The 56,979-nt window shown below is 63.5% G+C and carries 52 protein-coding genes and 1 tRNA gene (2 of these 53 cut by a window edge); 23 read left to right on the top strand and 30 right to left on the bottom strand.

Annotated features, from left to right (window positions below; genetic code table 11):
* On the bottom strand, nt 1-37 hold the 5' end (the start) of the coding sequence (locus ABEA23_RS05040) for a Flp family type IVb pilin (protein ID WP_044496241.1). 167 nt of this gene lie to the left of the window's left edge; only the first 37 of its 204 coding nucleotides appear in the window; the start codon lies at nt 35-37; its stop codon lies off the left edge, out of view.
* Between the two features lie 262 nt (nt 38-299).
* Between ABEA23_RS05040 and ABEA23_RS05035 the strand changes: the two genes are divergently transcribed.
* The 3 genes from ABEA23_RS05035 to ABEA23_RS05025 are packed head-to-tail and all read left to right on the top strand — an operon-like array spanning nt 300 to nt 2,418.
* Nucleotides 300-668: a DUF192 domain-containing protein gene (locus ABEA23_RS05035; protein ID WP_345476979.1), complete on the top strand. Its 369-nt coding sequence runs from the start codon at nt 300-302 to the stop codon at nt 666-668.
* Entirely contained in the window at nt 668-1,894 is a 1,227-nt protein-coding gene (locus tag ABEA23_RS05030) for a hypothetical protein (RefSeq protein ID WP_345476978.1), read from the top strand. Before ABEA23_RS05035 ends, ABEA23_RS05030 begins: the two co-directional genes overlap by 1 nt.
* Entirely contained in the window at nt 1,891-2,418 is a 528-nt protein-coding gene (locus ABEA23_RS05025; RefSeq protein ID WP_345476977.1) for a hypothetical protein, read from the top strand. The genes ABEA23_RS05030 and ABEA23_RS05025 overlap by 4 nt, the downstream gene beginning before the upstream one ends.
* A gap of 36 nt (nt 2,419-2,454) precedes the next feature.
* Here the strand turns inward: ABEA23_RS05025 and ABEA23_RS05020 are convergent, their stop codons facing one another.
* From ABEA23_RS05020 to ABEA23_RS04990, 7 genes are all read right to left on the bottom strand, one after another.
* A complete protein-coding gene (locus tag ABEA23_RS05020) occupies nt 2,455-2,991 on the bottom strand; it encodes a flagellar biosynthesis protein FlhF (protein WP_345476976.1) in 537 nt (178 codons plus the stop codon).
* A gap of 53 nt (nt 2,992-3,044) precedes the next feature.
* Nucleotides 3,045-3,674, bottom strand: a complete 630-nt coding sequence (locus tag ABEA23_RS05015) for a prepilin peptidase (RefSeq protein ID WP_345476975.1) — start codon at nt 3,672-3,674, stop codon at nt 3,045-3,047.
* Complete coding sequence (locus tag ABEA23_RS05010; RefSeq protein ID WP_345476974.1) at nt 3,667-4,041, bottom strand: hypothetical protein; 375 nt, start codon at nt 4,039-4,041, stop codon at nt 3,667-3,669. Before ABEA23_RS05010 ends, ABEA23_RS05015 begins: the two co-directional genes overlap by 8 nt.
* A 143-nt stretch (nt 4,042-4,184) precedes the next feature.
* Nucleotides 4,185-5,966 carry an OmpA family protein gene (locus ABEA23_RS05005; protein WP_345476973.1) on the bottom strand — a complete coding sequence of 594 codons (1,782 nt, stop codon included), beginning with the start codon at nt 5,964-5,966 and terminating at the stop codon, nt 4,185-4,187.
* Complete coding sequence (locus tag ABEA23_RS05000) at nt 5,963-7,216, bottom strand: pyridoxal phosphate-dependent aminotransferase (protein ID WP_345476972.1); 1,254 nt, start codon at nt 7,214-7,216, stop codon at nt 5,963-5,965. Before ABEA23_RS05000 ends, ABEA23_RS05005 begins: the two co-directional genes overlap by 4 nt.
* A gap of 24 nt (nt 7,217-7,240) precedes the next feature.
* Complete coding sequence (locus tag ABEA23_RS04995; protein ID WP_345476971.1) at nt 7,241-8,509, bottom strand: pyridoxal phosphate-dependent aminotransferase; 1,269 nt, start codon at nt 8,507-8,509, stop codon at nt 7,241-7,243.
* A gap of 67 nt (nt 8,510-8,576) precedes the next feature.
* Entirely contained in the window at nt 8,577-9,677 is a 1,101-nt protein-coding gene (locus ABEA23_RS04990; RefSeq protein WP_345476970.1) for a glycine betaine ABC transporter substrate-binding protein, read from the bottom strand.
* Between the two features lie 64 nt (nt 9,678-9,741).
* Between ABEA23_RS04990 and ABEA23_RS04985 the strand changes: the two genes are divergently transcribed.
* Complete coding sequence (locus ABEA23_RS04985; protein WP_345476969.1) at nt 9,742-11,553, top strand: tetratricopeptide repeat protein; 1,812 nt, start codon at nt 9,742-9,744, stop codon at nt 11,551-11,553.
* On the opposite strand, the gene ABEA23_RS04980 is transcribed toward ABEA23_RS04985, so the two are convergent.
* Together ABEA23_RS04980 and ABEA23_RS04975 are read right to left on the bottom strand one after the other, a co-directional pair.
* Entirely contained in the window at nt 11,550-12,863 is a 1,314-nt protein-coding gene (locus ABEA23_RS04980; RefSeq protein WP_345476968.1) for a phosphotransferase, read from the bottom strand. The genes ABEA23_RS04985 and ABEA23_RS04980 overlap by 4 nt on opposite strands.
* Nucleotides 12,864-12,880: 17 nt before the next feature.
* Complete coding sequence (locus ABEA23_RS04975; protein WP_345476967.1) at nt 12,881-13,894, bottom strand: hypothetical protein; 1,014 nt, start codon at nt 13,892-13,894, stop codon at nt 12,881-12,883.
* A gap of 144 nt (nt 13,895-14,038) precedes the next feature.
* Here ABEA23_RS04975 and ABEA23_RS04970 point away from each other — a divergent pair, with 144 nt between their 5' ends.
* From ABEA23_RS04970 to ABEA23_RS04935, 8 genes are all read left to right on the top strand, one after another.
* A complete protein-coding gene (locus ABEA23_RS04970) occupies nt 14,039-15,496 on the top strand; it encodes an NAD(P)H-quinone dehydrogenase (RefSeq protein ID WP_345476966.1) in 1,458 nt (485 codons plus the stop codon).
* A gap of 23 nt (nt 15,497-15,519) precedes the next feature.
* A complete protein-coding gene (locus ABEA23_RS04965; RefSeq protein WP_345476965.1) occupies nt 15,520-17,214 on the top strand; it encodes a DUF885 domain-containing protein in 1,695 nt (564 codons plus the stop codon).
* A gap of 78 nt (nt 17,215-17,292) precedes the next feature.
* Nucleotides 17,293-18,237 carry a purine-nucleoside phosphorylase gene (locus tag ABEA23_RS04960; RefSeq protein WP_345476964.1) on the top strand — a complete coding sequence of 315 codons (945 nt, stop codon included), beginning with the start codon at nt 17,293-17,295 and terminating at the stop codon, nt 18,235-18,237.
* A 34-nt stretch (nt 18,238-18,271) separates the two neighbouring features.
* Complete coding sequence (locus tag ABEA23_RS04955; protein WP_345476963.1) at nt 18,272-20,173, top strand: phospho-sugar mutase; 1,902 nt, start codon at nt 18,272-18,274, stop codon at nt 20,171-20,173.
* Nucleotides 20,173-20,877, top strand: a complete 705-nt coding sequence (gene deoC, locus ABEA23_RS04950) for a deoxyribose-phosphate aldolase (RefSeq protein ID WP_345476962.1) — start codon at nt 20,173-20,175, stop codon at nt 20,875-20,877. Before ABEA23_RS04955 ends, deoC begins: the two co-directional genes overlap by 1 nt.
* Nucleotides 20,878-20,922: 45 nt before the next feature.
* On the top strand, nt 20,923-21,261 hold the full coding sequence (locus tag ABEA23_RS04945; protein WP_345476961.1) for a hypothetical protein: 339 nt from the start codon (nt 20,923-20,925) through the stop codon (nt 21,259-21,261).
* A 23-nt stretch (nt 21,262-21,284) separates the two neighbouring features.
* Nucleotides 21,285-22,361, top strand: coding sequence for an acyltransferase family protein (locus ABEA23_RS04940; RefSeq protein WP_345476960.1), 1,077 nt, complete (start codon nt 21,285-21,287; stop codon nt 22,359-22,361).
* A gap of 250 nt (nt 22,362-22,611) precedes the next feature.
* Nucleotides 22,612-24,255 (top strand): HNH endonuclease, encoded by a 1,644-nt coding sequence (locus tag ABEA23_RS04935; RefSeq protein ID WP_345476959.1) that lies wholly within the window; start codon nt 22,612-22,614, stop codon nt 24,253-24,255.
* A 124-nt stretch (nt 24,256-24,379) separates the two neighbouring features.
* On the opposite strand, the gene mfd is transcribed toward ABEA23_RS04935, so the two are convergent.
* A complete protein-coding gene (gene mfd, locus ABEA23_RS04930) occupies nt 24,380-27,991 on the bottom strand; it encodes a transcription-repair coupling factor (protein ID WP_345476958.1) in 3,612 nt (1,203 codons plus the stop codon).
* 122 nt (nt 27,992-28,113) lie between these two features.
* Here mfd and ABEA23_RS04925 point away from each other — a divergent pair, with 122 nt between their 5' ends.
* Together ABEA23_RS04925 and ABEA23_RS04920 are read left to right on the top strand one after the other, a co-directional pair.
* On the top strand, nt 28,114-28,755 hold the full coding sequence (locus ABEA23_RS04925) for a GyrI-like domain-containing protein (protein ID WP_345476957.1): 642 nt from the start codon (nt 28,114-28,116) through the stop codon (nt 28,753-28,755).
* A gap of 26 nt (nt 28,756-28,781) precedes the next feature.
* Nucleotides 28,782-29,528 carry a phosphotransferase gene (locus ABEA23_RS04920; RefSeq protein WP_345476956.1) on the top strand — a complete coding sequence of 249 codons (747 nt, stop codon included), beginning with the start codon at nt 28,782-28,784 and terminating at the stop codon, nt 29,526-29,528.
* A 4-nt stretch (nt 29,529-29,532) separates the two neighbouring features.
* On the opposite strand, the gene ABEA23_RS04915 is transcribed toward ABEA23_RS04920, so the two are convergent.
* Together ABEA23_RS04915 and ABEA23_RS04910 are read right to left on the bottom strand one after the other, a co-directional pair.
* On the bottom strand, nt 29,533-30,780 hold the full coding sequence (locus tag ABEA23_RS04915; protein WP_345476955.1) for a serpin family protein: 1,248 nt from the start codon (nt 30,778-30,780) through the stop codon (nt 29,533-29,535).
* 47 nt (nt 30,781-30,827) lie between these two features.
* Nucleotides 30,828-32,045, bottom strand: a complete 1,218-nt coding sequence (locus ABEA23_RS04910; protein ID WP_345476954.1) for a calcium/sodium antiporter — start codon at nt 32,043-32,045, stop codon at nt 30,828-30,830.
* A 157-nt stretch (nt 32,046-32,202) separates the two neighbouring features.
* Between ABEA23_RS04910 and ABEA23_RS04905 the strand changes: the two genes are divergently transcribed.
* The gene (locus tag ABEA23_RS04905; protein WP_345476953.1) at nt 32,203-32,706 is read left to right on the top strand and encodes a DUF2505 domain-containing protein; all 504 of its coding nucleotides are present in this window, start codon (nt 32,203-32,205) and stop codon (nt 32,704-32,706) included.
* 28 nt (nt 32,707-32,734) lie between these two features.
* Here ABEA23_RS04905 and pth read toward each other — a convergent pair whose 3' ends face one another.
* The 6 genes from pth to ABEA23_RS04875 form a co-directional block, all read right to left on the bottom strand.
* Nucleotides 32,735-33,313, bottom strand: coding sequence for an aminoacyl-tRNA hydrolase (gene pth / locus ABEA23_RS04900; RefSeq protein WP_345476952.1), 579 nt, complete (start codon nt 33,311-33,313; stop codon nt 32,735-32,737).
* A gap of 38 nt (nt 33,314-33,351) precedes the next feature.
* On the bottom strand, nt 33,352-33,957 hold the full coding sequence (locus ABEA23_RS04895; protein ID WP_345476951.1) for a 50S ribosomal protein L25/general stress protein Ctc: 606 nt from the start codon (nt 33,955-33,957) through the stop codon (nt 33,352-33,354).
* Nucleotides 33,958-34,043: 86 nt separating this feature from the next.
* On the bottom strand, nt 34,044-35,024 hold the full coding sequence (locus ABEA23_RS04890) for a ribose-phosphate diphosphokinase (RefSeq protein ID WP_044496210.1): 981 nt from the start codon (nt 35,022-35,024) through the stop codon (nt 34,044-34,046).
* Between the two features lie 32 nt (nt 35,025-35,056).
* Entirely contained in the window at nt 35,057-36,550 is a 1,494-nt protein-coding gene (glmU, locus tag ABEA23_RS04885; protein WP_345476950.1) for a bifunctional UDP-N-acetylglucosamine diphosphorylase/glucosamine-1-phosphate N-acetyltransferase GlmU, read from the bottom strand.
* 65 nt (nt 36,551-36,615) lie between these two features.
* Nucleotides 36,616-36,687 (bottom strand) — tRNA-Gln (locus ABEA23_RS04880).
* Nucleotides 36,688-36,753: 66 nt separating this feature from the next.
* Entirely contained in the window at nt 36,754-37,359 is a 606-nt protein-coding gene (locus ABEA23_RS04875) for a helix-turn-helix domain-containing protein (protein WP_345476949.1), read from the bottom strand.
* A gap of 211 nt (nt 37,360-37,570) precedes the next feature.
* Between ABEA23_RS04875 and ABEA23_RS04870 the strand changes: the two genes are divergently transcribed.
* Nucleotides 37,571-38,461 (top strand): hypothetical protein, encoded by an 891-nt coding sequence (locus ABEA23_RS04870; RefSeq protein ID WP_345476948.1) that lies wholly within the window; start codon nt 37,571-37,573, stop codon nt 38,459-38,461.
* Here ABEA23_RS04870 and ABEA23_RS04865 read toward each other — a convergent pair.
* Nucleotides 38,458-39,522 carry a serine/threonine-protein kinase gene (locus ABEA23_RS04865; RefSeq protein WP_345476947.1) on the bottom strand — a complete coding sequence of 355 codons (1,065 nt, stop codon included), beginning with the start codon at nt 39,520-39,522 and terminating at the stop codon, nt 38,458-38,460. The two genes, ABEA23_RS04870 and ABEA23_RS04865, sit on opposite strands and share 4 nt — an antisense overlap.
* Before the next feature lie 64 nt (nt 39,523-39,586).
* Here ABEA23_RS04865 and ABEA23_RS04860 point away from each other — a divergent pair, with 64 nt between their 5' ends.
* Nucleotides 39,587-40,513 (top strand): metallophosphoesterase, encoded by a 927-nt coding sequence (locus ABEA23_RS04860; protein ID WP_345476946.1) that lies wholly within the window; start codon nt 39,587-39,589, stop codon nt 40,511-40,513.
* Between the two features lies 1 nt (nt 40,514).
* Here the strand turns inward: ABEA23_RS04860 and ABEA23_RS04855 are convergent, their stop codons facing one another.
* Together ABEA23_RS04855 and ABEA23_RS04850 are read right to left on the bottom strand one after the other, a co-directional pair.
* Nucleotides 40,515-41,729 carry a ferrochelatase gene (locus ABEA23_RS04855; protein ID WP_345476945.1) on the bottom strand — a complete coding sequence of 405 codons (1,215 nt, stop codon included), beginning with the start codon at nt 41,727-41,729 and terminating at the stop codon, nt 40,515-40,517.
* A gap of 185 nt (nt 41,730-41,914) precedes the next feature.
* Nucleotides 41,915-43,882 (bottom strand): ABC-F family ATP-binding cassette domain-containing protein, encoded by a 1,968-nt coding sequence (locus ABEA23_RS04850; protein WP_345476944.1) that lies wholly within the window; start codon nt 43,880-43,882, stop codon nt 41,915-41,917.
* A gap of 251 nt (nt 43,883-44,133) precedes the next feature.
* Between ABEA23_RS04850 and ABEA23_RS04845 the strand changes: the two genes are divergently transcribed.
* A complete protein-coding gene (locus ABEA23_RS04845) occupies nt 44,134-44,676 on the top strand; it encodes a GNAT family N-acetyltransferase (RefSeq protein WP_345476943.1) in 543 nt (180 codons plus the stop codon).
* Between the two features lie 141 nt (nt 44,677-44,817).
* On the opposite strand, the gene ABEA23_RS04840 is transcribed toward ABEA23_RS04845, so the two are convergent.
* Nucleotides 44,818-45,309 (bottom strand): NUDIX hydrolase, encoded by a 492-nt coding sequence (locus ABEA23_RS04840; RefSeq protein WP_345476942.1) that lies wholly within the window; start codon nt 45,307-45,309, stop codon nt 44,818-44,820.
* Nucleotides 45,310-45,383: 74 nt separating this feature from the next.
* Nucleotides 45,384-45,773, bottom strand: a complete 390-nt coding sequence (locus tag ABEA23_RS04835; RefSeq protein WP_345476941.1) for a hypothetical protein — start codon at nt 45,771-45,773, stop codon at nt 45,384-45,386.
* A 38-nt stretch (nt 45,774-45,811) separates the two neighbouring features.
* On the opposite strand from ABEA23_RS04835, the gene ABEA23_RS04830 reads away from it, so the two are divergent.
* Nucleotides 45,812-46,468 (top strand): MBL fold metallo-hydrolase, encoded by a 657-nt coding sequence (locus ABEA23_RS04830; protein ID WP_345476940.1) that lies wholly within the window; start codon nt 45,812-45,814, stop codon nt 46,466-46,468.
* Between the two features lie 165 nt (nt 46,469-46,633).
* A complete protein-coding gene (locus ABEA23_RS04825; protein WP_345476939.1) occupies nt 46,634-47,395 on the top strand; it encodes a sulfite exporter TauE/SafE family protein in 762 nt (253 codons plus the stop codon).
* Nucleotides 47,396-47,410: 15 nt separating this feature from the next.
* Here ABEA23_RS04825 and ABEA23_RS04820 read toward each other — a convergent pair whose 3' ends face one another.
* The 6 genes from ABEA23_RS04820 to rsmI form a co-directional block, all read right to left on the bottom strand.
* Nucleotides 47,411-48,448: a 4-(cytidine 5'-diphospho)-2-C-methyl-D-erythritol kinase gene (locus ABEA23_RS04820; RefSeq protein ID WP_345476938.1), complete on the bottom strand. Its 1,038-nt coding sequence runs from the start codon at nt 48,446-48,448 to the stop codon at nt 47,411-47,413.
* 87 nt (nt 48,449-48,535) lie between these two features.
* Nucleotides 48,536-49,531 carry a 16S rRNA (adenine(1518)-N(6)/adenine(1519)-N(6))-dimethyltransferase RsmA gene (rsmA, locus tag ABEA23_RS04815; RefSeq protein ID WP_345477081.1) on the bottom strand — a complete coding sequence of 332 codons (996 nt, stop codon included), beginning with the start codon at nt 49,529-49,531 and terminating at the stop codon, nt 48,536-48,538.
* 5 nt (nt 49,532-49,536) lie between these two features.
* Entirely contained in the window at nt 49,537-50,436 is a 900-nt protein-coding gene (locus tag ABEA23_RS04810; RefSeq protein ID WP_425577122.1) for a TatD family hydrolase, read from the bottom strand.
* 188 nt (nt 50,437-50,624) lie between these two features.
* Nucleotides 50,625-51,590: an NAD(P)-dependent oxidoreductase gene (locus tag ABEA23_RS04805; RefSeq protein ID WP_345476936.1), complete on the bottom strand. Its 966-nt coding sequence runs from the start codon at nt 51,588-51,590 to the stop codon at nt 50,625-50,627.
* A complete protein-coding gene (locus tag ABEA23_RS04800) occupies nt 51,591-53,474 on the bottom strand; it encodes an AMP-dependent synthetase/ligase (RefSeq protein ID WP_345476935.1) in 1,884 nt (627 codons plus the stop codon).
* Between the two features lie 49 nt (nt 53,475-53,523).
* A complete protein-coding gene (rsmI, locus tag ABEA23_RS04795; RefSeq protein ID WP_345476934.1) occupies nt 53,524-54,423 on the bottom strand; it encodes a 16S rRNA (cytidine(1402)-2'-O)-methyltransferase in 900 nt (299 codons plus the stop codon).
* A gap of 61 nt (nt 54,424-54,484) precedes the next feature.
* Between rsmI and ABEA23_RS04790 the strand changes: the two genes are divergently transcribed.
* The 3 genes in view from ABEA23_RS04790 to ABEA23_RS04780 are tightly spaced (at most 43 nt apart) and all read left to right on the top strand, a layout consistent with a single transcriptional unit that may run on beyond the window.
* A complete protein-coding gene (locus tag ABEA23_RS04790; RefSeq protein WP_345476933.1) occupies nt 54,485-56,119 on the top strand; it encodes a dolichyl-phosphate-mannose--protein mannosyltransferase in 1,635 nt (544 codons plus the stop codon).
* Nucleotides 56,120-56,129: 10 nt separating this feature from the next.
* Nucleotides 56,130-56,825: a 5-formyltetrahydrofolate cyclo-ligase gene (locus ABEA23_RS04785; RefSeq protein ID WP_345476932.1), complete on the top strand. Its 696-nt coding sequence runs from the start codon at nt 56,130-56,132 to the stop codon at nt 56,823-56,825.
* A gap of 43 nt (nt 56,826-56,868) precedes the next feature.
* Nucleotides 56,869-56,979: the 5' portion of an FmdB family zinc ribbon protein gene (locus ABEA23_RS04780; RefSeq protein WP_345476931.1), read on the top strand. Its footprint extends 207 nt past the window's final position; only the first 111 of its 318 coding nucleotides appear in the window; the start codon lies at nt 56,869-56,871; its stop codon lies beyond the right edge, outside the window.

The raw sequence follows: 56,979 nt of genomic DNA, 5'->3' as shown, positions 1-56,979 counted from the left end.
AGATCAGGTTCATCAGGTTCAGGTAGTAGTTAGTCATCTCGGGTAATTCCTTTCCCATGTCAGCTCTACGCTGCTTCTTTTGGTTCGAAGCCTTGGATTTCGTTCTCTCCGGCCCCCTGCGATGACTACTTTGCCAAACCCACTGCCGCCCACCTAGGGCATGCGGTCCCAGTGATGGGCCCAACCTGCGAGTTGAGACCAGGGGCCCGCACAGTACGGACTGCAATTACCCGGGGCGCGCACAGCCGTGGCAGACTGAAACAGAGCATCAGAACAGTCCGAACAGGGGACGCCCACCGATGGCCAGCTACTCCACACAACTGAAGGAACTCTCGGCACGCGCTAAGACCATTCACATCGCCGTTGATGAGAACACGACATACGCCGTGCCACAGGCTGGGACTTTTCTCCGGCGTCTTACCGGGCTGCTCTTCGGAGGGGACACCGTCTTATTGCGGCCCTGCAACTCCGTGCACGGATTCGGTATGCGAAGGACCCTGGATGTTGCCTATATCGACAACTCTGGATCAGTGATTGACACCGCAGTGCTCAAGCCCTGGCGTGTCCACGCCCCCCGACGAGGGGCTATCGCTGTCTGGGAGCTGCCCGTGGGTGAACTCGAGCGCTTAGGTGTCACCCGCGGCAGCACACTGAGGTTCTCCATCTGATGAAGCTCCCCCGCCAACTGCCTTCGTTGACCAGCGCACTGTTGATCATCGTGGTGGTGCTGACTTCTCTCGTACTGGTGGTCGGCCGAGATGTCTCCCACCGCCTGACTCTCGCTGTCTGCACCGATACCGGGGAGTGCGGGGCCTTCCCACAGTCTCCTCCGGTGTGTCAGTACCACGGACGCGACCGAGCAGTGGCCCGCGCGTCCTTTGCTTTCGCCCAACAGCAGCCTGCAGAAACTGCTCGTTTGGTCCAGTACGGGGACGACTCCGCATCAGTGGTGGTCACCACCGAGCCCGACGTCGCGGAGGTGTACACCTTTCAACGCTGGGAAAATGCTCAGCGTTGGGTCCTCGACCATTCCTCTGCCCTGGGCGACGTGGCCAATGCTGCCGCAGGCCCCACAGGTCAACCTGTCCGCGACGGCTACCTACAGATGCTGCAACTCTTACAGCTAGACCACCAAGCTGCTATCACCCCCGAAAGCACCGTCCGAAACATCACAGATCCAGCCGGTGAGGGGTCCGCTGGAGCCGTGCATACCGACGACCAGGGGGCAGTGACTAAGCTATCGGTGATCATCCCCGACGGTTCCGCCACCCCGGAGCTACGTGGCCTGATGGACGAACTGGGAATGTGGGGGTTCTTCAGCTACACCGTAGAACTCGGGGCTGATTTGGCTCCCCGGCGACTGAAATTCGAGGGCCCCGCGGTGGCAGATTGGTCCCTTGACCAGCTGCGGTCCTCACGTGAGTACATCACTGCTGTAGCGCGGCCCGAGGAGGCGCCGAATCCGCAGACCAGCCCGGAAACTCCGTCCATCCTGCGCAGCTATGCACTGGATCTGACCCGAACGGCAAACGAGGCGCTCTACCGGGAGATCTTCGCCATGGAGAGCGTCGGCGGTGCCGCAGCGCCCCTTCTCACCGCCGAAGACCGGCTCTCCAACGGTGAACGGCGCGAACTCTATACCGGCATTGCCGATCGGATCCGAACCGATGCGGTGCTGGTGGAGACCGGTCACCGGATCATCGGCTCTGGAGACGTCACGCCCGATTTGCTCAGCGAAACAGCAAAGGGATTAGTGCTCAGAGACGCTCCAGTACAGGGCCCAAGCACTCGGTTAGTTGATGCCCGCACCGCTGACCTGAGCATCGCCTCAAGCCGATTTGAGCCTCTGCTCACATGCGAGGTCGAACCCGACTCGGAAGGGGACAGCTCATGACATTCACAGTGCACGTCCCAGCACTGAGCCGCGGCATCTTGCTTCATCTGGTGCTGAGCACCACACTGCTGGCCGTGGCGGTAGTGCTGGGGCCGCCGATAGCGTGGTTGACCGGTCAATCCGTGGTCGTGATTGTGCTCACTGTGCTGGCGGTGCTGACCCGAGCCGGCGTCGCACGCTGGCAGGCCCGGCCGCTGTGGCAGGCTGGCGCGAGCCTCGGAATGATCATGCGCACCTGTCTGTTCAGCGGGCTGACCGGCTACTCTCTGGTTTTTGGGCCCTTGAACCTGATGGGCATGGTCTCCGGCGGCGTGCTCCAGCAGTCCGGAGTCGCAGCACTGTTTGCCCTGATCGTCGACATCACGCTCATGCTAGCTGCCATTACCAGCGGCGCGCTGACTGCCGCCGTGCCGCCCAAGCGCCGGAAGACGTCTCGGTTGCTCTCCGCGGAGAACCTCCCCATGGTGCAGCAGATCCAGGAGGCCTTCGAAGAGAACCGACGCCGTCACCGGCAGAGCATTTAGGGGCGCCCCATTTGCGGCCGGGCTCTACCTGCCGAGTCAATTGCCGATGAACGCGATGAGCACACTCATCATCAGCACCAGCACCAGCAGGAAACGTCCGGCCCTGGCCAGCTGACGCGCCTTGTGCTGATCAGCGCCCAGCTGCTGCATCTGCTCATCCAGCGATACCTCGACCGGCTCAGCTCTGGGTTCAGGATTCTGATCGCTGCGCCCCTTCGGTGCGCGAGCCCGTCTGATGTCCCTGCGCCGCTGCGCCGGTTGCTCTCCAGGCTCGGGCTGCTCGCTGGGGCTGGGGCTGGGCAAGGGAGTATCAGACAGGCTCACCGGCAGTGCTGGGTACTGCGCTTGCCTGGGTTCCTCAGAGATATGAGGCAGCCACTGCGGGATATCGACTAAGTCCTCGCCACTTGGAGACGCCGCAGAAGGTGCCTTCTCAGCTGGCTCAGAAGTCTCGGCGGGCGCGGTGCTGACCTGCGGTTGCGCCCACTTGTGGTCGATCTCCTGCTGCTGCTGGAGCTGCTCTTGGAGCTGCTGTTGCCGCCGAGCTCCACCCAGCAACGATCTGCGCCTCATATTCTGCATCCTAACCGGCAACCCGCCGACAACATCGTCGGGAGGTACAAGCATCAATAAGTGAGTATCGCCAAGAGCAGTGCGCCGATGAGCAGATAAGGACCCAGCGCCAGATGAGCTCTGAGTCCGGCCAGTTTACCCAGCACGATCATGACGACCCCCGAGACCAGCGCAAGGATCAGCCCTAGGGTGATGCTGATGATCAGCACCGTGGGCCCCTGCCACCCCAGCACCAGTCCTAGGGATAGCATCAGCTTGACATCTCCGAAGCCCAGCTGCCCTTGTCCTAGGACAAAGAGGATAAAGAAGACGGCAGTAGCGGCGGCTGCGCAGGCTCCAGCCACGCCCAGCCTCCCCCAGTCCCCCGTCATCCATGCTGCAGCTGTCAATAGGACCGCACAGGCCAGCGCCAGCGGCTTGGTGATGACATCAGGCAGCCTGTGCTCGCGGATATCGATCGCTCCGAGAAGGCCTGAAGAAGCGGCAAACAGACCCAAAGCTGCGGTAGCCGGCCAGGATTCGCGGCTCAACGCTAAGGCCGCTGCTGTCAGTACCACTGAGATGGCCACCGTGGGCACCCAGAATCGCGGGCCCGCTGGACCGTCGGCCATCAGTCGGCCAGAGGAGCGCTCCTGATTTGGTGCCTCGGCCTGTACAGGCGGTGCGGACTGCTGTTCAGACATCAGCGGATTCTCTGGTCGTCATCATCAGCCGAATAAGCATCACCACACCCAGACCCACCACGGCTGTCACCGCACCTGCGCCAAGGGCATAACCGTAGGGCCCAAGATTCATTGAGTTCTCAGGCAGTCCCCGGCTCAGAATTACCAGAGCACTGGTGAGCAGTGCCGGCACCGGGATTACTGCGGTCAGGTGTCGGATCCATCCCCCGCGGCCATACTCGGCGTGGAAAACACTGGCTGCTATTGCCCCGAGTAAGGGGCACAGCAGGTAGATATACCTAGCGGGGGAAGTAATCACCAGATCGATCAGGAAGTACAGGATGGCGAACAACACCATGGACAACACCCAGCTGCGGATCACGTCCATGAGGTTTCCGGCTCTCTTCTGTCGTCTTCCCAGTGTCCTCACCACGGTAAACCTGAACGTCTGAGAATTATTGAGAGTTCGGGCCTATAGCTGTACCCAACTGCAACTTTGGGCCCAGGGGCCCTACGGTCGGGACCGCACCGTTAATCACTGAGCAGCTGGTCCAGGACGTCCTGCGGAAGCTGGAACTGTCCCGCATCGGGAAGGTGCACGATCACCGGCCCCTGGAGCTCCTGCGGCAGATGGAACTGGGCATACATGGGGCTGGCCTGCACCGGCAGCGTCTCGACGGTGCCTGCGACTTCGGTGCACAGACATCCCATGTCCCCCGAGCCCAGCGGAAAATACCGCCGATCAGTGGCTGCATCGATCAGACTCATATTTGCCAGGCCCGGGGAGTTTCCATCGCCTTGCGGGTTATCCCCGAAGTGCTGGGCGCCGCCCCGTTCGGGGTTGCCGGTGAACACCGTGCCCCGGTGTTGGATCCCCTTCGCTGAGGCCAGCCCAAAGCGCATAGTCACCAGGTTGCCCTCGCGCTGTGCGCCACGGACGTCGAAGCGAATATCTGTCCCGGAAGTGTCTCCTGGAGGGGCTTCGATGATGAACGACGCCAGGGCATCCGGTCCCGCCGGTGCTGGTTCAGCCTCCGGTAGGTCCTGCACACCGGCCTGGCCCAAGTCGATCTCCACCGCTGCTTCCTGGACAACCACCGGATAGCGGAAACTGACGCGCCTGTTGCGCGCCTGGTTCTCCGGGATGGGTTCTCCATCAGCATCAAGATTGGGCACCTGTGGCCGGGTGAAGCCATAGCCGATGGTCTCCAACGTGATGGAGTCATCCACCATGTCCTCGATGACCGCCAACACAGCCTCGGCTCGGTCCTGAGAGAGTTCCTGGTTAAGCTCAGCCGATCCCACGTTGTCAGTGTGCCCCTCTACGGTGACACTCGAGCCGGCAGCCTCCTCGTTGAGCTTCTCAGCAGCCGATTCGATGATGCTGGTTGCCTCCGGGTTCAGCTCTGCGGAGCCGAACTCGAAGAGCACATCTGCCGGCAGTGAGACTTCTTGGGTCTGCTCTTCGATGGTGGTGGTCACTCCGCTGAGCGTCTCGGTCCGAGCTGCCAATGGATAGCGCACCGCATAGCGCGCCCCGGCACCGTACCGCTCCGGAGGGTCTTCACCGGAGGTATGGGTGAAGAACCACGACGACGCCGGGTCGGGACGGATAAAAGGCTCGTTCTGGGTGATGGGCACCTCTGGGACAGGCTCGGCCCACTCTCCAAGGACAATATCGACGACGTCCGCCTCGGGCAGCGGGAAGTCCACAAAGATCAGCTCAGTGCGGTCGGGCTGTCCCTCGGCGGCACCAGAGAGCATGGAGCAGATGCATGTGCCGCGTCCCGGGACAGCGGTCTCCTGGCCGCCGGCTCCGGCGGCGTCCGATGGCGCGTCCGGCTCATCCTCCGGCTCGATCTGCGGCGGTGCGTGGTAATCGAAGACGTTTGATTCCCCGCGAAGCGGCTCGATGAGCTCACCGGTCTCACGGTCGGCGAGTCTGATGAAGGGAGTGGCCTCATAGCGGTGCTTATGCGAACTCAGGACGATGGAACCCAGTGCAGTGTCCCGTTGCGAAGGAAGCCAGGCTGCCACAAGGCGCGCATACTCGCCGTCGCTGTCTAAGGAAAGAACTTCTAGCTTGGCAGTAGCAAGCTGTGAGCTGTCCTCAGGTGCCGGGAGTTGGAGCACCGTCTCGGCAATGGCCTCGGGTAGAGCCTCATCGCGCCAGAAACCGTCGGCACTGGCAGCGCTGCTGGGCGATGCCGATTCGCTCGGTGAATGATCGACCGACTCCCCCGGTGCTCCACAGGAGACCAAGGCTAGGACCCCGATCATCCAGACCGCAGCGCGACCGGCCCGTGCTTTCATGCCGCCCGGGAAGCCTGATGTCGGTAATCAGCCAGGAACGCAGCGATACCGCCGATGGCATGTTCCAGATCCTCCACCGCCGGTAGCGTCACCAGGCGGAAATGCTGATCATCGATCCAGTTGAAGGCCCGGCCGTGAGAGACCAGAATCTTCTGCTGCCGCAGCAGCTCGATCACAAAAGTCTCATCGTCGGTGATCGGATAAATCTCAGGGTCCAGTCGGGGGAAGAGGTACAGGGCGCCGTCGGCGTTCTCCACCTGTACACCTTCAATCTGGCTGAGCATCTCAAACGCTTTATTGCGCTGTTCATAGAGCCGGCCCGCTGGCAGGATCAGATCCTTGATCGACTGATGACCTCCCAGCGCCGCCTGAATGGCGTGCTGAGCCGGAACATTGGCGCACATGCGCATATTCATCAGCAGGGTCAGGCCCTCGAGGTAGTTCTTCGCCCGATGCTTCGGCCCGGAGACGTAGATCCACCCGGAGCGGAAGCCTGCCACCCGCCAGGTCTTGGACAGCCCGGAGAAGGTGATGGTGAACACGTCGTCGCCCATGTCCCGGGCAACGGTGCAGGCGTTGATGGCTTCCACGCCGTCGTAGGTGATGTTCTCGTAGATCTCATCGGCCAGCAGCATCAGGTCATGCCGCCGGCAGATGTCCACCATCGCCTCGAGGATCTCCCGGGGATAGACCGCACCGGTGGGGTTATTGGGGTTGATCAGCACCAGTGCTTTGGTCCGGTCGGTGATCTTGGATTCGATCTCTTCTGGATCTGGCCACCAGTGGTTGTTCTCATCGCAGATGTAATGGACAGCCTTGCCACCAGCCAGCGTGGTTGCTCCGGTCCACAGCGGATAATCCGGAGCCGGGATCAGCACCTCATCCCCGCTGCCCAGCAGTGCCTGCAGCACCATGGAGATCAGTTCCGAGACTCCATTGCCCAAGTAGATGTCATCCGGGTCAGCCTCGGTCATGCCACGCGTCTGGTAGTACTGGGCGACGGCGACGCGTGCCGAGTAGATGCCCTGGGAGTCGGAATACCCCTGCGCGGTGGGCAGTTCCTTGATCATGGTCTGCAGGATCGAATCCGGTGCTTCGAAGCCGAATGGTGCGGGATTGCCGATGTTCAACCGGGTGATTCGGTGGCCCGCTCGTTCCAGCCGCGCCGCTTCCTGAGCGATCGGACCGCGCACGTCATAGCGCACGTTCTGCAGCTTGGGCGACTGGGTGAACTCCTCGAATTCCTGCATTCACCTATCATGCACCACAGCAGCTCATGCTCGCGCGAAGGCGTCCCTATAGTCGGCCAGGAAGTCAGCGATGCCTGCCACCGCCTCTTCGAGTTCTTCGACTGCGGGCAGCGTCACCAGACGGAAATGCTGATCATTGATCCAGTTGAAGGCCCGCCCGTGAGAGACCAGAATCTTCTGCTGCCGCAGCAGCTCGATGACAAAGGCCTCGTCATTGTCAATGGGGTAGATCTTGGGGTCCAGGCGGGGAAACAGGTACATGGCCCCGTCCATCTGCTCCACCTTCACACCTTCAATATCGGAGAGCAGCTTATAGGCGGCATTACGCTGCTCGTAGAGTCGGCCTCCGGGGTAGATAAACTCGTCAATGGACTGATATCCGCCCAACGCGGTCTGAATGGCATGCTGAGCGGGCACATTCGGGCACATCCGCAGATTCGACATCAGCGTCAGCCCTTCCAGGTAGTTCTTCGCCCGGTACTTGGGGCCCGAGATCAGAATCCAGCCTGAGCGGAAGCCGGCCACCCGCCAGGTCTTGGACAGCCCGGAGAAGGTGATGGTGAAGACGTCGTCGCCGGTGTCCCGGACCACTGTGCAGGCATTGATGGCCTCGGCGTCGTCGTAGGTGATCTTCTCGTAGATCTCATCAGCGAGCAGGATCAGATTATGGCGTCGACAGATGTCCACCATCGCCTCCAGGATCTCCCGGGGATAGACCGCGCCGGTGGGGTTATTCGGGTTGATCAGCACCAGGGCTTTGGTGGCCGGGGTGACTTTGGATTCAATTTCTTCTGGATCCGGCCACCAGCGGTTGTTCTCATCGCAGATGTAGTGCACGGCCCGACCGCCGGCCAGCGTGGTGACTCCAGTCCAGAGCGGATAGTCAGGGGCCGGGATCAGCACTTCGTCACCGGGGTTGAGCATGGCCTGCAGGACCATGGTGATCAGTTCCGAGACCCCGTTGCCCAGGATCACATCCTCGACCTCAGCGTCGCGCATTCCGCGGGACTGGTAGTACTGCGCGACGGCGGTGCGTGCGGAGTAGATGCCCTGGGAGTCAGAGTAGCCCTGCGCGGTGGGCAAGTTCTTAATCATGTCCACCAGGATTGAATCCGGGGCCTCAAAGCCGAAGGGCGCCATATTGCCGATGTTCAGCTTGGTGATCCGGTGCCCGGCATGCTCCAGGCGGGCTGCTTCCTCCGCGATCGGTCCCCGCACGTCGTAGCGGACGTTGCGCAGCTTCTGCGCCTGCTTGAACTCGGACTGCTGCGTCAGATCCTGAAACTGCTCCATGAACAGATTCTGCCTTATATTGTCAACAATCCGAAAGCCTACCGGGGCGTGTTCTCCTCGAGAAGCATTATCCCCAGTCCTCCGGCTCAGCGATCAGCTGTTCTTCCACCAGCCAATACTCGGCGGCTTCCTCGGGGCTGAGCCCCTGTTCGCCCTCGATGAGCCGACGCAAGGACAGCAGCGCCTCGTCCGTGAGTCGCTGCGAGATCTCCTGGGCCACCTCCGGAACATCTTCGGCGATCCGAGCTGAGACCAACGGCGCGTACTGATCCTGGGGGAATGCCCTGCCCTCGTCGGACAGAACCACCAGGGCATGATCCCCCACCCAGGGGTGAGACGAGGTGACGACGACGCCGTCGAGCTCTGCGGTGATCAGCTGCTGCAGCAAGTCATCCTCACTGCCATACGTCAGTTCAGCCGGGGCGCACTCATACATTTCCTCCAGCAGCGGCACCGGATTCGGCAGGTCTTCACGCACCCCGATCCGCAACTCCTCGCAGAACTCCCCCAGTTCTTGGATACCGGGTTCTGCCTCATCCGAGATCTCCGCCTCGGCAGCTGAGCTGGTAGTGATGATCAGCGCCTGGGAGAGCACCGCGGAAGTGGGCTCGAAGAGCTCAGCGCCGGTATATTCCTCAGACTCAAGTTCCTCCCGGATCAACTCGGTCAGATCATCCGGGGCCGCCGCGGGCCCGATGCTCTGGTTCTCATCAGGTGCAGTCAGCTCTGCGTAGCCTTCAGGATCCAGAGACTCTGCCAGCGGCATCGTGCGGGCCAGCACGATTTCGTAGCGCTGGTCCTCTTCGGATCCCGCGCCGTCAGATCCAGCCTCGTCCTCATCTGCCCCGGGCGCCGTCAACGGCTCAGCAGCAAGTGCTGCGGCAAGCTCCTCGGCTGGCCCTTCATGCTGGACCACAACCGTAGGAGACTCTCGGGAGTTCAGCGCCATCGCGTAGATCTGCGCCAGGGTCTGATCCAGCGGGTCTTCGCCCACCGCAATACGCCAGGCTCGCTCCAAGTCAACGCCGGTGGGCTCCTCCGCAGGGGGCGGCGGCTCCGAGCAGCCGGAGAGCACCAAGCCGATCAGTGCCAAGGGCGCCCAGAACTTGGTAGTGCGGATCGTCGCTGCGGGGGCTGAAGCAGTGCGGGATCCGGGCGCCGAAGTCATGGAGGCAATTCTAAAGGGGCCATGAGTGTGAGTCCTCACCGCCTGCGGGGCTACCCTTGTACAGATGAGCGGTGAAGCTGCTGACCTTAACCTGGAGATTCCCGGCTCCACAGCCTTGAGCAGGCGCCTGGAGGCGATCCTGCGTCACAGCGGCACCGGGAGTGAGCAGGCCCAGACCGCGCGCGGCTGGCTGGACCTGGCCTATGAGGCTGCCTACGGCGAGCACTACACCGCAGCGGCAGAAGCTGCTGAACGTGGTCTTCAGGCCCCGGGCTCCGCCGACCCGGAGAACCGACTGATGCTGCTGCGGGTTCTCTCAGGTGTCCACGAGATGCGCGGAGATACGGCGGCTTCTGCCCCCTACCTGCAGCAGCGTGTAGACCTGCTTCGTCAGCTGGGCCGAGATCGCCAGGCACAGCTGGAGGCGGAACTCGGGCCCATGCTGCTTCGCGAGCCGGATCGGGTGGAAGCCGAGATCCTGGCACGGGTTGCCGAAGAGCTCAACGACGCCGACGCCCCCGCCATCGCCCGCGCTGACGTGCTCTCTTCGCTGGCAGTGCGCAGGCTCAATGATGAGGGCCCCGAAGCTGCACTGCCGCTGATCGAAGAAGCCTGTCAGATTCTCACGGAACTGGGCCGGGTGGACGCCCTGGGCGGTGCCCGGATGTTCCTTGCCCACGCTCAGCTGTTGGCTTCACGTCCGCGCGAGGCGCTGTCCACCGCCGAGCTTGCACTGGCATCTCCGGCCAACCGTGCAGTGCGCGGGGCGATGGCCATGCTTCGGGCCACCATCCGGCACCAGGATGAGCAACCCGAAGATGCCTTGGCCGATGCCATGCTCTCCACTGAACTCTATGCAGCATGTGGTGTGCGCAAGGGAGCGGCCTCAGCGGCTGCGCTGCTGGCTGGACTCGCCTCAAGTCTGAACCAGCCCGAGACCGCAGTGCTGGCTTGGCGGGTGGCTGTTCAGCAGGCCGAGCTCGGCGAGTTCTCTGAGTCCCGGATGCTCACCTTGGCCCTGGGCCAGCAGTTGCTGGAAATGGAAGAACATGCTGAGGCCGAGAAAGTCCTCGATTCGCTCTCAGTGCGCCTGGCCAGCTCAGAGGCCGATCATTCCACTCGGGGTAGGGCGCTGATGGGGCTGGGGCACGCGGTGACCCAGCAGAAGCGCCCGCTTGAGGCGATGGAACACTGGGCCGAAGCCGCGGGTCAGTTCCTTGCCGCCGACGAGGTGGATGAGGCAGCACGTGCTCATCTGGCTGCCGGTGCCCTGGCAGCGTCCTTGGACCGGGTAGAACTGGCGCGCAACCACTACGAACGTGGCCTACAGCTGGCTGACCAGGGCCGTGACACTGACCCGCTGATGCTGCTGCAGGCTCTGCACTCACTCGGGCATCTGCTCTGCCGCCACGATGAACCCTCCGGACTGGACTACCTGGACAGGGCGCTGCGGATTGTGGATGAGCATGGCACGGATTGGCAGCGTGCTGATATCACTGATACCCGCGCACGCAGCCTCACCGCCCTGGGACGTGGCCGCGAGGCAGTGGCTGCCGCGCTGGAAGCAGCTGATCTCTTCAGCGAATCCGGTGACGAGGAGGCCGCTGCGGACGCTGAGATCTTCGCTGCCACAGTGCTGCTGCAGATGGCACAGGCTGAGGAGGCCGAGGCGCTCTTCCGGCTGGCCGCTGAGCAGCGGGACATTTCTGATGCGCTGCTGGCTACGTCACTGGAGGGGCAGCTGGAAGCCCTGCGCGATCTTGGCAAGCTCGACGCTGCCGAGCAGATTCAACGTCAGCTGGAACATCTCAATGCATCGCTGGGAGATCAGCCAGACGCTCAGCAAAACACCGATCAGCGCGACTTCGAGGATTAAAGCGCAGCTGGCCAGCTCGGCAGGTCTCCTGCCTCGGGAGCGAGCCCGACGAGGACCTCTGCGCAGCGCAGCCGGTGCTCAGCCTGCGCCTCCCAGTCGCTGCGGCGCGCGTCACGGGCACCTGCCACCAGAGACAGCGCCACCGATGCAGCTCGTATCTTCAGCGCCTGCGGATCCACTTCCGCGGCAAAAACCCGGGCGAACCGGTCAAATGCGGCAGGAGCGTGAATATAGCGGGAGTCCACGGCAGGAAGCACAGCAAGATGCCCCAGGAAGCAGGCCAGATCATCCACGCGGTGGCCGGGACCTAAAGAGTCGACGTCGAGCAGACAGGAAACTCGCGAATCGCTCATGAGCACATTGGCTTCATAGAAGTCCCCGTGGGTGGGCACCACAGGTCCGCGGTCGGTCAGCGGCAAACCAGTGAGGATGTGATCCTCCAGCCTGCGAATCCGATCGACAGCCGCCGGCAGCGCAGAGATCGCCGCTGAGGCATACGCCGGCAGCCGATCGGTCCAGGCATCGCGGGCGGGAAGGGTCATCACTTCTGCTGGCAGCTGGTTCAGAAGGTTCAAGAAATCTCGCGGATTCACCGTCGCTGCGCCGTCGGCAAGGAAATACTCGGCCAGTGAGACCCCATCACCCTGTTCCAGTGCCACCACGTCACTGACTGGTTCGCGCACGGGAACCGGTGCAGGGATACCGGTCTCCAGCAGCATGCGGTGCCGGGCATCAAGATCCTTGGCCCGCCCGGTGCGCAGCACTTTGAGATACACGCGGGAACCATCGGAGAAATCAGCGGCGATCACGGCGCGACGCAGCGGCCGGTAACTGATGGTCTCCAGCGCCGTCAGCCTGCGCCCATTGCCCCAGGTGTGCGCCACCGTTGCCGGGTCCGTGGCCAGCGGCAACCCCGGCAAGGCGGGGTCCAGCGGATGCTGCCAGATAGCCAGTCGACCGGAGGGGCAGTAGGAGATATTCACCCCCTCAGCCTCAGCGGGGATGTTCTCCGTGGTCATCCCCACATAAAGGTCATCCACATGATCAGAGGTCTCGGTATACACACCGGAGTGACCTGCGGCTAGGACTGGCCGCGCGGTGGACACGCGGAAAATACCGGTGACCCCAGCGCCTGGCCGGTGCTGGACAGATTCAAGGTGAATACTGGTGGCGTAAACCCCGCTTTCCTGCAGGGCTGCGGAGATCGGCGAATGCGCGTCATAGGACTCGAGGAAAGCCAGCTGCCTATTCTCCTCTTCGGCACGAGTGGCCGAAGGCGCCGCCCGGGGCGTGGACGGCAGATCATTCACTGGTGCCTGCACCCTGCTCAAGCTCGCCTGCGCTTGAGAACAGCGTCCAGATCCATCGCCTCCTGGGTGCTGCTGTCCTCAGCGGGCTCCTCAGAATCCTGAGCGGAGGAAGCTGCTGGGGCAGCCGGCTGCCGGAGTTTGGTCTCGGGCTTGGGCTTAGGCTGCTCCGGCGCTTGCTGCGGAGCCGGCTCCGGACGCTGAGCCTTCTCCACGGCCAGGTACTTCGGCTGGGGCACGTCGCGGGGCTCCCACTGCATGTCCACCGGTCCTGCTTGATCGAAGATCGCCGCGCGACGCTGGACATCCTCTGCTGAGAAGAGTCGCTCAGCGTTATCCGGGAGACCGTCCTCGTCCAGCTTCACCAGAGAATCGGGACCACCGACGCCGCGCTCGTCAGCGCTCAGCGCATCAAATATGGCCTGCTGCCGCGCGCGGTCCTGTTCCTGAGCCGTTGCAGTGTAGCGGCGGTGCAGTGTCTCCACATCCGGGTTCATTGCCTCACGCATGGCCGCCTCCAGCCGGGCACGGCGCCTACGACGACGACGCAGCACAGCCGAGACCTGCAGGCTCACTAGAGCGAGCACGAAGACGGCTGCACTGATTCCTGGTGCAGCCCAGGTCAGTGTCGTGAACGTAGCGAGCAGTGCGGTGACGGTCGCAGTTAACAAGGAAACTAGTCCCACAAGCGCCAGCAGGGTCCGGCCCCAGTGGATCGTGATCCCTGTGCTTGCAGTGCCGCGCGGGGCAGCTGGCTGTGGGGAATCTCCGGCGGTGGTGGTCATCTGTGCCCTTCGTTCTGTGCGCGGCGCTCGGCGGTGTACACGCCGCTGCGCGCGCCTGCGTGCGATGCGGGCCCGGCGCGGGGTCAACCCCGACGTCGTCTGCGTCTGGGCGGACAATCGCTGGGCCCTCAGCATCAGCGCCGCCAGGAAGAGCCCGGCGATCAGAGCAATCAGAAAAGAGGAGTGGATGGGCAGACTGGGAATCATCTCCATGATCCCGGCCCCTGCAGGCCGGAGTCCCAGTGTCACGATCGACTCCACCTCACCTTGCCTCGCTTGTGTTGCTCTGATGCGACGGGGGTGCCGCTGATCAGTCCAGGGTAGCCGATCCGCCCTGGGATCCCGTGACATATACACGGGTTGCTGTGACAAGCACCTCAACAGTAGATAAGAATGGGGACCGTGACTTCACAGACCTCTGCTAAGCGTTTTGCCCCTGACCGCATCGCAATCCTCGGAGGTGGCCCCGGCGGCTATGAAGCTGCCATGGTGGCTGCCGATGCTGGAGCGGAGGTGACCATTGTTGAAGAGAAGGGCATGGGCGGTTCCGCAGTGCTCACGGATGTGGTGCCATCGAAGACCCTGATCGCCACCGCAGACGCGATGCGGAGGGTTAATGCCTCGACTGCTTTCGGGGTGCGTTTTGGTGAGCACAGCAGCGATAAATACGAAACCGAGGCCTGGGCTGATTTCTCCAAGGTCAATCAGCGTCTGATGAAACTGGCGCATAGCCAGTCCCGGGATATCCACGCCTCCGTGGAGGCCGCCGGGGTGCGCATCATCGCTGGACGCGGGCGACTAGTGGCTCCGACCAATATCGAGGTCACCACAGAAGCCGGCGAGACCACTGTGCTGGAGGCCGACGCCGTCATTATCGCCACCGGAGCGCACCCGCGTGAACTCGGCTCGGCCAAGCCTGACGGTGAGCGAATCCTGAACTGGACCCAGGCCTATAACCTCACCGAAGTTCCTGAGCACATGATCGTGGTGGGCTCGGGCGTGACCGGTGCTGAGTTCGCCTCTGCCTACCGCCGACTCGGCGCAGATGTCACTCTTGTCTCCTCCCGCGACCAGGTGCTGCCGGGTGAGGATTCCGATGCCGCCAGCCTGCTGGAGAACTCCTTTGCTCGCGCCGGGGTCAAAGTAGCGTCCCGCTCGCGCGCTGAGTCAGTGGAACGCACAGAGAACGGCGTGAAGGTGACCCTCACCGACGGTCGAGTCCTGGACGGCTCGCACTGTCTGATGGCCGTGGGCGGTATCCCGAACACTGAGAACATCGGCCTGGAAGAAGCCGGCGTGGAGACCACCGAATCGGGCCATATCCGGGTGGACACCGTCTCACGAACCACCGCCGCAGGCGTTTACGCTGCCGGTGACTGCACCGGCATGATGCCGCTGGCCTCGGTGGCAGCCATGCAGGGTCGCATTGCGGTGGCGCATATGCAGGGAGAAGCAGTCAAGCCGCTGCAGCTGCACCGCGTGGCCTCCAATGTTTTCACCTCCCCCGAGATCGCCACTGTGGGTGTCACCCAGGCACAGGTGGACTCCGGTAAGTACCAGGCTGATGTGGTGAAGCTGGATCTGGCCACCAATCCACGGGCCAAGATGATGAATATCCGCGAAGGCTTCGTCAAGATCTTCTCCCGGAAGGGATCCGGCACGGTCATCGGCGCGGTGGTGGTGGCTCCGCGTGCCTCTGAGCTGATTTTCCCGCTGGCGCTGGCGGTGACCCATAAGCTCCACGTGGACGATGTGGCCGGCACCTTCACCGTCTACCCCTCGCTCTCGGGCTCACTCTCCGAAGCCGCGCGCAGGCTGCACCTGCATGTGGCTGAGCCCAACCAGTCCTGATCACACACCCGAATGAGGCCCTGATGTCTGAGAATCCCGTCGCACCTGCTGAGACCAGGACGCCCACCGCAGTGGACGCCTACGCCGAGGAGTATTTCGAGGAGTTCCTGAAGCTGGCGCCTGAGGAAGCCACCTATCTGGGGCGCACCGGGGTGGAGACCGAATACGGGGACTACTCCCCTGCTGGTCGCCAGCAAATGGCGGAATTGTCCCGCCGCACCCTGGCCGGACTCGATGAGCTCAGCGCCCAGGACCACACCGACGAGGTGACTTTGCACGCGTTGCGTGAGCGCCTGCAGCTGGAGCTTGCCCTGCATGAGACCGGGCGCACCCAGCTGGACAACATCGCCTCCCCGGCACACGGGGCCAGGATGATCCTGGACCTCATGCCGGCCGAGTCGGATCAGGACTTTCAGCATCTGGCTGGCCGGTTGAAGAACCTTACCCCTGCGCTGGAAGGCTACTGGGAGTCGCTGCAAGACTCCCATTCCGCAGGCCACGTGCCCGCTGCCCGTCAGGTGCGCGCAGCGGCCGCGCAGTTCGCCGCCTGGGCAGGGGCCGATGGGGCTTTCTCGCAGTTCGTGGAGAAGGCCGGGCAAGCCGGTGCGTCGTCGTCGGTGGTTCAGGCAGTAGAAGAAGGCGCACAAGCTGCCGCTGAGGCATATCTGGTGCTCTCCGAACGACTCACCAACGAACTGCTGCCCTCCGCCCCGGAGGCCGACGCCGTGGGCGCAGACTACTATCGGTTGGTCTCGCAGACCTTCACCGGTACGGTCCTGGATCTTGAGGAGACCTACGCCTGGGGGCTTCAGGAGCTAGAGCGTATTGTGCAGGCCCAGCGAGAAGTCGCTGAGCAGATCAAGCCCGGGGCCAGCATTGAAGAGGCCAAGGAGATCCTCAACAATGACCCGGCCAGGAAGCTGACCGGAACCCAGGCGCTGCAGGAGTGGATGCAGCAGCTCTCCGATCAGGCCGTGGCTGAGCTGAAGGGCAGTCACTTCGACATCCCTTCCCCCATGGACACGCTCGAATGCATGATCGCCCCCACTCAGGATGGCGGCGTGTACTACACCGGCCCCTCTGATGATTTCTCCCGACCCGGCCGGATGTGGTGGTCAGTTCCGCCTGAAGACAATGAATTCACCACCTGGACCGAGACCACCACGGTCTACCACGAGGGCGTACCCGGGCATCACCTGCAGATTGCCACCGCGACCCTGGTGAAGGACCGCCTGAACTCCTGGCGCCGCAACGCCGCGAACACCTCGGGCTTCGCCGAGGGGTGGGCGCTCTACGCCGAGCAGCTCATGGCGGAACTCGGCTATCTCAACGATCCCGGGGACATGATGGGCATGCTGGATATGCAGCGCATGCGTGCGGCCCGCGTGGTCTTCGACATCGGTGTGCACTGCGGGCTGAAGGCCCCCGCCGAGTGGGGCGGAGAGACCTGGACCACGGAACAGGGCCGGGCATTCCTGCGCGCCCACCTGCCCATTTCGGAGGCCCAGCTGGAGTTCGAGTTCACCCGGTATCTCGGGTGGCCGGGGCAGGCGCCGTCGTACAAGGTGGGTCAGCGAGTCTTCGAACAGATCCGCGCCGAGCGCGAGGCCGCCGAAGGCGAGTCATTTGACCTGCGGGCCTTCCACACCGAGCTGCTGCAGCTGGGTGGACTGGGCCTGGACACGCTGCGCTTTGCCATGGGGACGGCGGCGGCATAGGCGTCATCACGGCGCGGGAACACGACGTCGGGGTGGGCCGCTTCGCGATGACTGTAAAGCTCGCATAGATTAGTGGCCATGACCGCTCCGTTTGATGCCGAACAGCCTGAAGACGATTTCACTGCCGCCGGTTTCGGCCACGTCACCCGTGAATCCGGGTCGCAGCCCCGCGAACTCGGCGATGCCGCGCCGGTGCCTACCAATGACCCGACGGCGCCGTCGGCTCAGACCGCTGAACGTGCGGCCAAGGCCCTGCTCGCCGCCGCTTCTGTCGAACGCATTGACCTGGCGTGCACCCTGGGCTCCGGTTGGGGCGGTGCCGCTGAACAGCTGGGCGAGCTGGTGGCTGAGATCGACGCCGCAGAAATTCCCGGCTTCCACCATTCCGGGGTCTCCGGCCACTCCGGAACCCTTAAGGTCATCCGGGCAGAAGCAGCCGATGGGCAGCCCAGACACATCCTGGTGATCGGTGCCCGCACCCATTACTACGAGGGCCGCGGTGTGGACGCGGTGGCTCACGGGGTGCGTACTGCTGCTGCGGCGGGGGCCAGCACCATGGTGCTGACCAATGGCTGTGGCGGGCTGAACCCGGAGTGGAAGCCCGGCACTGCGGTGCTGATCAGCGACCACATCAACCTCACCGGCACCTCTGCGCTGCGTGGTGCGCATTTTGTGGATATGACGGACCTCTACTCCCCGCGGCTGCGTGAGCTGGCCCGGGAAGTGGATCCCACTCTCCCCGAAGGCGTCTACGCGCAGTTCCCCGGCCCGCACTATGAGACCCCGGCTGAGGTGAGGATGGCGGGTGTGCTGGGCGCGGATCTGGTGGGCATGTCCACTGCGCTGGAAGCAATTGCCGCACACGCTGCTGGCATGGAGGTCTTCGGCATCTCCCTGGTGACTAACCTGGGTGCCGGAATCTCCCCTGAACCGCTGAGCCACCAGGAGGTCCTGGAGGCAGGGGCGGCTGCGGCGCCGCGCATTGCCGCTCTCCTGGCCCAGATTGTCCGCCGCGCGCTGTAACCCGCTGCTTACCGCCCCGACCTAGAATCGCTGGATGCCGCTGTCAGGCGTCCCACCCCAGAACCTCGAAGGAGACGCTCACGTGACTGACCTGCTGAGCACCGTCCGCCGCTGGATCGCGCTGGACCCTGATCCGCGCACCCGCTCTGAGTTGGAAGACCTGCTGCAAGCTGCCGACGGCGGCGACCACACCGCAGCGGCCGCGCTGGAAGGGCTGTTTGCTGGTCGGCTCGCCTTCGGCACCGCGGGGCTGCGCGCCGAGCTGGGCCCCGGCCCGCTGCGGATGAACCGCCTGGTCGTCCGGCAGACAGCAGCTGGTCTGCTGAGGTATGCCACGGAGAAGCTCACCGAAGCTCATGCGAAGGTGGATAACCCGCATGACGTGGAGGGCTCGGCTGCCCGCCGCATCGTGATCGGTTTCGACGCCCGGCACCAGTCCGATGAGTTCGCCTACGAGACCGCGGAGATCTTCCACGCCGCGGGGTGGGAAGTGCATCTCTTCGATCGGCCCGGACCTACTCCGCTGCTGGCGCGTCAAGTCCTGGTGAAGGACGCAGAGGTCGGCGTCATGGTCACCGCCAGCCACAACCCTCCGCGGGATAACGGCTATAAGGTCTACCTCGGCGGTGAGCTGTCCCGATTCCTGGAACCCGACGGACTGGGTGTGGGCGCTCAGATCGTCTCCCCGGTGGATCGTGAAATTGCTGAGACCATCGCCCAGGTGGTGACAGAGGACTTCGCAGACTCACGCACCGACGTTCAGGCACGAGCCGAAGTCCTCCGTCCTGCTGGTGTGCACACGATCGGCCAAGCGGATCGGGACAGCTACCAGCGCGAGGCCCTGCAGCTGCTGGATGCGCAGAACTATCCGCACCGCGACATCACGATCGTCTATACCGCGATGCACGGCGTCGGCGGTGAAATGGTGACCGAGCTGCTCTCCGCTGCTGGTTTCAGCACCGTTATCCCGGTGGCCGAGCAGTTCGCTCCAGACCCCGATTTCCCCACTGCGGACTTCCCCAACCCGGAGGAGGCTGGTGCGCTGGATCTCGCGCTGAAAGCCGCCGTTGAGCATTCAGCCGATCTGGTGCTGGCCAATGATCCCGACGCCGACCGCCTCTCTGCCGCCGTCTATGACGAGCAGGCCGCCTCCTGGCGGCAGCTCTCCGGGGATGAGATCGGCGCCCTGCTGGGTCGGCATATCCTGGACCGCGGCCCGCTGCGCCAAGGATGGCAAAGCACCGGCACCGGTGAGAGCACCGCACCTGCCATCGGAAACTCTGTGGTGTCCTCGCGACTGCTGGGCAAACTCAGCGCAGCCCGCGGCGTCGAGCACGCGGAGACACTCACCGGATTCAAATGGCTGGCCCGGGTGCCCAACATCATCTTCGGTTATGAGGAAGCTATCGGCTTCGACGTGGATCCGGTGCATGTTCGGGATAAGGACGGCGTCTCTGCGGCGATGATCTTTGCCGAGCTCATCGCCGATCTCAAGACCAAAGGAATCACCGCGGTCCAGGCGCTGGATGACATTGCCGCAGAGGCTGGTGTTTATCTCACTGGGCAGGTCACTATCCGGGTGCAGGATCTCAGTCAGCTGGGCCAGATCACTGCCGCCCTGCGGGAGAACCCGCCGGCTGAGATTGCCGGTTCTGCAGTCACCGAGACCTTGGATCTCAGCCGGCAGCCGCTGCCCGGCCAGGAGTTCACCGAGGCCAAGGTTACCGACGCGCTGATCTACCTCACCGACGCCGGTGACCGGGTGATCGTGCGTCCCTCCGGCACCGAGCCCAAGGTCAAGTGCTACCTGGAGACCACCGCGGAACCGGCCGGCGATGCCGCCGCGGATGTCTCCGCTGCCCGCGCCCAGGCCGCCGAGCGCCTGGACACTGTGCGTGAGGCCATGAACAGCATTCTTGCGAAAGGACCCCAGTAATGACCGCTTCCACCACCCCGACCCCTGTGGAGCTAGCCGGGCTGATCGATCACACCGCACTGAAGCCAGACACGGACGAGGCAACCGTACGCCGGGTGATCTCCGAGGCTCTGGAGCACGGCTTCGCCGCGGTCTGCATCAACCCCCGATGGGTTTCCTTCACCGCAGAAGCTCTAGCCGGCAGCCCGGTGAAGACGTGCACGGTGGTCGGCTTCCCGCTTGGTGCTTCCACCACCGCGGCGAAAGTCGCCGAGACTCAGGACGCCGTCCAGCAGGGCGCTCAGGAGGTGGACATGGTGGTGGACATCGCTGATGCCAACGCCGGCCGGGCCGATGCCGTGCAGGCTCAGATCGCCGCACTGGCGGCCGCGGCGCATGCCGGTGGAGCCATCCTGAAGGTCATTCTGGAGACCAGCCTGCTGACCCAGGAGGCCAAAGAGCTCGTCTGCCGTGCCGCTGAGGCTGCCGGTGCTGACTTCGTGAAGACCTCCACCGGCTTTGGCGGCGGTGGGGCGACGGTCGAAGATATCGCGCTGATGCATTCGGTGGTCGGCGGGCGACTGGGGATCAAAGCTTCCGGCGGGGTGCGCAGCTACGAGGACGCCGTCGCTATGGTCAATGCCGGTGCCACACGCATCGGGGCCAGCGCCTCAGTTGATATCGTAGAGGGAAGCAAGAACGACGGCGCCCGGGGCGGTTACTGACAAGGTGCATCGCCACGGCGCAACGGAACTTTCGAAAGGGATCTCATGATCAGCAACGGCCAGGTTAAGGCCTACTCCGGACAGGGCCACTTCCTGGGCAACCTGGTGGCTTTCCTCTTTGTGTTCGGCATGCTGCTGGGCTCGATCGTCGCGCTGAACTTCTGGGATCTGGACCAGGTCTGGTTGCCGGGTCTGTTGTTCCTGGGTCTCTATGCCGGTGCTTTCCTGGTGGCCAAGGAAGTGATCGGCCGTTCGGATTCGCTGGAGCATCAGGACCTTCACGGTGAGCACGGCGAGCCGCTGGATGCGATGGCTTCCCGCGCGGCAGAGTCCAACGCTCCTACCCGTGAGCGCAAGGCCGGCCCGTACCACGCGGACCGCTAAGAGGCGCCTGCCACACAGCATTTATGGGGCCTGAAGCCCGGATGGCGCGCAACGCGGGTATTGACCTGTTGCGCGTCATCTCTGTTGCTGCCGTCGTCGTCGGTCATGGTTGGCCGCTGATGCCGTACGAGGAGTATCTGCAGATCTGGCGGATGCCCCTGTTCTTCTTCCTTGCCGGGTTCTTCCTGTCTCCTGTGCGCAGTTTTGCCGGCGAGATTCGTACCCGCTGGCACACCCTCGGGGTGCCGTATCTGACGTGGCTGGTGCTGCTGATCGCCCTGGTGGCAGTCCACCACTACACGCCCAAGCCCTTTGAAGACACCTGGCTGACCATTGCCGGGGCTGTCTTCGGCGGGGGGCTCACCGATATGCCGTTCCTGGCGTTTTGGTTCATCTCCGTGATGTTCTTCGCCGTGCTGCTGGTGCGTCTGCTGTTGACGCTTCCCTGGTGGGTGCAGCTTGCTGCCGCCCTTGGGGGCCTGGCGCTGGCGCAGGTTCCCGATTCGGCAATGTCGTATACCAGCCTCGGACTGGGTCTGGCTCCGGCCTGCGCGGCCTTTATCCTGGCCGGATTCTGGTTCCGCCGACTGATCACTCCGGCTCGCGACGCTGCTGGTGCCGGAAGGTCTGCGTCGCCTGCTTGGCGGCAGCGGTTGGCTGAGGCAGCCCGTTCCCCCTGGGCCGGTGTGGTAGGTGTGCTGCTGATAGCGGCCGGTATGGCCGGGGTCGCAGCAGGTGCTGAGACGATGAATATGAAGTGGTCCGGCTTCGGGACATTCCTGGTTTCTCCCGCCCTGGCCCTGCTGATCTGCGTGGGTCTGGTGGGGGTCTTCTCCACCTGGGCCGATGCAGCACTAAAGACGATCCCTGCGGCGCTGACGGTGATCTCCGAGCTGGTCAAGACCGGCACGATGGTCGTGTTCTTCCACGCCTATGTGCTGTTTTTGATCTGGGATCTGGTCAGCTACCAACCGCTGCGTATCTTGATTGCCCTGCTGGTGTGCTGGAGCTTGGGGCTAGTAGTCAACCGCACGCGGTTCTCGCCCTGGCTTACAGGGCTACCCCGACCGCGATCAGTGAGTCCTCGTACCGCGGGTTAAGCGATCTCCGCTCCTGGTGTGCGAGGCAGGCTAGAACGGGCTGCAAAGCCTGAGTTGGGCTGCTAAACCGGAGTTGGGCTGGTCCGCATGTCACTGGCCATGCCTGACGCTGTCTCAATCCTGCGAGAGATCCCCAAGACCTATCGACATCTACCTATCGACATGAAACAATAGAACATAGATTCGATAGATGGACGGGTACACACAGGTATGAAGACAGGCCGCATGGCCGGCACAAGGGGTGATCACCATGGTAGCTTCCACCACCAGCAGCGCCAGCAGTGCCCCTCCTATGCCTGAGCACCTCAGAGCCCTCGCTGGGGAACCGGAACTCACTTCAGCCTTCGAACACCAGGTCACCTCCCGGCGAGCTGAAGCAGCCACCATCACCGCACTTCTTGACTACCGTGCACGGACTGCCGCGCATTATGCCCAGGAACCCCTGGTCACCCGGTCTGAGGCAGACCGTGCCGCTGTTCGTGATGCCGCCCGCATCCTCGGGGTCAGTGACCGCACCGCCACCACCATCCTCAACACCACACAGGAGGCTAAGTGCCTCCTCCCCCACACGTGGCGAGCATTCTGTGAGGGGCTCATTGATCTGCCCAGGGTGCGGAAAACCGTCGACGCCGCCATCACCAGTAGCCTGCCTGATCACCTGCTGCGACAACTGGATCAGGCCGTAGCCGAACAAGCACAGCGCCGTAGTCTCTCGGAGTTTCATCACTGGCTCACCCGCTACACCGCCTCCCTCGACCCAGAGAGTTACGCCAGGGCTTGTGAGAAGGAGAACCAAGCCCGGTTCGTGCGGTTTCAGCACCAGTCCCACGGAATGAGCTACCTCCAGGCCTATATCCCCACCTTAGAAGCCGCAGCGATCGAGAAACGCCTCAAAGCCGCAGCCCGGGGCATGGACCAGCCCCGGCCAGATGGGGGAACCGCTGGTCACCGCCAGGCTGGCTCTGGTGCCGCAGAAACAGGCGGCGCAGGGCGAGGCCACGCGGAACCACACGACATGGAATCGTCCCCTTCGGAACCGGGCGCCGCAGGTCACCACACCGCTGATGCCCAGTCCCCTGACTCCAGCACCACAAGTCCTCAGGCCGCGGATCCCCGCACCCTGGCCCAGCGGGAAGCAGACCTCCTCACGGCATGGCTTCGTGATGGACGGGTCTATGACGCCACGGTTGATGCCAAGATCATGATCATGATCCCGGAGGCCACCCTCACCGGTGAAACAGACGAGCCGGCGATGGCTGCAGATCGGTCATGGATGATCCCCGCCCACCAAGCACGCCACCTCGCCGCCAACCCCGAGGCCAACCATCACTGGTACCAAGGCCATACCCGCAAGGATTCTAGGAACGCAGAGTATGACTTACTCAGTGCCCGGTATATCGGCCGGTACCCACCCGCACACCTACGCGACGCACTGATCTTCCGGGACGGGACCTGCCAAGCAGGCGGATGCACCATCAGCGCCGAACGCTGCGATATCGACCACCAAACACCCTGGGAACAGGGTGGAGAAACCAGCGCCGACAATCTCTGGGCACTGTGCAGGCGCCATCACCGCATGAAATCCCACGGATTCCTCCACCCACCACCACAGAGGTCGGAACCCAATCCTGAGCCCAACCCTGGCCGAGGTGCCGATCCTGCTCACACGAACAGCACCCATTCACCCAGCGCTCATCTACACATCGCACATTCACCCGGTGCTCATTCACACACCGAGCGCTGGCTAAGCGAGCGCGTCCTCAGTGACCATCTCCCTGACGGCCGCCAATCTGCTGACCACACTCCTGCCGAGGACACACCACCTGCCGGACTCCTTACCGCAGCAGACTTGATCTGGCGCGCCGCCCCGGTCCTGTACGGCCTCGCCGCCTGATTTCCGCCGGCCTAAGCACGTCTTGCCCGGCACGTCTTGCCCAGCTCGTCTTGCCCGGCACGTCTTGCCCACTCGCATCTGCGAAGTGCCGCGCTAGGCGTTACAGGTTTAGGCGTGACAGGGTCTAGGCGTTGGGCTTGAAGAGGCCCTCCCAGACCTGGTTGAGCCACTCCAGCAGCGGGCCGTCGGAAAGTTCTTCTCCACCGATCTTCTTAGTGGTCGGCTTAGGCAGCAGGATCTGCTTCATTGCCACCTTCTGCTGGGCTCCGGGGTAAAGCCGTTCCATACGCAGCTGGCGTGATTCGGGCAGATCCTCCACCGGGGCGAACCGAATGAACTTGCCCTGGACCCCGACGTCGGTAATTCCGACCGAGCGCACGCGATTGCGGAACCGCGCAACCTCCAGGAGGTTCTCCACTGCGGTAGGTGGTTCACCGTAGCGGTCCTGCCATTCGGCGAGGACCTCGGAGATCTTCTCCTCGGTATCTGCTGCGGCGAGTTTGCGATAAGCCTCCAGGCGAAGGGGTTCACTGGGCACATACTCTGAAGGCAGGTGAGCGTTGATCGGCAGTTCGATCTTCACTTCTGTGACGGTCTGCTCTTCCTCTCCTCGGAAATCAGCCACAGCCTCGCCCACCATGCGCAGGTAGAGGTCAAAGCCCACGCCCTCAATATGACCGGACTGCTCACCACCGAGCAGGTTTCCGGCACCACGCAGCTGCAGATCCTTCTTCGCCAGCTGGAAGCCAGCTCCCAGTTCATTATGAGCCGCCACGGCTTTCAACCGCTCCAGAGCATCTTCGCCCAGCGGTTTCTCCGCCGGGTAGAGGAAGTAGGCGTAGGCCCGTTCCCGAGAGCGTCCCACGCGGCCACGCAGCTGATGCAACTGCGAGAGTCCGAAGGCAGAGGCCTTATCCACGATCAGAGTGTTGGCGTTGGAGATATCCAGACCGGTTTCGATGATGGTGGTGGAGACCAGCACATCGAATCGCCGCTCCCAGAAGTCGTTCACGATCTGCTCCAGACGGGCCTCCCCCATCTGGCCGTGGGCCACCTCCACACGGGCCTCGGGCACCAGCTCCTTGATTCGGGCTGCGACCCGGTCAATATCAGCGACCCGGTTGTGCACATAGAACACCTGTCCCTCACGCATGAGCTCACGGCGCACTGCGGCAGAAACCTGCTTATCCGTATACGGGCCCACATAGGTCAGCACTGGGTGCCGCTCTTCCGGCGGAGTGTTCAGCTCAGAGGTCTCGCGGATGCCCGCCAGAGACATCTCCAGGGTGCGCGGAATGGGTGTCGCCGTCATCGCCAGCACATCCACATTGGTGCGCATCTTTTTCAGCTGTTCCTTGTGCTCCACACCGAAACGCTGTTCCTCATCGATGACCACCAGGCCCAGGTCCTTGAACTGGACCTCCTTGCTCAGCAGACGGTGGGTGCCGATGACCACATCGATGCTGCCCTCTTTCAGCCCGGCCAGCACCTCCTTAGATTCCTTGACGCTCTGGAACCGGGAGAGCGCACGAACACGCACCGGGAACCCGGCGTAGCGTTCGGTGAACGTCTCTTGATGCTGAGAGACCAGCAGCGTGGTGGGCACCAGGACGGCCACTTGTTTACCGTCCTGGACCGCTTTGAACGCAGCCCGGACGGCGATCTCGGTTTTGCCGAAGCCCACATCACCGGAGACCAGCCGGTCCATGGGGACCTCGGCCTCCATGTCTCGCTTGACGTCCTCCATGGCGGTCAGCTGATCAGGGGTCTCCACATAGGGGAAGGCGTCCTCCAGCTCAGCCTGCCAGGGCGTATCCGGGGCGAAGGCGTGACCGCGTGAGGCCATCCGTGCCGCGTAGAGCCGGATGAGTTCCGCGGCGATCTCCTTGACCGCTTTACGGGCTTTGCGTTTGGTGGCAGCCCAGTCGCTGCCGCCCATCCGCGAGAGCTTCGGCTCATCCCCGCCCACATACTGGGAGACTTGGTCCAGCTGGTCAGTGGGAACCATCAGCCGGTCCTTCGGCGCACCCCGCTTCGAGGACGCATACTCCAGCACCATGTATTCGCGCATACCGGCAGTGCCTGCTTTGATCGCCTGCGGGGAGCCCACCGGGCGTTGAATCAGCTCAACAAACTGCCCGATACCGTGCTGTTCGTGGACAACAAAATCGCCCTTGCTCAGCGAAAGCGGGTCAACGGCATTCTTACGACGGCGAGCCGCGCGGCCCTTGCTGCGGCGGCTGTCCTGCCGGATCGAGCGGCCGAGCATTTCGGACTCGGTCAGCAGCGCCAGCTGCAGCTCATCCAGGGCAAACCCCTCGGGGACGTTCGCAGTGGTGACGGTGATGGTCCCAGCTGAGGGGGCGTCGTCGAGGGTTTCCACCAGCTCATGCGGGACCTGGTGTTCTCCCAGCAGCTCCGCCACGCGCTGAGCGGAGCCGCCGCCAGCAGTGGTGACCACCACACTCCACTGGTCCTTTGCGCGTCCGGCAAGGAACTCCATCACCTGTTCCACGCTGCCGCGGTAGCCGATGGGCTCACGCGAACTGATAGAGACGATGTCTGCGTCCTGGGCCAACTCGGCATCCAGTCCCAGGGAAGTGATGGACCACCAGCTGCTGCCGTGTTCCAGGGAAGCTTCACGGGTCTCGGTCAGAGTAGCGAAAGCACCACTGGCGAGGGAGGCTTCCTCCTGATCGGTGATGGCGATCGGGCTGGCTGCGCCGTCGCCGGAGGCTTGCCAGGCTGCAGCGAGGAACTCATCATTGGTGGCCGCTAGATCATGGGCACGAGTGCGCACCTTCTCCGGTTCGATGAGCACCGCCAGGGACCCCTCGGGCAGCTCAGAGACGAAAGGCACCATCTTTTCGGCCAGCACCGGGGTCAGCGACTCCATGCCTTCCACGGCCTGCTTCTGGCTGATGCGCTCCAGCATGTCCACCGCATGCGGCATCGTGGCCATGAGCTCCTTGGCACGGGCTGCGATCTCATCGGTGATCAGCAGCTCGCGGCAAGGCACCGCGTGCAACCTCGTCGGAGCGTCCTCAGCATCCAGAGAGCGCTGGTCAGCCACGGAGAAGTGCCGCATCTGCTCCACTTCATCACCGAAGAACTCCACACGCACCGGGTGAGTCTCATTCGGCGGAAAGACATCCAAGATGCCGCCGCGGACGGCAAACTCACCGCGCCGGGTCACCATATCCACCCGGCTGTAAGCGGCGGAGGCAAGGCGGGCGACGACGTCGTCGAATTCGTAGAAGCCACCCGTGCGCAGGCTTACCGGCTCGAGGTCCCCGAGCCCGGCCACGATCGGCTGAATAACCGCCCGAACCGGTGCGACCACCACATCAAGCGTGCCGGCCTGTTTAGGGTGGGCAAGGTGGCGCAGCACTCCCAAGCGCCGGCCCACAGTGTCAGAGCGCGGGGAGAGCCGCTCATGCGGCAGAGTCTCCCAGGAGGGGAAATGCGCGACGGCGGCATCGGGAGCGAAGCAGGTCAGTGAGGCCACCAGCTCATCGGCTTCCCGGTCGGTGGCGGTGATGGCCAGCACGGTGGCCTGCGGGTGGGCAGCACGCAGACTCTGCGCGATCTCTGCGATCAGCGCCGGGCGAAGGCCGGACGTGGCCGCGATCTGCAGTTCATCGGTGCGTTCGGGGGCTGGATGCTGCGCAGCTGAGGCCACCCGCTGGTAGGTGGAGCTTGCTGCCAGTGCCGCACGTAGACCACGCAGTGCCATGCCAATACACCCTTTAGTGAGTTTTAGGGGGAAAGAGAACCGCCCCTACATTACCGGGCTGCTGCCCCGGGCGTCTCCCCCAGTCCTCGGGATTCGGCCCACGGCGTGAGATGCTGGCGGCTATGACCGGCAAGGTTGATCTGAAGAAGACGCATGAGTCCTATCAGGCCCGCCCCGGAGAGTTTCGGCTACTGCAGGTACCACCTATGCAGTACCTCATGCTGGACGGCTCCGGGGACCCTAATTCCTCTGCCCAGTTCAGCACCGCGCTAGAAACGCTCTACCCGGTGGCGTACACCCTGAAGTTCGCCAGTAAGAACCACTTGGGCCGGGATTATGTGGTCCCACCCCTGGAAGGTCTCTGGTGGGCTGATGACTTTTCTGCCTTCACCACCGCCCGGGACAAGTCACTGTGGAGCTGGAGGCTGATGCTTCTAGTACCGGACTGGATCAGCCCCGAAATGGTGGAGCAGGCCCGTCGGGTAGTAGCTGAGAAGAAGGCCGGTGATGGATTGCGCCTTGATGGTCTGCTCTTCCAGACACTTCAGGAAGGTCTCTGCGTCCAGACCCTGCATGTGGGGCCCTTTGATGAGGAGGGTCCGGTGCTTCAGCAGATGCATCACGAGTTCATCCCGCAGCACGGCCTTGCTTTAACCGGTAGTCATCACGAAATCTACTTAAGCGATATGCGCCGCACCAGCCCGGAGAAGCTGCGCACCATCCTGCGCCAGCCAGTCACAGACGGTTCCCCCGAGAATGCCTAAGTCCTGAGCGTGACAGGCCCTCACACATGATTCGTCCCGATGCCGGTGTTCCGCAGGAACCTGTCCCGGTTCCGCAGCTGGTCAGCGAACTAGCGGCGGAACTAGGGGCCGCAGGCGAGCCGGAACCAGTCTGGCGCAATGCGCTGGGCGGGCTGACCTTTAAGGCACACCGCGCTGACGCCCAGTGGTTTATCAAGTGGCAGGACATCACTGCCCTCGCCCCGGCTCAGCAGGCTGAAGCTGATCTGAAGGCAGAGGCAGCGCGGCTGCGCTGGGCAGGACAGTTTGTCAACGTACCCGAAGTAGTCGACGACGGCGCCCGCAGCGGCCAGGCCTGGTTGGTCACCCGAGCGATCAGTGGGCTATCCGCCTATGTCCCGCAATGGCGGCAACATCCAGAGGAGACAGTGCGGGCGATCGCACTTGGACTCCGCAGGTTCCACGACGCGCTGCCTGTAGCCGACTGCCCGTTTCCGCTCTCTTGGGCGTCTGCGGCACCCGATGCACCCGCGCCGGAGCAGCTGGTGGTCTGCCATGGTGATCCTTGCGTGCCCAATACACTGCTTGATGAGCGGGGGCAGTTCTTAGCCCATGTGGATGTCGGTGCTCTCGGGGTCGGCGACCGGTGGGCTGACCTGGCCATCGCTACGTACAGCATCAGCTGGAAGGTCAATTTCGGGCGCAGCTATGACCAGCTGTTCTTCAGCACCTACGGGGTTGATCCTGATCCGGTGCGCATCAACTACTACCGGCAGCTGTGGGACCGCAGCTGAACCGTTACTCGGCGGTGGGGTCGTAGACCACGCCCATGAACAGCGGCCAGTCTGTCTCGGTGTGCACTATGTGCAGCGCGTAGGGGCGGTCCACGTGCAGCTGCACAGGTTCCTCGAGCGTCCCAGAAGTGAGCCCCACGATCTCGGTCACTCCGGCGGCCACGGTCCCATCTTCATCCACGCGCATCACGGTCTGATGAGCCACCTGGCTCAAGCGTGTACCCGGGGCAAGTTTATTGAGATCATCACCAGCGACCGTGGCCTCAAGGCCTAGCTCCAGCAGCAGGTCGATCAGGTCCTCGCTGGAGGAGATCTCCACGCGCGGCAGCATCAGATCCACTTCGGCACCGGCGGACTCCTCCCCCAGCGCAGCTGAAATCTCCAGCCAATCCTCACCAGTGATAGCGGCCGGGTCCTGCCCCTCAGCGGGAAGCACGACATCCATGGCAAAGCCCTCGGTATAGGGCAGCCGGACCGCCTGGGCGCCGTCGTATTCGGTATAGGAGGCGAAAAGTCGCTGCTGCATCAGATCTGTACGGACGCTGGCTCCAGTGCCGGTGATGAAGTCTCCTTCTGCGGTCGCCGATTCGCTGAAGGGCGATTGCCATTGCGCCGCCAGTACCACCGCATTCTGCAGCACGAACTGGATCCGGTCATCCGGGGCCTGCACCCCGGATTTCTCGATGAGTCCGCCGGTGTGCTCATCAACCCAGGAATCCAGCAGGTCTTTGGACTCCTGCTGCGCAAAGTCGGTAGTCACCAGCCCGGCGTCGTATGCGGAGGCCAGAGTTTCCAGCAGGTCATCATCGGGATCCACGCCGTCCTGGGTGACCAGTTGGTTTGCCAGATGCAATAGCGGACGCTCCGGCAGATCATCCTCCTGCACTGCGGCGGGGTCGCCGTCGTACTCCCGTACCGCGGCCTGCAAGGCGCTGAACGCTTCGGTACGGGACTCGCCTGCTGCTCCGAGCAGTTCTTCCAGCTCCGCGGCGGCGGGCCCCTCAGCAGCTTCGGCCAGCATGGCCAACGCCGTAGTGAGCGAGGCGGGTGAAACTACCAGGTTCTCCCCCGCCGCGAGGGCCTCAAGGGTCTGAGCCCCGAATCTAGTTCCGGCGGCCACCACATCCTCAGCCGCAGTTGCGGAACTCAGCGACGCCGGCTGATAGTCCACCTCGGCACGAAGCTGCGGGGACTGCGGATCGGATCCACAGGCGGTGGCCGAAAGCAGAGCGAGAGCTGAGGCTGCTGCCACGGTGCGCGACCGCAGTGACGTGCTTGGCTGGGAGCTACGAAAGGAGCTCATTGTTGACGCTCGGCTTGTTCAGGAGGTGCAGGAATCGTGATGGGAGAGGTGTAGAAGTCTTCCTCCTCATCACCGTACTCGCGTTTGTCTTCTTTAGTGGAGTGGCGCAGGCCCAGCTCGTAGCCGGCCAGGGCCAGGATCCAGACAGCGGTGATCGGCAGCACGAACCAGAGCATGGCGGCACTGAAGGGTCGCAGTGCGCTGTGATCTGCCGCCGAGAGGACCAGGTAGACCACGTAGCCCACGTACATCACCACCAGCACGTAGCCCTCCCACTGCCGGATAGCTTGTGCCGTGAAAGCAAGGGGCAGCAGCACCAGGGCGACGGCGACCATCACCGGGAGATCGAAGTGGATGGCCGCTGATGCCACCTCCACACCTATCGGAGAGACAATGGCAGTCAGACCCAGCACAGCCCCGATATTGAAGATATTGGAACCGACCAAGTTGCCCACAGCCATATCGCGTTCACCACGCACTGCGGCAATGACGCTGGTAGCCAGCTCAGGCAGAGAAGTGCCGATGGCCACAATGGTCAGCCCGATGATCAGGTCGCTGACGCCCAAGGCGGTGGCGATGCCGGTGGCTGCCCGCACCAGCAGTTGAGCACCGACCACTAGCAGCCCCACGCCGACCAGGATCAGCACCAGGTCAACGGTGGTGGCGCCCAACTTGGTGGCCCGCAGCTTAGAGGTCAGCTTCCCTGTGCCTGAGTGGAGGACTTCCTCTACATGCAGTTCTGGGGCCTTGCCGCGAACGGTCCGGCGTCGGGCGTAGATGATGGTGGCCAGCAGGTAAGCCAGCAGAAGGCCCAACAGCAGAGCGCCGTCAAGGGTGGAGAGGTGCCCATCCAATGAGAGCAGCAGTGCAAGCACTGAGAGCACCACCATCATCGGAATATCGGCTTTGATGAGCTGAAGGCGGACGTAGAGGGCGCCGAAAGCCGCGGTGAGTCCCAGCACGAAGAGGATGTTGGCAATATTGCTGCCCACCACATTGCCTACCGCAAGCCCAGGTGAGCCATCGAGGGCGGCGCCAACACTCACGGCCAGTTCCGGGGCCGAGGTGGCGAAGGACACCACAGTGAGTCCAATGATCAGCGAGGAGAGCCCCATGGTCTTCCCCAAGGATGCAGCCCCGCGGACCAGCGCCTCCCCGCCAAGGACGAGGAGCACAAAACCGCTGACCAGCAGAAGAAGTTGGATGAGCGTCACCGTCCACAGCATACCCTGAGCGGCACCTGAAAATTAGACGAAAGTTCACACAATATTGTTGGATCGCGGAACGTGCCGCCGCCTATTCTCGGGGTCGGCCTGGTTAGGATGACAGCGCAGTACCACCACCTGTTTTCAACCCTTGAAGGAGACCCCTGTGAGTCTTGAAGCCGAGAAGGTCATTCCGCACAGCGCTGATGCCATTGTTGCGGCCTACACTTCGCGTGATTTCCATGAACACCTGGCAGCAAAAGTGGGCTCCGAGCTGAAGGGCTTTGAAGTCAGCGGCACTGCGGAGACTGGTTTCGAGGTGATCTCCAAGCAGGCCATGAGCGCCGACAAGCTCCCGGAGATCGCGAAGAAGGTCATCAAGGGCACCGTGAATGTGACCGTGACCGACAAGTGGAGCGCCCCGGATGCCTCCGGCTCGCGCCGCTCGGACACCACCGTAGATATTGCTGGTGCCCCCGTGAAGGCCGTGGCTTCCCAGACGCTGCACGCCCGTAGTGCGGCAGAAACTCTGGCCACCGTCCGCGGTGATGTGGACGTGAAGATCCCCATTATCGGCGGGAAGATCAAGAAGGCGGCCGAACCGTATATGCGTAAATTCGTGGAGCTTCAGGCCACTGAGGTTGCCAAATGGATCGAGAAGAACAGCTGAGATAACAGCTGCGGCAGCGCCGACGTCGTCAGTGGACTTTATTCTGCGCCGTGGTCAGATCCTCGGTGATCAGAAGTTCGACGGCGTCGGCGGCGCGGTCGATGACATCAGGCAGCTGCTTCTCTTCTGCGCTGCTGAATTTCTGCAGCACATAGTCGGCAGTATCCATCTGCCCTGGGGGACGCCCAATTCCCGCCCGCACTCGCAGGTAGTCACGGTTTCCGCCGAGGTGCTGGGTGATGGATTTCAGGCCGTTGTGCCCACCTTCTGAGCCGCCGCGCTTGAGCTTGATGCGGCCGAAGTCAATGTCCAGTTCGTCGTGGACGACTACTAGGTGCTGCGAATCCACGGAGAAATAGTCCATCAGACTGCGCACCGGCTTGCCGCTGGTGTTCATGTATCCCTCGGAGATCGCGAAGATCACTTTGGGACCTCCCCCGGGAAGCCGGGCACCTACGGCTTTGGCTCCAACTTTAGTGCGTGAGTAGCTGGCCCCCATGCGGTCAAGCAGCTCGTCAAGCACCATCTGGCCGATATTGTGCCGGGTACGCTGATAGCGGGCCCCGGGATTCCCGAGACCCGCTATCAGCCATGTCTCTGAAGCCATTGCTTCAGGCTACCTGTTTCTCTCGCGAGCTGAGGCGACTACTCGGCGGAGCCGCCCTCTGCAGCAGCTTCTTCCTCAGTTGCCTCGGCATCGGACTCAACGTCCTGGTCCTGGGGCTCGGTGATGGTCACCACCGGGGACTCCAGGTCAGTCAGTGCCAGCTCGGTGCCCTGGGGCAGGGTGAGGTGCTCGGGCAGAACGTTCTCTTCGCGACCGGTGATGTCCACGGTGACGGACTCGGGCAGGTTCAGGGCGTCGGCCTCGACAGCCACAGTGGGCTGATCCAGGAAGTACTCCATGCCCTGAGCGGGCTCACCGGTGACCTCAACAGGGACCTCGACGACGATCTTCTCGCCCTTACGCACGGCGAGCAGGTCCAGATGCTCCACGAAACGCTTGATGGGGTCGCGCTGGATGTCCTTGGGGATGACAGTCTGTTTGTCGCCCTCGATGTCCAGGGTGATCAGCGCGTTGGGGTTACGCACTGCAAGCATGGTCTCGTGACCGGGCAGCAGGACGTGGCGGGGCTCGTCGCCGTGGCCGTAGATGACAGCGGGGACTTTGTCCGCGCGGCGGGCCTGGCGTGCAGCGCCCTTGCCGAACTCGGTGCGGACCTCGGCGGAGATGACAATCTTGTCAGCCATAATGTTCCTTCATTCGTCGATAACGGAGCCTGTGGGGGTCCCCACTACTCCCTCGCCTTTTGGCACAGCTAGCTAGCTTAGCGCAGTTAGGCGTGGCCGTCGAACAGGGAAGTCACCGAACCGTCGGTGAAGACTTCCTTGATCGCGCGGGCCACAATCGGCGCGATAGACAGCACCGTGAGGTTCTCGAAGCGCTTCTCCTCCGGGATCGGCAGCGTATTGGTCACTACCACCTCCCGTGCGCCCGAATTGGCCAACCGCTCTGCCGCCGGACCGGAGAACACCGGATGGGTGGCGGCGATGATGACGTCCTTTGCTCCGGCGTCTTTGAGAATTTTCACCGCTCCAGCGATGGTGCCGCCGGTGTCGATCATGTCGTCGATCAGCACACAGGTGCGGCCCTCGATCTCGCCGACGACCTGCTTGGACTCAGCCTTATTGGGCTGGGTGAGATCCCGAGTCTTATGCACGAAGGCCAGCGGTGCACCGCCGAGGCGCTCAGCCCAGCGCTCAGCCACCCGCACACGCCCGGTATCAGGCGAAACCACCGTGACCTCGTCATCAGCCACGGTGCCGCGGATGTAGTCGGCCAGCAGCGGGATAGCGAAGAGGTGATCAACAGGGCCGTCGAAGAAGCCCTGGATCTGGTCGGTGTGCAGATCCACGCTCATGATGCGGTCAGCACCGGAGGCCTTGTAAAGATCTGCCACTAGGCGCGCGGAGATCGGCTCACGCCCCCGGCCCTTCTTGTCCTGGCGTGCATAGGGGTAGAACGGGGAGACCACGGTGATCCGCTTGGCAGAGGCGCGCTTCATGGAGTCGATCATGATGAGCTGTTCCATGAGCCAGTTGTTCAGTGGGAATGGGTGGGACTGCAGCAGAAAGACGTCCTTACCGCGCACCGATTCCGAGGAGCGCACGTAGATCTCGCCGTTTGCGAAGTCATAGGCGCTAATAGGCAGCAGCTCGGTCCCCAGCTCCTTGGCGATCTCATCGGCCAGCTCGGGATGTGCCCGGCCCGATGCGATGACGAGAGTCTTTTCAGTGCCCAGCCTGATTTCGTCCATGTGTCCTTCAGTCCTCTTTGCCCTGGTGGGCTTTAGTTGTCACCGTTAGTGGTGTTGTCGCCATCGTGCTGTGTTGCCTGTTCTGCTGCTTCAGCGGCTGCCGAGCCCGGGCGCTTATTCTGCACCCAACCTTCAGCATTGCGCTGCGGGGCCACCGAGAGCGCCAGGGCTCCGGGCGGCACGTCTTTTCGGACCACTGCCCCGGCCCCAGTGTAGGCACCGTCGCCGACTTCCACCGGTGCCACGAAGACGGTGTTGGAGCTGGTGCGCACATGGGAGCCGATCACCGTGCGGTGCTTGTTCTCGCCGTCGTAGTTAGCGGTGATATTGCCGCAACCGATATTGGTGTATTCGCCGATCTCAGCATCCCCGGCGTATCCGAGGTGGCTGAGCTTGGATCCGCGACCAATGGTCACGTTCTTGGTCTCGTAGAAGGCACCGATCTTGCCCGCCTCACCCAGGACGGTCCCTGGGCGCAGGTAGGTGAAGGGTCCGACGACGCCACCGGCACCGATCACTGCCCCGCTACCGTGAGTCCGGGTCACCTTCGCACCCTCGCCGACGATGACATCGGCGAGCGTGGTGTCAGGACCCACTACGGCGTCGCGGGCAATATGCGTCTTTCCGTGCAGCTGAGTGCCGGGCAGCAGTGTGGTGTCCTCTTCCAGCGTGACGGTGGTGTCAATCCACGTGGTGGACGGGTCGATCACCGTGGTGCCAGCACGCATGGCTGCTTCCACAGTGCGTCGATTGAGCTCTGCGGAAAGGGCCTGCAGCTGCACCCGGTCATTGGCGCCTTCCACCTGCCAGCGATCTTCGGTGACCAGGGCTGCGACTCTCCCGCCCTCAGCACGGGCAAGACCGAGCACATCGGTGAGGTACTTCTCCCCCTGGGCGTTATCAGTGGTGATCCGGGACAGTGCCCGGGTGAGCACCGCGGCGTCGAAGGCGTAGATGCCGGAGTTGATCTCGCGGATCTGGCGCTGCTGTTCGGTGGCGTCCTTATGTTCCACGATGCCGGTGACGGTATCGCCTTCACGAAGGATGCGTCCGTAGCCTGCAGCGTCCTCCAGAACAGTGGTGAGCACCGTGACGGCATTGCCTTCTGCCTCGTGCTGGGCCACCAGCTCTGACAGCAGGTGCGGGCTCAGCAGCGGCACATCACCGTAGGTCACCACGACAGTGCCGGATTCCGCTGGGGCTCCGGCAGCGGCGAGGGCTTCCAAGCCGCATTCCACCGCGCGGCCGGTGCCGGGGATCTCATCCTGGTCGGCCAGCAGGGCGGCGTCGTCGTGATGAAGAATGTGTTCAGCGACGAGTTCGCGCTGGTGGCGCACCACGGCGACCAGCTGCTGCGGGTTCAGCGCCCGGGCGGTATTGAGCGCGTGCCCGATCATGGAGAGCCCGCCCACAGGGTGCAGGATCTTCGGTGTGCGAGATTTCATGCGGGTTCCCGCACCTGCTGCCAGGACAATGACGGCGGCGGGACGGGCGGCAGACTCAGACACGTACAGTGCACTCCTCATTAGGGGCCTAGTGTTGACCCATGATACGCAGGTGCTGGTGATCAGCAGCTCGCGCGGCAGGGCCGTTCCGCCACTAGGATTCGAACCTAGACTGCACAGCTCCAAAGGCTGGCGTGCTGCCGTTACACCATGGCGGACCGCGTCAAAAAAGACGCCGGTACATCTTCGCATGTATGACCGCACATGTTCATCTTGGCGCTCCGTCAGAAGAGATCTTTGTGCTTGGCGTAGTGCTCGTGGGCCTGTGGCAGCGGCCCCGTGCCGTAGAGACGCAGCAGTTCCGCCAGCCGCGGATACTGGCTCTGGAGACCCTCAGCTGCCTCGCGAAGCTCACTGCCGGAGGCCACCGCTCGCAGCAGGTTCCTGACCCCCTGAACGACGACGGCGTCCTGGGCCGCCGCAGCTGCTTCGGACTCTGCAGGGGTTGAATAGGCCCCGGCGAGCCGTTCGGAGGGCTGTGCTGCTGCCTGCCCCGCGGTCTGAGCAGCAACTCGCTGGGTCAGCGTTCCGGTGGCTGTCCGGATCTCTTCCAGCTGGACACTGACCTGCTCCGGCGTCACAGTGCCAGTGTGCAGCGCCGCAGCTAGGTCATTGAGTCGCTGCACACGATGCAGCACCGCGGGGTTGCCGATCTTGACCCGCTGCGCACTGTTGAGCTGGGAGAGCATCGGCGCTGAAATTCCCAGCACTTTGGCCAGAGCTGATTGGTTGATGCCGAAGGACTGCTTGAGCCGATCGAAGATGTCCCGCAGCGGCTCTCCATAGGCGGCGCGTTGAGCGTCCAGATTCGCCTGAGTACTTTCGCTCACTGGGCCTCCTGTGCAGTGTCTTCGCTTTTGTGAATCCTAACGGATGCCGTGGAATCCGGCGAGCACAGGGCTTTATCGGGTTTATCTGATTGAGACATACTTTTCTATCGCAAACCCTTGTGTTGCGATTGCAAACTTCTGTACGCTCGCCACAGATGCCCCCCCTCGGAGCATCAACTACCTATTCCGGACTATACGTAAGGAGACCACGATGAAGACCACCACTACTGCTATCGCAGTCCTGACCACCGGCCTGGTATTGGGCATTCCTGCCGCCAGCAGCGCAACTGCACTGGCCACCGAAGAGCCTGCGCCAGCGAGCCTTGCTGCGGATGTACTGCTGCAGAGCTCCTCCCCGGACTACCCGGCACCGACGTCGGAGAATCTGAGCAGCGCTGCTGAAGGCGGAATCAGCCTCGGCGAAGGAGCCGGTGAGATTCCGGCAGATTTCCTGCTGACCGCTTGGCTGGAGCCCGAGCACAGCGACTATGAGAGCGGAGAGATCATCGATATCTGGCTGGTTCCCACCGACGGCGGGGCGCCGAGCCATGTAGGGCGCGGACCCGCTGAGTACACGGAGATCCAGCCGATCTATACGGGTTCAGATGACACCGTCATCCGGCACACAGTGGACCTCACCATACCCGGAGAGCTCTACCCCGACGGCGCCGAAGCCGGCACTCTGGCTCTGACGGCGATGAACCAGACCGGAGAGGTACTGGCCTGGACTGACGCCTACCAACTGGCGCCCAGCGGGACCACCGCTCCGGAGGAACCTGCGGATATTGTCACACCCATCCCGAGTACCGAACCGCCAGAAACAGCTGAGCCTGCACCGGCTCCACCACGCGTGGAGCCCGATGCGGAGCCTACTGAGAACGCGCCTGCGGTGACGCCTACTCCGTCCGCCTCGGCCACTGCCGCAGGGCTGCCCGTTCCGGGTACGTCTTCGGCCACCAGCCGTGTGTCAGCTCAGGAGGAGTTGGCGCAGACCGGCGTGCAGCAGGTGGCCATCGCTGCTGGTGCCCTGTTACTGCTGAGCGCGGGAATCGTGACAGCGCTGGTAGCCCGCCGTCGTCACCGCAGTGAGAGCCGGTTCTAATTCACATACAGCCACAGGGCGGCAGCCAGCATGAGCATGCCGATCCCTGCCAACACCAGCCCAGCGGCACCCGAGGGTCTGCGCTGAGCCGGTGGAGGCTCGGCCAGCTCTTGCTGTGCCAGGGTTTCCACCGGCTCAGGTGCTGAGAGTCCCGCGGGCGCGGCCAGCGGTCCATTCTCACCCCATCCCGGTGGCAGTGGAGCAAGATGGTCAAAGACCTCCACCTCCGCCAGGATGTCCGCGGCTGAGAGCTCAGAGTTCAGCAGCCCAGAGTCCAACAGCCCAGTCTGCTGCAGTGCGTGCCGGGCTTCTGCGGCGCTGCTGAATCTGTCGAGTATCCGCGGACTGCTGAGCTTGGCCAGCACAGCCAGGAGCTCCGGAGCAATCGGTTCTGCGCGTTCAGCCTGCGCCAGGGCAGCGCTCATGTCAGCCCTCGGCTCAGGGCGAAGCCCGGTCAGCATCTCCACTGCGCATACTCCCGCCGAGTAGAGATCGGCACTGGCGTCGGGCTGCCAGCCGAACTCTAAGCACTCCGGAGCGGTGTAACCGGGGGTGCCCATGGTGAACGGCCCCTGAGTCAACCGGGGTGCGTCGGCACCCGCGGCCAGCCCAAAGTCCCCGAGCCAGAGGTGCGGGAGGCGCTGTCCTGTGGCATCGAGCAGCAAGTTGGCGGGGGTGACATCGCGGTGAACAACTCCGCCACGGTGCACAGCGTCAAGCGCATCCAGCAGCTGGTCCAGCAGCAGCACTACCAGCGGCTGCGGCAATGGGCCGAAGTCGCTGATGAGGGTAGCGACGGATCCACCGCGGACTATCGGCATAGTGAACAGGACTTTGTCATCGGCTCCCGCCCAGCCGGTAGGTGCCAGCACATGCGGGTGATCTAGACGCAGACTCTGTTCACGCATGAATCGCAGCAGGCTTGACGCATCCGTTTGTCGCAAGACTTTGGCCGCACAGTATCTGCGCTCCTGGTGATCCCAGGCGCGCCAAACGACGCCGGCTCCGCCCTCCCCCAGGGGGTCTACCAGCTCGTATCGGCCTGCGAAGATATCTCCCACCAATCTCCAGCCTAAGCCAGAGATATGTCACGTGTTGTTCACCAGGCTCTGGCAAGGTGCTGATATGGCCTCCTCAACACTGCGTCAACCGAAGTACCGGATCCTGCACCTCACCGACACCCATCTGCTGGGTGATCCCTCAGCACGGCATAACGGAGTCGACACCTATAGGAACTTAGAGCGCACTCTGGAGCGTATCGAGCACCTGGACTTCGACCTCATCGCGCTCACCGGAGATCTCTCCGAGGATGGCAGTGCGGCCTCATATCGGCGGCTTCGGGAGCTTGTGGAACCCTGGGCCGAACAGCGCGGGGCACGAACCGCTTATGTCATGGGCAACCACGACCAGCGCGAGGGGTTCACCCAGGTTCTGGGTGACCTGCGCAGAGCGGACGACGGCGCCACCACCTCGCAGCAGGATTCGGCCGCCCTCTCCCCGAGGTCTTCGGTCACCTTCCTCGACGGACTGCGGATAGTAGTACTGGACACCTCGGTGCCAGGCGCAGGATACGGCGAGCTCGGCCCGCAGCAGTTGCAGTGGCTCCACGAGCAGCTGAGCGACCCTGCTGAGGACGGCACGGTGCTCCTGATGCATCATCCACCCATCCCGGCACAGACCGTGTTGCTGCAGGCCCTGTCCCTGCAGAATCCGCAGAGCCTGGCTGAGGTGCTGCAGAACAGCGATGTGCAGCTCATTCTCAGCGGTCACTATCACCATCACATTGCCGAGAATTGGATGATCGGCTCAGGAGAACGCCTCCCGGTGCTCGTCAGTGCAGCTGTCACCAACCTCGTGGAACCACTGGGAAACCCCACCACCGAGGACATCCGCTCAGGTGCCGGTGGCACGGTGGTCGAACTCTACGAGGACCGAACCCACCGAGCGCTGCCTTTCCACGTCCCGCTTCCCTCGACCGGTGACGTGCTGGCACATCTGGATGCGGACACGGTCCAGCGCATCATCGCTGAAGCTGGCCCTGCTGGCGATTAGATCAAGGCCGCACGCCCGCCGCGGCCGGCTTGAAACCTGCCCGAATGTTCTCGCAGCACCCTGGGCGGCACACATCGAACCACGGTCCCAGTGCGGTGAGATGTTCGCGCTTCTCGGGCGCCACTGCGTCCATGCGTTCTTGAATGAGATCGACGACGCCGCGCACAAACGCCGGATGCACCCCCGGCGTGGCGGTGCGAATGGCACGCAGCCCGGCCTCTTCGGCGGCTTCCATCGCCTCTTCATCCAGATCCCACATCACTTCCATGTGGTCGCTGAGGAAGCCCAGCGGAACGATCACCACTGCCTGTGCGGATTCCTGCGGCAACTGGGAGATCCGGTCACAGACATCCGGCTCGAGCCAGGGCTGGCTGGCCGGGCCGGAGCGGGATTGATAGACCACTTCCCAGCCGGGCAGGGCGCCGTCGCTGATCAGTCCATCTGTCTGCAGCCGCTGCATAATATGCTCGGCCACCGCCTCATGCTGTGCCGCATAGGCACCTCCGGGACCGAAGTCCTGATCCCGGGGGCCCGAGCGTCGGGCATCATCAGTGGGGATGCTGTGTGTGGAGAAGAGCACGCGAATGCTGCCGGCGGGGATGCCCTCCTCGGTGAGCTGTTGCAGCGCCTGGCCCACTGATTCCACGAAAGGCTCCACGAATCCGGGGGCGTCGAAGAACTGCCGGATTTTATCTATCCGCACAGTGGATGCCAGATCTGTGCTGACCAGCGCTCGGGCGAAATCCTCACGGTACTGACGACAGCTTGAATACGAGCTGTATGCACTGGTGGCCAGTCCCAGCAGTCGGGTGTGACCAGCTGCCGCAGCTTCGTTGACCGTGTCCTCCAAGTAGGGTGCCCAGTTGCGGTTCCCCCAATAGATCGGAACGTCAATGCCACGGCGTGTGAGCTCATCCTCAATGGCCTGGCGCAGCTGGCGATTGTGCTCATTAATCGGGCTCACCCCACCAAAATGCCGGTAGTGGTGGGCCACTTCCTCAAGCCGCTCGTCCGGTATCCCGCGGCCACGAGTGACATTGCGCAGGAAGGGGATCACATCCTCTTGTCCCTCTGGTCCGCCGAAACCGGCCAGCAGAATCGCATCATAGGCCGTGGGCGCCTGGGCATAGGGAGCACCTGAGGCTGAGGCCTCGGTGGCGAAAGGTACGACGTCGGTGGGTTCATCCTGGTTGGCCTCTGAGCTGAGCGAGGACATGCAGTCTCCTGATGCTGGGTCGGAAGCGGACGGCGAACACCGCCGCTTTAGTTAGTCTACCTAACTATTCGAGCAGCTCACTACTTCTCAGTTCCCGAGACTTAGTTCAAACGTGGCTCAGCCCGGACACCGCCACTTCAGCCCTCTGCCGGTTCAGCCCTCTGCCGGTTCAGGACTCTGCCGGTTCAGGACTCAGCGATATCGCTGGCCTCCAGCCAGGCCTCCTCGGACTCGGCCAGCTCCGCCTCTGCGGCGCTCAGCTCAGCCTGCAGTGCACTGAGCTTCTCCAGATCCATGGCTTCGGAGGCAACGGCCATCTGCTGGTGAAGCCCGGCCACCTGATCGGAGAGCTTCTCCATCTGCTTCTCCACCCGCTGCATGGTCTTACGAGCCTGCCGCTTATCGGCCTCCGAGTAGGCGGAGGCCTGCCCTGCAGGAGGTGCTCCCGCTGCAGGAGTGCCCGCCGTCGTCGTCGGCTTGGTACTGGCTGCGCTGACTGAGCCTGGCACCGCGGTGGCCGCTGCACTGGACTGGCCGCGGTAGGTATCGCGAAGTCCGGGTGCCGGTTCCTTGCCCTCACGGATGCGCAGGTACTGCTCAACTCCCCCGGGCAGGGCGCGGATTTTGCCGTCTCCCAACAGTGCCACCTGATGATCAGTCACACGCTCCAGCAGGTAGCGGTCGTGGCTGACCACAATGAGGGTCCCGGGCCATCCGTCGAGAAGGTCCTCCATGGCGGCCAAGGTGTCAGTGTCGAGGTCATTAGTGGGCTCATCGAGCATCAGCACATTGGGCTCACCGGTCAGCAGCTTCAGCAGCTGCAGTCTGCGCCGCTCACCGCCGGAGAGATCCCCCACCGGCGTCCACTGACGCGCCCGGCTGAAACCCAGGGTCTCCAGCAGCTGTGCCCCGGAGAGCTCCTTGCCCCCAACGTCAAAGACGTTCTTGTCCTCGGTCATCACGTCATGAACGCGCATCCCGGCCCGTTCACGCAGCTCCTCCACCTCCTGGGTGAGGATCGCGGTTTTGACCGTCTTGCCGCGCTTGACCCGGCCGGCGTCCGGTTCAATCACGCCATCGAGCAGGCGCAGCAGTGTGGACTTGCCAGCGCCGTTAACCCCGACGACGCCGACCCGCTCCCCCGGGCCCAGCCGGAAAGTGACGTCTTCGAAGATCCGGTGGTCGACGTCGCCCGCTCCCCCAGTGTCAGCGGCCGGCTTGGTCACCGTGTAGCTGAGGTTCTCCAGGTCCAGCACGTCCTTGCCGAGCCGGGCGGTGGCCATCTTCTTCAGCTGCACCTCATCGCGGTGCTGCGGGACGTCGTCGATCAGCGCATTTGCGGCATCCACGCGGAACTTGGCTTTGGTGGTGCGGGCTGGTGCGCCGCGACGCAGCCAGGCAAGCTCTTTTTTCACCAGCTGCTGGCGCTTCTGCTCCTCCACTGCCGCGGCGCGGTCGCGCTCGGCCCTCGCCAGCGTGTAGGCCGCATAGCCGCCTTCAAAATGATCCACGGTCGCATCGTGAACCTCCCAGGTCAGGGTGCAGACCTCGTCCAGGAACCAGCGGTCGTGGGTCACCACCAGGAAGGCGCCTTCATCCTTCCTCCAGCGGGTCTTCAGATGGTTGGCCAACCATGCCACGCCTTCGACATCGAGGTGGTTGGTGGGCTCATCAAGCATGATCACATCGTGATCAGCCATCAGCAGCTGGGCCAGGGCCACGCGCCGTCGCTGACCACCGGAGAGCGCCCCCACCGGCTGGTCCCAGCTGATGCCGCCTTCGCCGGTTCCGCCGTCGATGCCGGGCAGCAGGCCATCCACTACATCGCGCAGGCGCGGGTCCGAGGCCCACTCGTGATCAGGGAGATCCCCCACCACGGCTTGCCGGACAGTGTCAGCGTGGACCAGGATGTCCTGCTGGTCCAGGAATCCCACGGAGACGCCTCCCCGCCAGGTGACGCGGCCGTCGTCGGCCTCCATCTGCTTGGCCAGGATGCGCATCAGGGTGGATTTGCCGTCGCCATTGCGACCCACAATGCCAATGCGATCACCTGCGTCGATGCCCAGGGTGATGTTGTCCAAAACGGTGCGGGTGCCGAAGGTGATGGTCAGTCCCTCGGCGCCCATGAGGTGAAGCCCTTGCTGATTAGCCATAGGACATCAAGCCTACCGGGCGCGCTGCTGCTGGTGGACCGGGCGGCGGCACCGGGTGCGCGCGGATGTGCCGCTGGTGCGGGATGGAGACCGCGGTGCACCCGCCCCCGCACGGTGTGGACGATTTGCTGGGTGTCAGCGGCCTGGAAGCGCAGCAAATCGTCCACTCGAGATCCCATGGCGCGCAAAGCGCAACCGTCCCGACGGCGCTCTGCGGCATCGCCGCCGCACAGGCGGCCTACACTGTGCCAATGACACATGGACACCGCATCCAGGGCTCAGTAATTCTGCGTGAGCTGCTGCCCGAGGACGCAGAGCCCCTGGCTGCGGCCTACATCCGCAACCGATCACACCTGGCGCCCTGGGAACCGGCCCGTGATGATTTCTACTTCACTGCTGCTGGTCAGGCCGAGGATGTGGAGGCCAAGATCGCCGACTGTGAGGCCGGACGGTCACTGCCTTTGATACTGGAAGACGGCGAGCTGATCATCGGCCGGTTCAACATCACTGACATCGTGCGCGGCCCCTTCCTCAGCGGGCATCTGGGGTACTGGGTAGATCAGGCCTATACCGGGCGTGGGATTGCGACGGCGGCTACTCGCCAGGTCCTTTCAATGGCCGCCAATGACGGGCTCCATAGGCTTCAGGCCTCCGTGCTGGTCAATAATCAGGCCTCGCAGACAGTGCTGCGCACGGCGGGGTTCCAGAAGATCGGGCTGGCGGAGAAGTATCTGAAGATTGCTGGGCAGTGGCAGGATCACCTGTTGTTCCAGCGCTTGCTTGACCGGGACTAGGCCTGCGGTCCGCGCGTTTCTTCGCCCAGCAGGTTGAGTGGTCATTTCGTCCATTAAAACCGGCTAAAACCGTGCGAATAACGGACAAAGTGACCACTGGACTTGTGGTCGGGTCAGAAAAGCTGGGGCAGAGAAACTGGGTCAGAGCAGCTGAGCGTGCGCGAACCGACGCACACTCTCTGGGGTGTCCAGCTGATCGATCTGCTCGCGGGTGAACCAGCCGACGTCGCTGACCTCTGCTTCAGCGGCGGTCAGCGGGGCGTCGTCGTCGGCCTCGAGCCGGTACATCAGGTCCATGTGGATATGCTCCTCCGGATCCTTCGGCGAAGGGGGAATCCGCTGTGCCGCCATAGCGAAAGGCGTGGGCAGCTGCATCTCTTTCCTCCCGCCAGCGCCAAGGTCCAGAGTATGAGTTCCGGCATGCCGGGCCCGCACCCCGGTCTCCTCCCAGACCTCACGCAGCGCGGTATCACCGGGGAACTCATCAGGATCCACATGGCCTCCCGGGGGTAGCCACAGCGTCAGGCCGCGGTGGAAGATCATCAGCATTCTGCTGCCATCAGCGCTGACCACATATCCGGTGGCGGTGAACTGTTTCTTCAGCTCCGCGGCATCTTCAGTGAGTTCGCCCATCTGCTGGAGTCTATCGGCCTGGGCATCTCTGATGGGCACCGGGTTCAGCGCTGCCGGGGCAACAGGTGACGGGGTCAGTCCTCGCGGAGCTCCCGCCGGGCCTGCCCGATCACCCGGTCGCGGCGAAAGATGCGATCCAGATGCTCCAGCTGCGCCTGCACCTCACTTTGTCCGGAGGAGAACACTTCCAGAGTTTCCCGGTAGCGGTCTTCAAAGAGCTGCCATTCCTCTTTGCTCAGCTGCGGAGCCAGCTCACGGAGCTCCTCCACGGCGCGCTGGGCTTCTGCTCCCTGGACATGAGCCTCAGCGGTGACATCGGCCAGCAGCTGCAGCACAGCTGCTTGGTCCAGCACCGGCGCAGACTCTCCGCTGAGCCACTTCGGCAGGTGGGCGATCACCATCACCCCGCCCACCAGGAACAGCGCAGCGAAGACCAGACCAAAGACAATTGCGACCGCTTCCATCCCTCCACCCTAGCCTGCAGTTTCGTTAGGCTGGCCGCATGCGCATCACTCATCTGGGCCATTCATGTGTGCTGGTGGAGGCTGCCGGGGCACGAGTTCTCATCGATCCGGGAGCCTTCAGCACCGACTGGCACGGGGTGACCGACCTCGACGCAGTGCTGATCACCCACCAGCACCCCGACCATGTGGATCCCGACCACGCCCCGGCACTGCTGGAGGCCAACCCGCAGGCCCTGGTCTACACCGCCGACGACGTCGCCCATGCCGTCACACTCCCCGGTGCGGTGCCGCTGACCCCGGGTGAACAGATTCAGGTTGGAGGCCTGACAATAAACGCTGTCGGGGGTGACCATGCGGTGATCCACGCCGATATCCCGCGAATCCACAACCTGGGCTATGTGCTGCACGCCGAAGGTGAGCCGGTCTTTTTCCATCCCGGGGATTCGCTGCAGGCGGTGCCCGGTGACGCAGCCCCGACGGGTGTGGATGTGCTGGCGCTGCCGATCATGGGGCCCTGGGCTGCCATGAAGGAGCAGGTGGAGTTTGTACGCGCATTGGGTGTGCCAGAAGTCAGTATTCCGATTCACGATGAGCTGCTCTCGGATCGAGGACGTGAACTGTTGAACCGGCAGATCGGCAACCTCACCGGCACTGAGATCGTGTCTCTGCGCGGTGGCGGCACCCGAGAGTTCTAGCCCGTTGTCCCGCTGAGCTAGTGCCGCCCTTTGGGCGGCAAAGACGACGCTTTCTCATCCCTTCCCTGCACAGGCGTAAGGTAGGACCTTGGTGCCGCTTGGATCAGGCGTTGGCCTGGGGTGATCCGGCGGCAAGGGTTCTATTGTTTCTGCGGTGAGGTGCTGATGTCTGAAGGTGTGCTGGTGGCTGTCATCATCATCGGAATGGTGGTGCTGGCTACCGCTCTTCAGCGGGTCACCGGTATGGGCTTCGCCATGATGCTGGCCCCTTTCCTGGTGGTCATGGTGGGCCCCCACAGTGGAGTCATGCTGGCGAATGTGCTCGGCGGAGTAGCACCGCTTCTGATGCTGCCGATGGTGTGGCGGTATATCGAATGGCGTCGTTTGCTCTGGATCGCCCCGGCCGCGGTGGCGGTCATGCCGCTCTTCGGGTGGATTGCGGCCATCATGCCGCAGGGCCCGCTCTACATTGTGGTGGCCAGTGCGGTGATCATCGGGCTGAGTATCTCCTTGCTGTTCAGCCGCAGCAGCTCTCAGATTGACGGTACCGGGACCCGGCTGCTCACCGGCGTCGGCGCCGGTGCAGGAGTGGTGCTTGCAGGAGTGGGCGGACCTGCCATGACGGTCTACGCAGTCATCAGCAGGTGGGGTGTGGTCTCGTTCGCCGCAACAATGCAGCCGCTGTGGGTGCTGCTCTCAGTCACGGGTTTGCTGACCAAAGTCACTTTCAGCGGCAGTGAATTTCCGCAGCTGCCAGTGTGGTTCTGGGTTGGTTCCTTGGCCGCGGTGATCGTGGGCCTGTTTATTGGCACAAAGATCCGCAATCGGGTCAGTGAACGTCTGGTTCGCCGAGTCGTCATTGCCCTGGCATTCCTGGGGGCGGTCCTGTCGCTGGCCACCGGTATCACCACCACCGTCACTGGCTAGAACCTCGGACGGACGTCAGAGCAGGCGGGCACCCAATGCGGGGCCGGTCACCGGGATCGCCCAGACATCGGTACGTTCCTCTAGTCCGGTGGCCAACTGTGCTGCAGCGGCGGCATCCCGAGCCAGGAACACCAGCGTCGGACCGGAACCAGAGACCATGCCCTGCAGCGCGCCTTCTGTCAGTCCAGCATCGAGCATGTCATCGAGGGCCGGAATCATGGAGACCGCAGGGGCCTGCAGGTCGTTAGCCATCAAGGTGGCAATCAGTTCGGCGTCCCCCGCGCTGACTGCGCGTACGAGATCCGCATCCAATTCAGGTGCCTCTGCTTCGATGCCGGCAGCCTCCCGCATGGAGTCCAGCTGCCGGTACACCTCCGGGGTGGACAGTCCGGCGGTGGCCGGGACTATGACAAGGTGAAGCTCCCCGTGAGTCAGCAGCGGAGAGAGCTCATCCCCCACGCCCTGGCCGACTGCGGCACCACCGAGGATAGCGAAGGGAACATCAGCCCCCAGTTCAGCACCGAGTTCAACCAGCTGTTCCTTGGACAGTCCGGCATCCCACAGCGCGGAGCAGGCCAAGAGTGCTGCGGCAGCGTCCGCGGATCCGCCGCCCATTCCTCCGGCAATGGGGACATTCTTGGTGATAGTCAGATCAACTCCGTACTGGGGCGGGCCCTGCAGGAGTTCACCGGTGGCGTCGCGGCGCGGGAAAGTCAGAGTCGACGCGTCGCGCTGGCGGAGAGTCTCGCGCAGCAACGCAGCAGCCTTATATGCGAGATTCCGTTCGTCCAACGGGATCTCCGCAGTAACGGTCTCCCCGGTGTCAGGATCAGTGTGTTCCACCCCGGTGAAAGCGGAACGCTCGGAGATGCTGATGGTGATGGCACCGTCTTCCCGCGGGGCTGCAGTGATCTCCTCGTACAGCGAGACCGCAAAGTACAGCGTGGCGACGTCGTGATAGCCGTCTTCACGCGGGGGCCCCACACGCAGGCTGAGATTCACTTTGCCCGGTGCCAGGGCGGTTACGTGACCGAAGAATTCGCTGTCTCGCATGTCATCCCACCCTAACGGTGGGCACTGACACGTTCGCCCGACGTCGCCGGCTCACCCGACGTTGCCAGCTCACCCGACGTTGCCAGTTCACGCGGCGTCGTCCTGCCGCTGGCGCAGCGCTGCGGCAATCCGGGCGAAGGCATGGACATCCAGGGTCTCCCCGCGAGCGGAGGGGTCAACGCCGGCCTCCTGCAGTGCCGCGGCGGCGGCATCCCCGGATCCCACCAGCCCTGCCAGTGCGGCGCGCAGGGTTTTGCGCCGCTGTGCGAAGGCAGCGTCCACCACCGCGAAGACCTCTTCGCGGGTCACTTGAGCGGATACCGGTTCGTGCCGGTCAAAGCGCACCAGTCCTGAGGAGATCCGCGGTTCGGGCCAGAAGACCCGTTTGCCGACCACACCGGCCTTGCGCATATGCGTATCCCAGGCAGCCTTGACGCTCGGCACACCATAGATCTTCGACCCGGGGGCAGCAGACATTCGGTCTGCCACTTCTTCCTGGACCATCACTAGGCCCTTACGCAGTGAAGGCAGGATCTGCAGCAGATGCAGCACCACAGGCACCGCTACGTTATAGGGCAGATTCGCCACCAGCACCTCCGGCGCCCCCAGGGAGACATCGGACTCACCGCTCATTGCGGTGGCATCGGCCCGGGAGCTCTCCCCGCCGATCACCCTCGCATTCAGTGATCCCTCCTGAAGCTTGAGCGCATCCTGCCTGATCACCGTCAGGTTCTGCGCCAGCTCCGGGCGCATGGCAGCCACAGTCTCGGGCAGCTGTGCGGCCAGTTTCGGATCGATCTCTACGGCGGTCACTTTGGCCGCTTCATCCAGCAGCCCCAGAGTCAGTGACCCCAGGCCGGGTCCGACCTCGAGCACATGTTCGGTGCCATCGAGTTCTGCCAAGCTCACAATCCGCCGGATGGTGTTGGGGTCGATCACAAAGTTCTGCCCCCACTGCTTGGTGGGGCGGATCCCCAGGCCGTCTGCAAGGTCCCGGATATGGGCTGCACTGAGCAGCTGCGGCAGCTGTGGCAGATCCCGCTTCTGACTTGGCCGGGTCTGGTCTGCGTCGTCGCGATTCATGGAGTTCATACCCACTGTCCGTAAGCCTGCTGGGTATTGAACATGACCTGCTGGCACAGGGCGGAGAGCTGCACGCTGCGAACCTCGGCCATCATCCGCATCGTCTGCGGGATCAGATAAGGCGCATTGGGCTGACCGCGGTAGGGGTGCGGGGTCAGGAACGGAGCATCAGTCTCCACCAGGATCAGCTGTGGATCCGCGATGCTCAGGGCCTCACGCAGTCCATCGGAGTTTTTGAAGGTCACGGTGCCGGCGAAACTCATGTACCAGCCGTTCTCATTGCAGATCCGGGCGAGCTGCTCGTCTCCGGAGAAACAGTGGAAGACCACGGAACGCGGCAGCTCTGGGGCGTCCTTCAGGATGGCGACGACATCCTCATGGGCATCACGGTCATGAATCTGCATGGCCAGTCCACGCTCGGCAGCAAGGGCGATGTGGTCACGGAAGCTGCGGTGCTGGGCCGGACGGCGGGATTCTCGGGTACGGAAGTAGTCCAGGCCGGTTTCGCCGATGGCCACCGTCTCAGGGTCCTGAGCGAGTTCAGCGATACGTGCGAAGGCGTCGTCGTATTCCCCCGCCTCGGCAAGAATGGGTGCGTCATTGGGGTGCAGGGCGACGGCGGCCTTGGCGCGCGGCTCCTGCTGAGCGGCGGTCACGGCGAATTCCGAGCTGGCGACGTCGTAGCCCACCAGCACCGCGCCAGTGACACCCACAGCTTCTGCAGAATCCAGATGCTCTTGGACGGTGACCCGGACCAGCCCATCGCGGAAGTCAAGGTGCGCGTGGTTATCGATCACTGGGACCGGCAGCGGCTCGGGGGCGGGGGGATATTCCAGGCGGCGCTTCTTACCGGATTTCTCCTCCGCCTGGCTGCGGCGGGGAGCCTCCTGACCGGATTCGCCCACGCCGTTGAGCGCAGCGCGCTCCGCCGGGGAGGCCGATTCGGATTGGGCCTGCTGCTCTGGCACCTCGGGCACAGTGGTACTAGGCATATAGGCCGGGGGCGTCTGGCCGGGAGTCACACTCTTGCTGCTCATCAACAGGTAAGTCTAGTGCGCCCTCACCTATGCGGCCCGCCGGGACCGACTCAGGTCTAGGCCGGGCTCCCGGCCTGCAGCACGTTTCGCAGGGGCTCCCCCGCCAGGTAGGCCCGCACATTGGCTTCAATGAGTCGCGCAGCATCCAGCGGCCGACCCCCGGCAGCGTGTGGGGTGATGATGATGCCTGGCTCATACCACAGCGGCGAATCGCTCGGCAGCGGCTCGGGGTCGGTGACATCGAGTGCAGCACCAGCCAGCCTGCCTTCTCGTACCGCTTCGAGCAGGGCCTGCTGATCGATTGCCGTGCCGCGCCCCACGTTGACTACCCAGGAGCGGGCCGGCAGCAGTGCGAGCCTGCTGGCGTTGAGTGCATGGTGTGTGGAATCACTTCCGGGGAGGATCATCACCAGTACATCGGTGCGCTTCAGCTCCTCCTCGAGCCCCTCGGCTCCGACCACGCTGACACCGTTCTCGGTCCGTGGGCTGCGTGCCGCGCCGGTGACTGTAGCGCCGAGGGCCCGCAAATGCCCGGTCAGTTCTCGGGCAATATTGCCGTAGCCCCAGATCAGCACTCGCGCGCCGCGCAGCGTGGTCACGGCGTGGGGGTCATATTCGGGCTGCAGTCCGCCGAGCTCAGTTGCCCAGCGGCGTTCCTGCTGGGCGCGGACCGCCAGGTGCACTCGACGCAGACCGCTAAGAATCAGCGCCAAGGTGTGCTCGGCGACGGGCTTGTCATGGAGGCCGCTGCCGCCTGTGACCAACACGTGGTCGGGGGCCTGTGCCAGGACGTGATTGGGTCCGGCCGAAAGGCTCTGGACCCAGCGCAGCGCGGGGAGCTGCGCGAGGGTCTGTGCTACTAGCGGAGCCGGCGTCCCCCATTCCACGATCGCTTCGGCGTTGCGGTGTTCTTCAGGGATGGTGCCGCGAAGATCGAGGCTGACAAACTCGGCTCCGTCAATGCTGATCACTGGGAGTTCCAGATCAGCTGGCAGCAGGACCTTCACAGGACGACCTTCCATCTAGGCGTAGAGTTCCTCGACGGCCTCAGCGAAGTCTTTGATGACTTTCTGCCGCTGGAGCTTCATGGACGGGGTGAGGTGCCCGGACTCTTCGGAGAGCTCGGTGTCCAGCAGGGTGAACTTCCGGATCGACTCCGCGCGGGAGACTTTCTCATTGGCCGCATCCACTGCCGCCTGTACCTCGGATCTCAGCGCACCCCGGGCCGCCGGATCAGCCAGCGCTTCAGACATGCTGAGCTCACCGAAACCGTGCTCAGCGGCCCAGACCGGTATGCCTTCTGGGTCCAGGGTCACCAGTGCCGCCACGAACGGCCGCCCATCTCCGACGACGACCACCTGGCTGATGAGTGGATGGGCACGCACTGCCTCTTCCATTGGCGTCGGGTAGACGTTCTTGCCACCGGCAGTGACGATCAGCTCTTTTTTGCGTCCGGTGATGGAGAGGTATCCATCAGCGTCCAGGGATCCGAGGTCACCGGAACGGAACCAACCGTCCTCGTCGAAAGCTTCAGCGGTGGCGTCGTCGTTATTGTGGTAGCCGTCGAAGACCACTGAGCCCTTCAGCAGGATCTCGCCGTCCTCGGCGATCCGCACTGCATGACCGGGCACCGGCAGGCCCACGGTTCCGATCCGGGTGGCGCCGGGGGTATTCAAAGTGATCGGCGCGGTGGACTCGGTCAGCCCGTATCCTTCCTGCAGCGGCACTCCGATGCCGGTGAAGAAGTAGCCGATCTCCGGGTTCAGCGGGGATGCTCCGGAGACGATGTAGCGCACATTGCCGCCCAGCAGCGCGTGCAGCTTGGAGTACACCAGCACCGAGAACAGTTTGTGCTTGGCCTTCAGCGACGGCGAAGGGCCGGGGCCAACGCCGTGGGCTGCGGCCTCTGCCGCCTTGGCGTATTCGATGGCGGTGTTCTTCGCGGCATCGAAGATCTTGCCCTTGCCTTCTGCATGAGCTTTGGCCGAGGCCGAGTTGTAGACCTTCTCGAACACCCGCGGGACCGCCAGCAGCCAGGTGGGTCGATAGGAGCCGAGATCCTCCAGCAGAGTGGCGGTGTCACCGGTATGGGCCACCTGCACACCGCGGTGCAGACATACCAGCTGCACGGCGCGGGCCAGCACATGAGCCAGCGGAAGGAACAGCAGTGTGCGGGATTCGCCTTCGCCGAGGATCGCCTCCGCAAAGGGCAGCAGGTTAGCGGCCCCTTCTGCAAGGTTGCGGTGGGTGATGCGTACGCCCTTGGGCTTTCCGGTGGTGCCGGAGGTATAGACCAAGGTGGCGACGTCGTCTGCTCCTGCCGCTGAGCGGGCGGCCTCCAGCTGCTGGTCAGTGACGTTCTCACCGTGGGCGGCCACCGCCTGCAGAGCGGCAGCACCACTCATGCTCAGGATCTTGGCGTCAGTATCCTCCCAGCCAGCGGTCTGCGCGGCGGCCTGGGCCCGGTCCCTGAGGTCTGCGTCTCCGAGGAACAACAGCTTCGCCTCGGAGTCAGCCAGCAGCTGTCCGACCTGGTGGGCGGAGCTGGTCTCATAAACGGGAACTGACACTCCGCCGGCGAACCAGATGGCCTGGTCCAGAACCGCCCAGGAATAGCTGGTGGCTGACATGACCGCTACGCGGTCCCCGGGCGCCACCCCGAGCCCGATGAGCCCCTTGGCCGCCGCCCGGACTTCTGTGAGGAAGGCTGAGATGGACACGTCCAACCAGCCGCCGCTGCCGTTGCGCACCGCGTAGACAGTGTGCCGGGGGCTCCTGCGCGCTAAGTCCAGGACACCGTCGGTGACGTTGACATCGTCGGCGATACGCACCAGATGTTCATGAGCGGACTCGTGGACCGACGCAGTGTCAGTCTCGCGGGCAGCGGGGCGGGGCTCAGTAGTCACGCCGCCAGTCTATATACGTACTAATCGGTAACTTGGCCCGGGTTTGAGGTCAGCGCTGTTTGAGCTTCTGAGCTGCGTCATAAAGCTCGCTGGCAGAAATGCCGTGGCTGGCACCGAGTTCTTTGGCCACGGTTTTGAGTTTTTCTCCAGCCGCCGCACGCTCCAGAACGACGCCGGCCAGCTCGTCCACATTGGGAGCAGGTTCATCTTTCCGGTCGCCGGCGGCTGCTCCGGCGATGACCAGCACGAACTCTCCTTTGAGCCCGCCGGGTGTTTCCGCCCGCTCGGCCAGCTGCTGAGCCAGTTCGCCCAGGGTCCCGCGCAGCACCTCTTCGTATTTCTTGGTCAGCTCACGGGCGACGGCGGCTCTGCGGTTCTCCCCGAGCCCCTCGGCCAGCTCAGCCGCCACTGCAGCCACCCGGTGCGGTGACTCGAAAAGCACCGTGGTCCAGTCTTCACTGCGCAGCCGCAGGATCAGCTGCTGTTTGTCACTGTGCTTACGCGGGATGAATCCGGCGAAGGTGAAGCGGTCCGTGGGCAGCCCGGACAGCGCCAGCGCTGTAGTGACTGCTGATGCTCCCGGGGCCACGGTGACTCCCACCCCGGCGTCGATGGCTGCGGCAGTCAACCTGAAACCCGGATCCGAGACTGCGGGCATCCCGGCATCGGAGACCATCAGAATGCGCGCCCCGGCCCGTGCTTGTTCGATCAGTTCTGCGGAGCGAGAGGCCTCATTGTGCTCGTGCAGACTCACCAGCGTGGCGCTGCTGCGCACGCTTAAGGCGCTGATCAGGTGACGGGTGCGCCGGGTATCTTCGCAGGCGATGATCTCCGCAGAGCTGATCAGCTGCTTCAGCCGGTCGGTGGCATCGGCGAGGTTCCCAATCGGAGTGGCTGCCAGCACGATCGGAGCATCCCATAGCCCTTCAGCTTCTGCCTGTTGAGTCATATCGCCCTTACCCGCCTGTTCTGCCGTGCCCGTGGAGTGCTGCCCGGATAGCATACCGAGAGTGACCTCCGCTAACTCCCCTGCCGCGACCGCCACCGACCGCCGTGCCCTATGGGAGCAGCGACTGGGTGCCGTTGCCTACTCCCCAGGCCTGTGGGGGTGGCTGGTACCGGCAGTGGTGACCGTCTTCGCCGGAATTCTGCGACTACGGGACTTAAACAATCCGCACGCGCTGGTCTTCGATGAGACCTACTACGCGAAGGATGCCTACGCGCTGCTGCAGGCAGGCTATGAGCTGGTGTGGCCGGAAGAGGCCAATGACGCTTGGATAGCCGGGGACCCGCAGCCCAGTGATGAGGGCTCCTATGTAGTCCACCCGCCGCTGGGCAAATGGCTGATCGCCATCGGGATTCGGCTCTTCGGTGTGGACTCCGCGCTGGGTTGGCGGTTCTCAGCCGCTATCGCGGGCACCCTGGGCGTGCTGCTGATTGCGCTGATCGCTCAGCGGATGTTCCGCTCAGTGTTCTTAGGGGGCTTCGCTGGTCTGCTGACCGCTATTGAGGGCCACCACCTGGTCCTTTCGCGGATTGCCATGCTGGATATCTTCCTGATGCTGTTCGTCCTGGCCGCCTTCGGAGCGCTGCTGATGGACCGCTACAGCTCACGACGACGCCTGGCGGACTGGGCTGCCCAGGTTGAAGACCCGGCTCGGCTCCGAAATGGCCCCTGGATGTGGTGGCGTCCCTGGCAATTGGTAGCTGCTGTGCTGCTGGGCTGCGCGGTGGCGGTGAAACTCTCGGCACTGGCGTTCCTTGCGGTGTTCGGGGTGATGGTTGTGCTGTGGGATCTGCAGGCCCGACGCACGGTGGGGATCTCCGCCTGGCTGAGCAGCGGACTGCTGCGTAATGGTGTGCCGGCTGTGGTGACGGTGCTGCCGATTGCGCTGGTGACCTATGTGGCCTCCTGGAGCGGTTGGCTGGCGACAACTGGTGGATGGGGACGACTGTGGCACCAGGAGAACCCGGCTACCGGCCTGGGCACTCTGGTACCAGGACCGCTGCGTTCACTGTGGAACTATCACACCTCTGCCACTGATTTTCATGCCGGCCTGGATTCTGGTCATGAGTACGCTTCAAATCCCTGGACCTGGTTGTTTATGGGCAGGCCGGTCTCGGTCCATTACCGCAGCATCTCCGAGGGTGAGACCTATGCGGACACCGGGGCACTCTGCCAGGTCGAGACGTGTTCCTCGGCGGTGCTGGACTTAGCCAATCCGCTGATCTGGTGGACCGGGCTCCTGGCGCTCATCGTGGTGATCGCTCTGTGGCTGGGGCGCCGCGACTGGCGTTATGGCGCAATCCTCTCTGGCTATCTGGCCGGCTATGCGGTGTGGCTGCTGTTCCCGGACCGCACCATGTTCTTCTTCTACACCATCAGCTTCCACCCCTTTGTGATCCTGGCGATCACGGCGCTGGCCGCGCTGGTCTTGAGAATGGGTACCTCCGCCACCGGCGGCGATGGCTCACCGCGCAGCCAGCTGGCGATCACCACCGCCAGACAGCGCAATACGGTGCTGGTGCTGTGCTTTGTCCTGCTGGCGGTGGCGGTGAGCGTCTTCTTCTGGCCTATCTGGACCGCAGAGCTGGTCCCGTATGACCAGTGGCGGATGCGGATGTGGATCCAGTCATGGATCTAGGAGCCCGCCAGTGAGAGATGCTGTCCAAGAGCAGAAGCAACAGGTACGACGGCGCCTGCGTGCTTCCCGCTCGCAGCTGAGCCCCCAGGAGATCGCCCGGCGCGGACTCATGCTCCGCGATGCTCTGCAGGCCCATATCAACCCACAGGCCGTGGTGGCCGGATACGTCCCACTTCCCGGTGAGCCCGATGTCATGCCGTTTCTGCACGCACATTCTGGTCTTTACGGGACGGTATACCTGCCGATGATTGACTCAACCGGCAGCCGCCAACTGCGCTGGGGCTGGTGGAATCCTGGCATCGCTCTGCAACCCGGCGCCTTGATTCCGGTCTTGGAGCCAGCCGATGATTGCCCCGTAAGTCTCGCTGAACTCGCTGCCGACGCTGCCCAGCTGCACCTGGACGCTCCTGACCCCTGGCGCAGTCCGCTGCTGCCGGAACCGACCGACCCCCCAGCGCAGCTGGTGATCCTGGTGCCTGCCTTGGCCATCGACACCAATGGTGCCCGAATGGGTCAGGGCGGCGGCTTCTACGACACCACGCTGGCTGGACTGGACCACCTCATCGCCGAGCATCCGGGTCTGGGGTGCGAGGTCATCGCCGTAGTGCATTCTGGAGAAGTTCTTGACCCTGGATCCTTCCCGGTGGAGGATCACGATCTGCGCGTCTCGCGGGCGGCCACGGAGTACCGGGTTTTCGCCCTATAATTGGCACTCGAAACAATCGAGTGCTAACCCTTTTGGAGAAGGAATGCCCACCTACGCCTACCAGTGCAAGGACTGCGCCCACGCCTTCGACATCGTGCAGGCCTTCAGCGAAGATTCCCTGACGGTCTGCCCTGAATGCCAGGGAACCCTGCGC

Source organism: Nesterenkonia rhizosphaerae (assembly GCF_039544555.1).
Classification (GTDB): domain Bacteria; phylum Actinomycetota; class Actinomycetes; order Actinomycetales; family Micrococcaceae; genus Nesterenkonia; species Nesterenkonia rhizosphaerae.
The sequence above is the reverse complement of the archived record's forward strand: the minus strand, read 5'-3'. Positions and strand labels throughout refer to the sequence as shown.

Coding starts and splice junctions, on each gene's coding strand:
- rsmI (WP_345476934.1), bottom strand. CDS start 54,423: ATGACTCAACAGGCAGAAGCTGAAGGGCTATGGGATGCTCCGATCGTG.
- deoC (WP_345476962.1), top strand. CDS start 20,173: ATGACCGCTTCCACCACCCCGACCCCTGTGGAGCTAGCCGGGCTGATC.
- ABEA23_RS04940 (WP_345476960.1), top strand. CDS start 21,285: ATGGGGCCTGAAGCCCGGATGGCGCGCAACGCGGGTATTGACCTGTTG.
- rsmA (WP_345477081.1), bottom strand. CDS start 49,531: ATGAATCGCGACGACGCAGACCAGACCCGGCCAAGTCAGAAGCGGGAT.
- ABEA23_RS04870 (WP_345476948.1), top strand. CDS start 37,571: ATGAAGACCACCACTACTGCTATCGCAGTCCTGACCACCGGCCTGGTA.
- pth (WP_345476952.1), bottom strand. CDS start 33,313: ATGGCTTCAGAGACATGGCTGATAGCGGGTCTCGGGAATCCCGGGGCC.
- ABEA23_RS05005 (WP_345476973.1), bottom strand. CDS start 5,966: ATGAAAGCACGGGCCGGTCGCGCTGCGGTCTGGATGATCGGGGTCCTA.
- ABEA23_RS04995 (WP_345476971.1), bottom strand. CDS start 8,509: ATGGAGCAGTTTCAGGATCTGACGCAGCAGTCCGAGTTCAAGCAGGCG.
- ABEA23_RS04845 (WP_345476943.1), top strand. CDS start 44,134: ATGACACATGGACACCGCATCCAGGGCTCAGTAATTCTGCGTGAGCTG.
- ABEA23_RS05025 (WP_345476977.1), top strand. CDS start 1,891: ATGACATTCACAGTGCACGTCCCAGCACTGAGCCGCGGCATCTTGCTT.
- ABEA23_RS04990 (WP_345476970.1), bottom strand. CDS start 9,677: ATGACTTCGGCGCCCGGATCCCGCACTGCTTCAGCCCCCGCAGCGACG.
- ABEA23_RS04840 (WP_345476942.1), bottom strand. CDS start 45,309: ATGGGCGAACTCACTGAAGATGCCGCGGAGCTGAAGAAACAGTTCACC.
- ABEA23_RS05000 (WP_345476972.1), bottom strand. CDS start 7,216: ATGCAGGAATTCGAGGAGTTCACCCAGTCGCCCAAGCTGCAGAACGTG.
- ABEA23_RS04825 (WP_345476939.1), top strand. CDS start 46,634: ATGTCTGAAGGTGTGCTGGTGGCTGTCATCATCATCGGAATGGTGGTG.
- ABEA23_RS04805 (WP_345476936.1), bottom strand. CDS start 51,590: ATGGAAGGTCGTCCTGTGAAGGTCCTGCTGCCAGCTGATCTGGAACTC.
- ABEA23_RS04890 (WP_044496210.1), bottom strand. CDS start 35,024: ATGGACGAAATCAGGCTGGGCACTGAAAAGACTCTCGTCATCGCATCG.
- mfd (WP_345476958.1), bottom strand. CDS start 27,991: ATGGCACTGCGTGGTCTACGTGCGGCACTGGCAGCAAGCTCCACCTAC.
- ABEA23_RS04945 (WP_345476961.1), top strand. CDS start 20,923: ATGATCAGCAACGGCCAGGTTAAGGCCTACTCCGGACAGGGCCACTTC.
- ABEA23_RS04895 (WP_345476951.1), bottom strand. CDS start 33,957: ATGGCTGACAAGATTGTCATCTCCGCCGAGGTCCGCACCGAGTTCGGC.
- ABEA23_RS04935 (WP_345476959.1), top strand. CDS start 22,612: ATGGTAGCTTCCACCACCAGCAGCGCCAGCAGTGCCCCTCCTATGCCT.
- ABEA23_RS05035 (WP_345476979.1), top strand. CDS start 300: ATGGCCAGCTACTCCACACAACTGAAGGAACTCTCGGCACGCGCTAAG.
- ABEA23_RS04925 (WP_345476957.1), top strand. CDS start 28,114: ATGACCGGCAAGGTTGATCTGAAGAAGACGCATGAGTCCTATCAGGCC.
- ABEA23_RS04955 (WP_345476963.1), top strand. CDS start 18,272: ATGCCGCTGTCAGGCGTCCCACCCCAGAACCTCGAAGGAGACGCTCAC.
- ABEA23_RS05020 (WP_345476976.1), bottom strand. CDS start 2,991: ATGAGGCGCAGATCGTTGCTGGGTGGAGCTCGGCGGCAACAGCAGCTC.
- ABEA23_RS04860 (WP_345476946.1), top strand. CDS start 39,587: ATGGCCTCCTCAACACTGCGTCAACCGAAGTACCGGATCCTGCACCTC.
- ABEA23_RS04970 (WP_345476966.1), top strand. CDS start 14,039: ATGGGGACCGTGACTTCACAGACCTCTGCTAAGCGTTTTGCCCCTGAC.
- ABEA23_RS04835 (WP_345476941.1), bottom strand. CDS start 45,773: ATGGAAGCGGTCGCAATTGTCTTTGGTCTGGTCTTCGCTGCGCTGTTC.
- ABEA23_RS04855 (WP_345476945.1), bottom strand. CDS start 41,729: ATGTCCTCGCTCAGCTCAGAGGCCAACCAGGATGAACCCACCGACGTC.
- ABEA23_RS05015 (WP_345476975.1), bottom strand. CDS start 3,674: ATGTCTGAACAGCAGTCCGCACCGCCTGTACAGGCCGAGGCACCAAAT.
- ABEA23_RS04830 (WP_345476940.1), top strand. CDS start 45,812: ATGCGCATCACTCATCTGGGCCATTCATGTGTGCTGGTGGAGGCTGCC.
- ABEA23_RS04820 (WP_345476938.1), bottom strand. CDS start 48,448: ATGCGAGACAGCGAATTCTTCGGTCACGTAACCGCCCTGGCACCGGGC.
- ABEA23_RS04960 (WP_345476964.1), top strand. CDS start 17,293: ATGACCGCTCCGTTTGATGCCGAACAGCCTGAAGACGATTTCACTGCC.
- ABEA23_RS05030 (WP_345476978.1), top strand. CDS start 668: ATGAAGCTCCCCCGCCAACTGCCTTCGTTGACCAGCGCACTGTTGATC.
- ABEA23_RS05010 (WP_345476974.1), bottom strand. CDS start 4,041: ATGGACGTGATCCGCAGCTGGGTGTTGTCCATGGTGTTGTTCGCCATC.
- ABEA23_RS04850 (WP_345476944.1), bottom strand. CDS start 43,882: ATGGCTAATCAGCAAGGGCTTCACCTCATGGGCGCCGAGGGACTGACC.
- glmU (WP_345476950.1), bottom strand. CDS start 36,550: ATGAGGAGTGCACTGTACGTGTCTGAGTCTGCCGCCCGTCCCGCCGCC.
- ABEA23_RS04920 (WP_345476956.1), top strand. CDS start 28,782: ATGATTCGTCCCGATGCCGGTGTTCCGCAGGAACCTGTCCCGGTTCCG.
- ABEA23_RS04965 (WP_345476965.1), top strand. CDS start 15,520: ATGTCTGAGAATCCCGTCGCACCTGCTGAGACCAGGACGCCCACCGCA.
- ABEA23_RS04985 (WP_345476969.1), top strand. CDS start 9,742: ATGAGCGGTGAAGCTGCTGACCTTAACCTGGAGATTCCCGGCTCCACA.